This is a genomic window from Elusimicrobiota bacterium (assembly GCA_041660925.1).
GTDB lineage: Bacteria > Elusimicrobiota > Elusimicrobia > UBA1565 > UBA1565 > JBAZUV01.
In genome coordinates this window covers 1-44,677 of sequence record JBAZVI010000014.1, presented here as the reverse complement: position 1 = coordinate 44,677, position 44,677 = coordinate 1, and the positions used below count along the sequence as shown (strand labels likewise).

61 protein-coding genes are annotated in these 44,677 nt (G+C 68.6%); 5 read left to right on the top strand and 56 right to left on the bottom strand.

Translation table 11 applies throughout. The features are described from left to right. From WC969_15015 to WC969_14855, 33 genes are all read right to left on the bottom strand, one after another. The coding region (locus WC969_15015; GenBank protein ID MFA6031165.1) for a phage protease at positions 1 to 1,076 on the bottom strand (1,076 nt) is incomplete at its 3' end. Between the two features lie 33 nt (positions 1,077 to 1,109). Then, positions 1,110 to 2,801, bottom strand: a complete 1,692-nt coding sequence (locus WC969_15010; protein ID MFA6031164.1) for a phage minor head protein — start codon at positions 2,799 to 2,801, stop codon at positions 1,110 to 1,112. A gap of 1 nt (position 2,802) precedes the next feature. Continuing rightward, on the bottom strand, positions 2,803 to 4,539 hold the full coding sequence (locus WC969_15005) for a DUF935 family protein (protein MFA6031163.1): 1,737 nt from the start codon (positions 4,537 to 4,539) through the stop codon (positions 2,803 to 2,805). Continuing rightward, positions 4,539 to 5,921: a hypothetical protein gene (locus WC969_15000; GenBank protein ID MFA6031162.1), complete on the bottom strand. Its 1,383-nt coding sequence runs from the start codon at positions 5,919 to 5,921 to the stop codon at positions 4,539 to 4,541. The genes WC969_15005 and WC969_15000 overlap by 1 nt, the downstream gene beginning before the upstream one ends. Further along, complete coding sequence (locus WC969_14995) at positions 5,918 to 6,250, bottom strand: hypothetical protein (protein ID MFA6031161.1); 333 nt, start codon at positions 6,248 to 6,250, stop codon at positions 5,918 to 5,920. Before WC969_14995 ends, WC969_15000 begins: the two co-directional genes overlap by 4 nt. Before the next feature lie 74 nt (positions 6,251 to 6,324). Continuing rightward, positions 6,325 to 6,567: a hypothetical protein gene (locus WC969_14990; GenBank protein ID MFA6031160.1), complete on the bottom strand. Its 243-nt coding sequence runs from the start codon at positions 6,565 to 6,567 to the stop codon at positions 6,325 to 6,327. Positions 6,568 to 6,768: 201 nt separating this feature from the next. Next, a complete protein-coding gene (locus WC969_14985; protein ID MFA6031159.1) occupies positions 6,769 to 8,013 on the bottom strand; it encodes an ATPase domain-containing protein in 1,245 nt (414 codons plus the stop codon). Next, positions 8,013 to 8,429, bottom strand: a complete 417-nt coding sequence (locus WC969_14980) for a DnaB-like helicase N-terminal domain-containing protein (GenBank protein ID MFA6031158.1) — start codon at positions 8,427 to 8,429, stop codon at positions 8,013 to 8,015. Before WC969_14980 ends, WC969_14985 begins: the two co-directional genes overlap by 1 nt. Continuing rightward, entirely contained in the window at positions 8,426 to 10,165 is a 1,740-nt protein-coding gene (locus WC969_14975; GenBank protein ID MFA6031157.1) for a DEAD/DEAH box helicase, read from the bottom strand. Before WC969_14975 ends, WC969_14980 begins: the two co-directional genes overlap by 4 nt. Before the next feature lie 164 nt (positions 10,166 to 10,329). Next, positions 10,330 to 11,448 (bottom strand): site-specific integrase, encoded by a 1,119-nt coding sequence (locus tag WC969_14970; GenBank protein MFA6031156.1) that lies wholly within the window; start codon positions 11,446 to 11,448, stop codon positions 10,330 to 10,332. Further along, entirely contained in the window at positions 11,448 to 11,744 is a 297-nt protein-coding gene (locus WC969_14965; protein ID MFA6031155.1) for a helix-turn-helix domain-containing protein, read from the bottom strand. Before WC969_14965 ends, WC969_14970 begins: the two co-directional genes overlap by 1 nt. After that, complete coding sequence (locus WC969_14960) at positions 11,741 to 11,992, bottom strand: hypothetical protein (GenBank protein ID MFA6031154.1); 252 nt, start codon at positions 11,990 to 11,992, stop codon at positions 11,741 to 11,743. Before WC969_14960 ends, WC969_14965 begins: the two co-directional genes overlap by 4 nt. Next, positions 11,989 to 12,279 carry a hypothetical protein gene (locus tag WC969_14955; GenBank protein ID MFA6031153.1) on the bottom strand — a complete coding sequence of 97 codons (291 nt, stop codon included), beginning with the start codon at positions 12,277 to 12,279 and terminating at the stop codon, positions 11,989 to 11,991. The genes WC969_14960 and WC969_14955 overlap by 4 nt, the downstream gene beginning before the upstream one ends. Beyond that, complete coding sequence (locus tag WC969_14950) at positions 12,270 to 12,503, bottom strand: hypothetical protein (protein MFA6031152.1); 234 nt, start codon at positions 12,501 to 12,503, stop codon at positions 12,270 to 12,272. Before WC969_14950 ends, WC969_14955 begins: the two co-directional genes overlap by 10 nt. Then, positions 12,500 to 12,736, bottom strand: coding sequence for a hypothetical protein (locus WC969_14945; protein MFA6031151.1), 237 nt, complete (start codon positions 12,734 to 12,736; stop codon positions 12,500 to 12,502). Before WC969_14945 ends, WC969_14950 begins: the two co-directional genes overlap by 4 nt. Continuing rightward, complete coding sequence (locus tag WC969_14940; protein MFA6031150.1) at positions 12,733 to 13,089, bottom strand: hypothetical protein; 357 nt, start codon at positions 13,087 to 13,089, stop codon at positions 12,733 to 12,735. The genes WC969_14945 and WC969_14940 overlap by 4 nt, the downstream gene beginning before the upstream one ends. Positions 13,090 to 13,208: 119 nt before the next feature. Then, positions 13,209 to 13,784: a putative metallopeptidase gene (locus WC969_14935; GenBank protein MFA6031149.1), complete on the bottom strand. Its 576-nt coding sequence runs from the start codon at positions 13,782 to 13,784 to the stop codon at positions 13,209 to 13,211. Positions 13,785 to 13,802: 18 nt separating this feature from the next. Continuing rightward, entirely contained in the window at positions 13,803 to 14,039 is a 237-nt protein-coding gene (locus WC969_14930; GenBank protein ID MFA6031148.1) for a hypothetical protein, read from the bottom strand. Next, complete coding sequence (locus WC969_14925; GenBank protein ID MFA6031147.1) at positions 14,039 to 14,656, bottom strand: J domain-containing protein; 618 nt, start codon at positions 14,654 to 14,656, stop codon at positions 14,039 to 14,041. The genes WC969_14930 and WC969_14925 overlap by 1 nt, the downstream gene beginning before the upstream one ends. Continuing rightward, entirely contained in the window at positions 14,656 to 16,101 is a 1,446-nt protein-coding gene (locus tag WC969_14920) for an AAA family ATPase (GenBank protein ID MFA6031146.1), read from the bottom strand. The genes WC969_14925 and WC969_14920 overlap by 1 nt, the downstream gene beginning before the upstream one ends. Before the next feature lie 4 nt (positions 16,102 to 16,105). Then, complete coding sequence (locus tag WC969_14915; GenBank protein MFA6031145.1) at positions 16,106 to 17,029, bottom strand: hypothetical protein; 924 nt, start codon at positions 17,027 to 17,029, stop codon at positions 16,106 to 16,108. An 11-nt stretch (positions 17,030 to 17,040) separates the two neighbouring features. Then, on the bottom strand, positions 17,041 to 18,006 hold the full coding sequence (locus WC969_14910; GenBank protein MFA6031144.1) for a PD-(D/E)XK nuclease family protein: 966 nt from the start codon (positions 18,004 to 18,006) through the stop codon (positions 17,041 to 17,043). 8 nt (positions 18,007 to 18,014) lie between these two features. Beyond that, positions 18,015 to 18,485, bottom strand: a complete 471-nt coding sequence (locus WC969_14905; protein ID MFA6031143.1) for a hypothetical protein — start codon at positions 18,483 to 18,485, stop codon at positions 18,015 to 18,017. Then, on the bottom strand, positions 18,482 to 18,706 hold the full coding sequence (locus tag WC969_14900; protein ID MFA6031142.1) for a hypothetical protein: 225 nt from the start codon (positions 18,704 to 18,706) through the stop codon (positions 18,482 to 18,484). Before WC969_14900 ends, WC969_14905 begins: the two co-directional genes overlap by 4 nt. Next, the gene (locus WC969_14895; protein ID MFA6031141.1) at positions 18,703 to 18,900 is read right to left on the bottom strand and encodes a hypothetical protein; all 198 of its coding nucleotides are present in this window, start codon (positions 18,898 to 18,900) and stop codon (positions 18,703 to 18,705) included. Before WC969_14895 ends, WC969_14900 begins: the two co-directional genes overlap by 4 nt. A 2-nt stretch (positions 18,901 to 18,902) precedes the next feature. Then, positions 18,903 to 19,208: a hypothetical protein gene (locus WC969_14890; protein ID MFA6031140.1), complete on the bottom strand. Its 306-nt coding sequence runs from the start codon at positions 19,206 to 19,208 to the stop codon at positions 18,903 to 18,905. After that, positions 19,205 to 19,411: a hypothetical protein gene (locus tag WC969_14885; GenBank protein MFA6031139.1), complete on the bottom strand. Its 207-nt coding sequence runs from the start codon at positions 19,409 to 19,411 to the stop codon at positions 19,205 to 19,207. Before WC969_14885 ends, WC969_14890 begins: the two co-directional genes overlap by 4 nt. Beyond that, complete coding sequence (locus tag WC969_14880; protein ID MFA6031138.1) at positions 19,408 to 19,572, bottom strand: hypothetical protein; 165 nt, start codon at positions 19,570 to 19,572, stop codon at positions 19,408 to 19,410. Before WC969_14880 ends, WC969_14885 begins: the two co-directional genes overlap by 4 nt. Next, on the bottom strand, positions 19,569 to 20,138 hold the full coding sequence (locus WC969_14875) for a hypothetical protein (protein ID MFA6031137.1): 570 nt from the start codon (positions 20,136 to 20,138) through the stop codon (positions 19,569 to 19,571). The genes WC969_14880 and WC969_14875 overlap by 4 nt, the downstream gene beginning before the upstream one ends. Before the next feature lie 4 nt (positions 20,139 to 20,142). After that, positions 20,143 to 20,688 carry an HNH endonuclease signature motif containing protein gene (locus WC969_14870; GenBank protein MFA6031136.1) on the bottom strand — a complete coding sequence of 182 codons (546 nt, stop codon included), beginning with the start codon at positions 20,686 to 20,688 and terminating at the stop codon, positions 20,143 to 20,145. 405 nt (positions 20,689 to 21,093) lie between these two features. Next, positions 21,094 to 21,318 (bottom strand): hypothetical protein, encoded by a 225-nt coding sequence (locus tag WC969_14865; protein MFA6031135.1) that lies wholly within the window; start codon positions 21,316 to 21,318, stop codon positions 21,094 to 21,096. A gap of 3 nt (positions 21,319 to 21,321) precedes the next feature. Then, positions 21,322 to 21,720, bottom strand: coding sequence for a hypothetical protein (locus WC969_14860; protein ID MFA6031134.1), 399 nt, complete (start codon positions 21,718 to 21,720; stop codon positions 21,322 to 21,324). Between the two features lie 2 nt (positions 21,721 to 21,722). Continuing rightward, complete coding sequence (locus WC969_14855) at positions 21,723 to 21,962, bottom strand: helix-turn-helix transcriptional regulator (protein ID MFA6031133.1); 240 nt, start codon at positions 21,960 to 21,962, stop codon at positions 21,723 to 21,725. An 83-nt stretch (positions 21,963 to 22,045) separates the two neighbouring features. Between WC969_14855 and WC969_14850 the strand changes: the two genes are divergently transcribed. The 5 genes from WC969_14850 to WC969_14830 all read left to right on the top strand — a co-directional run bounded on the left by WC969_14850 (position 22,046) and on the right by WC969_14830 (position 24,819). Next, positions 22,046 to 22,783: a S24 family peptidase gene (locus WC969_14850; GenBank protein ID MFA6031132.1), complete on the top strand. Its 738-nt coding sequence runs from the start codon at positions 22,046 to 22,048 to the stop codon at positions 22,781 to 22,783. A gap of 38 nt (positions 22,784 to 22,821) precedes the next feature. Continuing rightward, positions 22,822 to 23,682 carry a hypothetical protein gene (locus WC969_14845; GenBank protein ID MFA6031131.1) on the top strand — a complete coding sequence of 287 codons (861 nt, stop codon included), beginning with the start codon at positions 22,822 to 22,824 and terminating at the stop codon, positions 23,680 to 23,682. A 51-nt stretch (positions 23,683 to 23,733) separates the two neighbouring features. Continuing rightward, the gene (locus tag WC969_14840) at positions 23,734 to 23,940 is read left to right on the top strand and encodes a type II toxin-antitoxin system HicB family antitoxin (protein MFA6031130.1); all 207 of its coding nucleotides are present in this window, start codon (positions 23,734 to 23,736) and stop codon (positions 23,938 to 23,940) included. A gap of 68 nt (positions 23,941 to 24,008) precedes the next feature. Further along, positions 24,009 to 24,203, top strand: coding sequence for a type II toxin-antitoxin system HicA family toxin (locus tag WC969_14835; protein ID MFA6031129.1), 195 nt, complete (start codon positions 24,009 to 24,011; stop codon positions 24,201 to 24,203). 229 nt (positions 24,204 to 24,432) lie between these two features. Further along, positions 24,433 to 24,819: a hypothetical protein gene (locus WC969_14830; GenBank protein ID MFA6031128.1), complete on the top strand. Its 387-nt coding sequence runs from the start codon at positions 24,433 to 24,435 to the stop codon at positions 24,817 to 24,819. A 3-nt stretch (positions 24,820 to 24,822) separates the two neighbouring features. Here WC969_14830 and WC969_14825 read toward each other — a convergent pair whose 3' ends face one another. From WC969_14825 to WC969_14715, 23 genes are all read right to left on the bottom strand, one after another. Then, positions 24,823 to 26,298 carry a hypothetical protein gene (locus WC969_14825; protein ID MFA6031127.1) on the bottom strand — a complete coding sequence of 492 codons (1,476 nt, stop codon included), beginning with the start codon at positions 26,296 to 26,298 and terminating at the stop codon, positions 24,823 to 24,825. A gap of 7 nt (positions 26,299 to 26,305) precedes the next feature. Further along, positions 26,306 to 28,930: a phage tail protein gene (locus WC969_14820; GenBank protein MFA6031126.1), complete on the bottom strand. Its 2,625-nt coding sequence runs from the start codon at positions 28,928 to 28,930 to the stop codon at positions 26,306 to 26,308. 164 nt (positions 28,931 to 29,094) lie between these two features. After that, the gene (locus WC969_14815) at positions 29,095 to 29,694 is read right to left on the bottom strand and encodes a DUF2460 domain-containing protein (GenBank protein ID MFA6031125.1); all 600 of its coding nucleotides are present in this window, start codon (positions 29,692 to 29,694) and stop codon (positions 29,095 to 29,097) included. Next, the gene (locus tag WC969_14810; GenBank protein ID MFA6031124.1) at positions 29,695 to 30,285 is read right to left on the bottom strand and encodes a hypothetical protein; all 591 of its coding nucleotides are present in this window, start codon (positions 30,283 to 30,285) and stop codon (positions 29,695 to 29,697) included. Between the two features lie 92 nt (positions 30,286 to 30,377). Then, a complete protein-coding gene (locus WC969_14805) occupies positions 30,378 to 34,802 on the bottom strand; it encodes a hypothetical protein (GenBank protein MFA6031123.1) in 4,425 nt (1,474 codons plus the stop codon). Further along, positions 34,802 to 35,041, bottom strand: a complete 240-nt coding sequence (locus WC969_14800) for a DUF1799 domain-containing protein (protein MFA6031122.1) — start codon at positions 35,039 to 35,041, stop codon at positions 34,802 to 34,804. Before WC969_14800 ends, WC969_14805 begins: the two co-directional genes overlap by 1 nt. Before the next feature lie 146 nt (positions 35,042 to 35,187). Then, on the bottom strand, positions 35,188 to 35,550 hold the full coding sequence (locus tag WC969_14795) for a hypothetical protein (GenBank protein ID MFA6031121.1): 363 nt from the start codon (positions 35,548 to 35,550) through the stop codon (positions 35,188 to 35,190). Between the two features lie 15 nt (positions 35,551 to 35,565). Next, the gene (locus tag WC969_14790) at positions 35,566 to 36,534 is read right to left on the bottom strand and encodes a phage tail tube protein (GenBank protein MFA6031120.1); all 969 of its coding nucleotides are present in this window, start codon (positions 36,532 to 36,534) and stop codon (positions 35,566 to 35,568) included. Between the two features lie 20 nt (positions 36,535 to 36,554). Further along, positions 36,555 to 37,004 carry a hypothetical protein gene (locus WC969_14785; GenBank protein MFA6031119.1) on the bottom strand — a complete coding sequence of 150 codons (450 nt, stop codon included), beginning with the start codon at positions 37,002 to 37,004 and terminating at the stop codon, positions 36,555 to 36,557. Further along, on the bottom strand, positions 37,001 to 37,744 hold the full coding sequence (locus WC969_14780) for a hypothetical protein (GenBank protein ID MFA6031118.1): 744 nt from the start codon (positions 37,742 to 37,744) through the stop codon (positions 37,001 to 37,003). The genes WC969_14785 and WC969_14780 overlap by 4 nt, the downstream gene beginning before the upstream one ends. Next, entirely contained in the window at positions 37,741 to 38,388 is a 648-nt protein-coding gene (locus tag WC969_14775) for a phage protein Gp36 family protein (protein MFA6031117.1), read from the bottom strand. The genes WC969_14780 and WC969_14775 overlap by 4 nt, the downstream gene beginning before the upstream one ends. After that, positions 38,388 to 38,870 (bottom strand): M15 family metallopeptidase, encoded by a 483-nt coding sequence (locus WC969_14770; GenBank protein MFA6031116.1) that lies wholly within the window; start codon positions 38,868 to 38,870, stop codon positions 38,388 to 38,390. The genes WC969_14775 and WC969_14770 overlap by 1 nt, the downstream gene beginning before the upstream one ends. Next, positions 38,867 to 39,484, bottom strand: coding sequence for a hypothetical protein (locus WC969_14765; protein ID MFA6031115.1), 618 nt, complete (start codon positions 39,482 to 39,484; stop codon positions 38,867 to 38,869). Before WC969_14765 ends, WC969_14770 begins: the two co-directional genes overlap by 4 nt. Further along, complete coding sequence (locus tag WC969_14760; GenBank protein MFA6031114.1) at positions 39,481 to 39,789, bottom strand: hypothetical protein; 309 nt, start codon at positions 39,787 to 39,789, stop codon at positions 39,481 to 39,483. Before WC969_14760 ends, WC969_14765 begins: the two co-directional genes overlap by 4 nt. 14 nt (positions 39,790 to 39,803) lie before the next feature. Further along, positions 39,804 to 40,151, bottom strand: coding sequence for a hypothetical protein (locus tag WC969_14755; protein MFA6031113.1), 348 nt, complete (start codon positions 40,149 to 40,151; stop codon positions 39,804 to 39,806). Further along, positions 40,148 to 40,426 (bottom strand): DUF6527 family protein, encoded by a 279-nt coding sequence (locus WC969_14750; protein MFA6031112.1) that lies wholly within the window; start codon positions 40,424 to 40,426, stop codon positions 40,148 to 40,150. Before WC969_14750 ends, WC969_14755 begins: the two co-directional genes overlap by 4 nt. Beyond that, positions 40,426 to 40,977 (bottom strand): hypothetical protein, encoded by a 552-nt coding sequence (locus tag WC969_14745; protein ID MFA6031111.1) that lies wholly within the window; start codon positions 40,975 to 40,977, stop codon positions 40,426 to 40,428. The genes WC969_14750 and WC969_14745 overlap by 1 nt, the downstream gene beginning before the upstream one ends. Positions 40,978 to 41,330: 353 nt before the next feature. Beyond that, the gene (locus WC969_14740; GenBank protein ID MFA6031110.1) at positions 41,331 to 41,828 is read right to left on the bottom strand and encodes a hypothetical protein; all 498 of its coding nucleotides are present in this window, start codon (positions 41,826 to 41,828) and stop codon (positions 41,331 to 41,333) included. 22 nt (positions 41,829 to 41,850) lie between these two features. Next, positions 41,851 to 42,486 (bottom strand): hypothetical protein, encoded by a 636-nt coding sequence (locus WC969_14735; GenBank protein MFA6031109.1) that lies wholly within the window; start codon positions 42,484 to 42,486, stop codon positions 41,851 to 41,853. Next, on the bottom strand, positions 42,483 to 42,686 hold the full coding sequence (locus WC969_14730; protein ID MFA6031108.1) for a hypothetical protein: 204 nt from the start codon (positions 42,684 to 42,686) through the stop codon (positions 42,483 to 42,485). The genes WC969_14735 and WC969_14730 overlap by 4 nt, the downstream gene beginning before the upstream one ends. Positions 42,687 to 42,690: 4 nt before the next feature. Beyond that, the gene (locus WC969_14725) at positions 42,691 to 43,674 is read right to left on the bottom strand and encodes a hypothetical protein (GenBank protein ID MFA6031107.1); all 984 of its coding nucleotides are present in this window, start codon (positions 43,672 to 43,674) and stop codon (positions 42,691 to 42,693) included. Positions 43,675 to 43,687: 13 nt separating this feature from the next. Next, positions 43,688 to 44,476 (bottom strand): hypothetical protein, encoded by a 789-nt coding sequence (locus WC969_14720; protein ID MFA6031106.1) that lies wholly within the window; start codon positions 44,474 to 44,476, stop codon positions 43,688 to 43,690. Position 44,477: 1 nt separating this feature from the next. Continuing rightward, positions 44,478 to 44,677, bottom strand: a 200-nt coding sequence (locus WC969_14715) for a hypothetical protein (protein ID MFA6031105.1), incomplete at its 5' end; no start/stop codon positions are given.

Genomic DNA, 44,677 nt, shown 5'->3' with positions numbered 1-44,677 from the left:
GCCTTCTGGTACTCCCGCGCCTTGCGGTCGAGGTCGGTCGAGGACTCGGGGCCATCGGGGTCGACGCCCGGCTCGGTGCGACCAGCCTTGAACCAGGCCTTGACGGCGGCGACGACGGGGAGCCCAGGGAGGACCAGCTTCTCGAAGGAGTCGGGGGCCGCGGCCGCCATCTCCTGGACCTGGGCCTTGTTGTCCTCGTTGACCTTGCCCTCGTCGTCGGCGCGCTTGACGAGGTCGGCGACGCGGGTCTCGCGGGCCTTCTTCGCGTGCTCGACGGCCATCTCGGTCCGAACCTCGGCCTTCATGGCCTCGCGCTCGGCGACCACCTCGGCCTTGACGATGGCCTTCACGTCCGAAGCGGCCGCGGTGAGCTTTTCCTTCACCGTGTCGCGCTCCTGGATGACCTTCATGACGGCGGAATCGACGTCCTCTTGACTCGCACCGTCAGCGAGCCCGAGGGCCTTCATGGTCAGCGGGAGCTTCATAGGCTCCTCCTTTCGGCTCGCCTCTGCGGGCGAGGGTTGATGCGGGGATGCACTCGCCGCGACGGCGAGCTTCTTCATGGCGGGGTTGTTGACGAGGCCGCCGCCGCAGAGGTGGAACGGCCGGTGGAGGACGCGCCCATTCACGAGCACCCTGTTCCCCTGCTCGTCCTGGACCTCGACGGCGTGGTACTCAGGAGAGAAGTACTTCCACTCGGGGGGCTTCTGCCGGATGGCCGACTTCGCGTTGTCGTTCCAGCGGACCGCGGCGTGTACGCCACCGTCCGGGCCGACCTCGAAACGGACGACGTCGCCGGCGCGAGGCCCCGAGTGATCGTGTCCGTAGTTGATCCAGATCTCCTCGCCCTGCGCAATCTCGGCGTTCCCATCGTCGACCATCCGGCGGACGTTCTCGGGCGTGACCTCGAACTGTCGCCAGTCCTCGTCATCCATCTCCGGCCGCCCGAGGGGGAACCATGGGAACCGGGCGAGGCCGTCGGAGGATTCGGCGAGGTGGATTGCCGCGTCGAGGCGTTGAGCGGCTCCCGTCATCCAGTTCGTGGGGGACGGGACGGGCGGGGTGGCGGCCTTCACGCCGCCAGAGTCAAGGGAGGGGGAGGGGGCGCGCTAGATGGTCTGCGGCGCCGGCGCCGCAGAGTTGGGGTGGGTTACGGGGGTCTCCCGCGCGAGCGTGGCGTCACGCAGGGTTCGCGACATCGACGACAGGACGCGGTCCACGTCCCAGCCTCCTGGGGGGCGTCCGATCGTGCCGCCGTCCGCCGTCGGGAGGAACGGGACCTGTGCTCCGGGGGTGATGTTGAACCCGGCATCTTCAATCTCGGCGAGGGTCAGCTCTTGCGCTTGGCATCGGCAGTTGCTAATGGCGATGCTACCCGCTACCATCCACCCATGAGCCGTCTCAAAGTCAAAGACGTCCCCGTTGAAGGAGCCGTATCGAACCGACGTAAGCGTGTCTTCCGCGAGTGCCCCTCTGCCCGCAGGATGGTCTCCGGGCTTCCCGCCATCGCCGCTCGATACCAGGCCGGCGAGTCGATGAAGAAGCTCGCAGACGAATCCGGGTGCGCGCGAGACACCCTCGCTCGCCAGTTCCGCGAGCTGGGCGTGCCTCTTCGTGGCCGGAGCGATGCGGAGCGGGTCAAGTGGGCCAAGCTGAAGACCGACCCCGCCGCCGTCGAGCGCCAGTGCTCCAAGGCGTGGGCTGCCGTACGCGGCGCCGAGCGCCCACTCGACGTGCTCATCCGCACGGCGAAGACTCGCTACGAGCGAATGATCTACGTGAACAAGGGCGAGACGGAGGTAGCGGACGAGTTCCGCCGTCGCGGCTTTCGCGTGGAGCAGCAGCTCCCCGTGCTCTCGTTCAACCTCGACGTGGCGCTCCTCGACTCGCGGATCACCGTAGAGGTCCTTGGTTCGTCCGTCAGCCATCCGCTCGCGGGACGCCTCCGGAAGCGCGCCGAAAAGCTCGCCCGCGAAGGCTGGGCGACCGTGTACGTTGAGACGTGGCGCCGCGAGCCGGGTCTCACGAGGGCCAAGGATGCCGCGAACCACTTCGTCAGTCCGAAGCGGGTCAAGCCCGCCTTCTGCCCCGCCGACGTGGCTGAGTACGTCGTCGCCTTCGCGAAGGAGCTTCGCCGCGACCCATCCGCGCGGGGTCAGTACAGGGTGGTCGATGGTCAGGGTCAGCCGGTTTCCAGCCCGAGTCTGAATCCGCACGACGTCACCCGAGTAGCGGTAGCTGAACCCGCGGCGGATTGACCCGAGAATCGGCGTCTCAGCCGGGAAGCAGTTGTGCCCGAGCGGCGGAAGGAACGAGCGGGCCGCCGCGTCGTCCTTCCGGAACACCTTCCCGTGAAGCGCGGCGTGCGTCGGCCGAGTCCGGTCGTCGAGCGTCGCGTAGTAGCGCCAGAACGGGGCGATTTGCTGCCACTCCGGAGCCCACTCCGCCGAATAGCGCCCCCCGGCGAAGCTCGCCTGGGTGGCGTTCCGCATCACGAGCTCGGCGTAGGCCGGATCCCAGCGGTCGCCACCCGGACCCCGTCCGTGGTAGATCCGGACGCCAGCCCCGAAGCCGTCGAGGATCTTCTGCGCCTCGTTCTGCGTCCAGTCGGAGTAGGTCGAGCCGGCCGCCTGCGCTTTCGTGATGGATGCCTGTATCCGCTCGAGGAACTTCGTCTCCCAGATCCCGGCGAGCCCCCAGCCCCTCGAGTAGGCGTCCTCTCCGAAGGCCTGCAGCTGGGCCGGTGTCAGCGTCAGCCGCTTCTCCCAGACCTTCAGGACGCGCCGGAGCAGCTCCTGCATGTCACGGGGCCTTCGGCGGCTCGATCCCTACCTCGTGGGCCCACCCCGTGAGGAGGGCGTGCGCGATGACGCGCGAGACGATGTCGGCGGTCTCGGCCTGCCCTTCGTTCTGCATCTGCGCTTGGATGCGGATCCGGTTGCCCAGGTGCCCGAGGTCCCCGCCGTCCCGCTTCACCTCGGCGATGAGTGCCACGTAGGGCGCGAGGAGGGCCTTGCCGGCGCTCTCCACGCCCTCGACGGCCCACGCCTCGAGCTGGGCGAGCTGGGCCGCCTCGAGGGGTGCGGCGGCGGCACGGCGGGCAGCGTGCGCCTCTGCCTTGGCCGGGTCCTCGGGATCCTCGGTCCCTGCGTCGTCCTCCGGATCCGCCCCGGGGTCGCTCCCCTTGGGCCCGGTAGGCTTGCCCCCTGGCGCTGCAGGAGGTGCGACCGAGGCCGCCGGCGGCTCGAGGCACGGCTCGCCGTCCTCGGGCTGCGGGATGCCCGTCCGGGAGTGTATGAAGGCCACGGGGATCGTCTTCACGCCCGTCTTGGCGACGGCGGTCTCCATCGCCTGGAAGAACGTCAGGAGGTCGGCGTTGCGCCGGATCTCGATCGCAGGGACCGGCGTGTGCAGCGCCGCTGCCTCGGCGCCGAACGAGGCGGCGACGAGAGGTTTCAGAACCTGACGTCGGAAGAAGTCCTCGCAGATGGTGCGGCCGTAGCCCTCGACGCGCGTCTCGACGACGTCGAGGTGGACGCCGGTGCTTGCCTTGGACCCCGCACCGACCTGGATATCGGAGGTCTGCGTCGAGCCGAGGATGACCTTGGACTCGGAGCGCTCGCAGTGCCCGACGAGGTCGCCTTGTCCCTTCCCGGCCACTTCGAAGCCCTTCAGGAACTGGAGGTCGACGTCGTCCGGGAAGGCCGCGTAGCCGAGGTTTCCCATCCCCTTCAAGGCCTCGCGCAGCTCGGCGGCCGCCTTCTTGTCGCCGCGCTTGTACTTCGCCCAGCGGAACGGGCTCGCAAAAATCTCGATGTCGCGCGCCCACCACTCGAGGCCGTTCCGTGCGGTCAGCCACGGGGCGAGGCACCGCCGGAGCAGCCCGCAGCGATCGCGCCGGGTCACGTGGGACGACACGACGAGGGTAGCGATGCGGGGGCCGAGCTCCTCGACCGGGATGAGCTCGGACGAGTCCTCGCCGGGCTGCACGAGAAGGGCGTGGCGGTCGTAGGCCCACCGGAGACGGTCGGTCGGGGCCGGGGTGAGCGACTTGAGGCCGAAGCGGCCGCCGGTCGTGCGCTTCCAGACCACCTGGCACCCGCTGGCGCCCTCGAGGAGGCCGAGGAAAGCGTGCTCGATGGCGCGGTCGATCTGGAGGTCGGGGTCCATAAGCTGGTCGCGGCAGAACGAGGTGATCTCGAGAGCACGCTTTGCCGCGAGCGTTTTCCTCCCCGACCAGGTGTTCACCGACAGCGGCCACGGCGTGAGGTCGAAGGGCGCGGCCAGAAGCATCCCCACGGCCTTCGCGATCTCGGACGACAGATGCGCGTCGGTCGCCATCTCCGCCTTCAGGTAGGAGAGCTCGCGCGTGTCGCCCGTGGACGCCGAGGAAATGTACTGGTTGATCGTGGCCTTCGTGAACACCTGGCCGAGGCCGACGGGGTCGCGGTCGAACGGGCCCAGACTGAGCCAGCCGTCAGTGGGGGCGGAGGAGGAGGCGCGCTTGGGCGCCATACCGAGGAAGTCGCGGAGGCCCATCAGAACGTTGCTCCTTGGCCGTACTCGGCCCATTCGGTGGAGGGGGGGATGTCGAGGTCGAGGCGATGGTTCTGGTCGATGTAGGCCGCCACGCCAAGGACGTAGGCGTCGCCACGGTCCGGACTCCGCTTCAGGCGCTTTTTGATCTCGTCCTTGCTCTCGAGCCTGAAACGGCCCTTCGAGTCGAACGAGTACCGGACGCTCGTGAGGTCGGCGACGAGAACCGGGTCGGGAGGGACCGACACGAGCCCGGTGCGGAGCGCATCACGAGTACCACACCAGAGCTCCGTCCGACGGTTCACGTACCGCTCTTCGTCACGCGCGTTCTCGCCGAAGTTCTCCCCTTGCACTGGGAACTCCTGCTCGGCGAGGCGATCTGTGACGCCGCCACCGACACCCGTGTCGTCGACGTGCGTCCGGCGCGCGTTTAGGTTCTTGAGCTGCCCGGCGGTCTCCATCGTGTTCTGTCCCTGCCGGAACTCGGGCAGGGCCGGGTGCCCGCCCTCGTGGATCGGTACGATCACCGTTTCGTCGGACCCGTAGCGAGCGACGTCGCAGCCGGCCGCGTCTGGACGGCCGGAGGGTTCGACCCATCGAGCAGCCGCCTCCTCGACGAGGGCCGTCGAGATGAGGACGTTCGAGCCGGCCTTAGGCCACTTCCCCAGGACGCGGAACCGGTACTCGTCCGAGTCGCGGCCGCCGTACTTCTTCAGGCGCTCCTGGACCCATTCATACGTCGCGGCGCCCGGGATGACGCTGCGGCGCTCAAGGACGTTAGGGTGGTTTTCCGACGAGATCTCGACGACGTTCCAGTCGCCCGAGTCACAGACGGTCTTGAACCTCGCGCTCGGGTCTGTCGGGTTGCCGAGCGCAAGAAACCTGTCACCTGGGCTGACGGCGATCCCCTCGGCAGCATCCCAGATGCCGGGATCGACGCCCGTAGCCTCGTCGAAGATCACCATGACGGCGGGGGCGTGAACGCCCTGAAACCTCGTCGGCTCGTCGGTCGAGAGCCCGACGGCGAACCACTCAGGCCCGAGGTCGAGCCGAGTTGAGGACAGGTTCCCCCCGAGCGAGATGCGAGCACCGCCGTGAAGGCGGTTGATCTCCCGCCAGAGAAGCATCTCCACCTGGAACCATGTCGGGGCCGTCGTGATGACCTTCGAGCCGAACCGGGTAAGGAGGAACTGGAGAGCGAGGGCCGCCGCGATGAGGGTCTTCCCAACCCCGTGCCCGGCTGGCGCCGCGGTCCTGCGATTGTCGCGGACGCTCTCGACGACGCGCGTCTGGTCGGGCGTGATCAGACCGAGCCCGAGGACCTCGCGGAAGAATAGAAACGGATCCGCGCGAAGACGGGCGACGGCAAGCTCGGCATCGCTCACCTCGATGGCCCCTTCGCCAAGGCCGCGACGAGGCCGGCGAGGGAGGAGACCTGGAGCTCTAGCGTCCCCTTTACCTTCCCCTCGGTCCTGTCGGCGATCTCGGCCGCGGCAGAAACACTCGTCGCTCCGAGCCACATCCTGGCCGCGGTGACGTACGCAATGAGCAGCGGCCGCTTCCCCCAGCCCTTGGGCTTCTTACCGCTGGCCACCTCCTCGATCTCGGAAAGCTCGAGCTTCGAGACGATCGCATAGGCCTTCGAGAGCGGAAGAAAGCCCTTCGGGAAGCCGCCCGGGTTGCCGGAAACGCCGGGAGGGAAGTCGGTCAGCATCCCTCGCCCGTTGGGACCTGGCCGCGGGGGCTTTCGCTGCTTTTGAGCGCCTTCCACGCCCCCACCCTGAGGCGTCACCGGGGCTCCGTCGAGACGGTCTGAGGCGCCGGCGCCGCAAAGTCATCGCCGAACTTCCGCTCGAGGTAAATCGTCGGGGCGTCGTCGCAGAAGACGATCTCGATCGTCCAGAGGATCTTTTCGCAGCGACGGCAAGGCCAGGACCGGTAGACGAACGTCTCGGCCGGCGTCACCTGCTCGGCCCGCTTCCCGTCCGTCAGGTCCCTTTCGCCGCAGTGGGGGCAGAGGGGCCATGCCATCAGGCGGCCATCCGAACCCCGGAGGCGACTTCTCCCACCTTCGGCCAGATCGCGTTTCCCGGAGCCTCGCTCAGAGCAAAGGTAGGAGGGAGTCCCCCATACCCCCTTACTCCGGGGTATGGGCTCCTACCTTCCAACCGTTTGCAAGGCCGGAGGACTCTCCGGGGTTCACTCCGGGGTTCTCCGGGGTTCGTTCTCACTCTACTTTTCCTCACGCTCCGCCTCCTTCTTCGCCGTCATCAAGTGCCACTCGATTCCTCCCCCGCGACCCTCGCGCTTCTCGGCGCGGATCGTCCCTGCGGCCTCCATCGCTTCCTTCGCTGCCTTGAACTCCGACCCACTTAAACAGGCCGCCGACCTGACCTCTGCCCCCGACATTGGTCCGCCCTTCCGGAGCGCCTTCGCGAGCTTCTCGACCCAGGCGCGAACCCTCTTGTCCCTAAGAATCGTCTCGTCCGCCTCAGCCGAAGCAGCGAGGGCGCCCGCGTCGAGCTCGGTGTACGTGGCCTTATCCCGGTTCAACGCCATATAGAACGGCTCGAGGCGGGCACCGCGACCGATTCGGTTCTTCGGCACTTGGACCTTCACGCGGTCGTCACCGTCGGGCGCGAGGAAGAGGAAGAGGTCGGCCATGTGCTCGAGTTGGGCCGTCTCAGCCCCACTCGAGAGCGGGTCCGCCTGGTCGTCCTCCTTCTTCGCCCGGTAGGCCCCGCGGTTGCTCTGGGAGAGCAGGAGGGCCACCGCGCCGCGACGGCGCGCCGCGGCCTTCACCATCCGGCAGACCGCGTCGACCGTGAGGCGGCGGTCGAGCTTCTTGGAGGCCGCCGCGGCGAGCCTGACGACCTGGGCGGAGTCGATGACCCAGAGCTGCGGGCGGCCGTCTGCCCGGGTCGCCATGCCGTCCAGGAAGGCCTCTAGGGAGGCGTCCTCGGCGTCCGGGTCCATGCAGTGGATCCGCCCGCGGTAGCCCTCCAGTGCGGCCGCGGCGTTCTGGATGACGGTCGGATCTGCCGACTCGAGGTACTCGCGATCGAACCCGAGGTGCTGGGCCATCCGTATGACGCCCGCCTCGAGCCCTTCGTCCGCGAGGTAGAGACCGACGGCTACCTCGGGATGCCGCTGCGCTACGCTCGCGGCGATCTGGATCGCGAGGCCAGTCTTCCCCGCGCCTGGTCGACCGACCATGACGGCGATGCGTCCCCGTGGGAGCCCGCCTTTCGTCAGATGATCGACCGTCTGGACACCCGTCGAGTAGCGCGTCGAGACGTCCTTCTGGCGCCGCAGGACGTCGGCGGGGTGCTCCCAAGTCGACCGGTCGCCCTCGCCCGTCCACCTGGAGATCTCGCCGCGGCACGCGGCCAGCTTCTCGAGCAACCCCGCCTCGCTCTGGCGAAGGGTCTTCAGGACGTCGTCATCGGGGCCAAGGAGGCGTAAGCCGTCCGTCATCACGCCACCCACATGGCGTTCCTGCGAAGGGCGGCTGCGCCCGCGACGATTCGAGCGTAGGCCCGGATCGACCCATCGTCGGCCGCCCCGACCGTCGCCGGGCCAAGGAGGTCGGAGATGGCCTTCCACCACGGGACGGCGGTCCCGCCGGGCAGCCACGGATGCATGACCAGCTTCTTCTCGAGCTCGTCGACGACGGTGATCACGTCGATCGTGGTTCCGACGAAGGCGAGCTTCCGCATCGTGGTCAGGACTGCCGCCCTCGCCGGCGTTGCGAAGTCGTCCGCACGAAGCCGCTCGCAGGCCTTCAGGCCCTCGGCGCCGACCAGGAGGAGCACCCCAAGAAGGGCACACTCCGCCCGGTCGGACGTCTGGGGGTCGCCGGGCGCCTGGCTCCAGTCGTACGCGATGCTCATCGGCCTGCCCCCCCCGCGGCCCCACGCCGCGCGAACACCTTGTCGAGCAGGATCCCGGCCTCGCCCTTCGTTAGGGGCTCGCGGAACGGGACCCGGAACTTCTTCAGGAGGGCGACCTGTTTCTCCGAGGCCGGATCCCTCCTCCACCGGGCCTTAGGGTCCGTGAACGCGCGCGGGGTCTCGGACGTCAGCCGGAGATCGACGAAGCGGACCGCCTCAGCCAGGGTCGAGAAGTCGGAAGTGACATCGAGCGTCTCAGGCCGGACGAGCTCGCCGGGCACGTGGGCCGGCCGCCGCCGAATGACCAGGTGAGCGTGCCCGAGCATGTCGGTCGTGACCCACGCGCGGAGCTCGCCGACCCGGAGGCAGATCGCCCCCTCGCCGACGGAGACCCAGGAGAGGGCGGAGAGGCCGGCAACCTCGGGGGCGGTCTTCGGCTGCCAGAAGAGGGAGATCTTCCGGTACTCGTTCGCGATCGTCTCGAGGTCGGCCAGCGTCTTCGCCTTCGAGAGCTCTTCGAAGGGAAGCCCCTCCTGGACGAGCTCCTTCACCCTGGCACGGGCCTTCGTCGCGGACTTGCCGGCGAGATCGAGTCCGGTCGGCAGCCCGAAGAGCGCGGCCGCGTTCGCGAGGGTGTGCTTCGAGGAGACGTCCACCAGGTCGATCACGAGGAGGTCGACCTTCCTGGCGAAGAGGCGAGTGCCCCTCCCAATCATTTGAGTATACAAAACGCGGCTTTTGGTCGGTCGCGCGAGAATTACCGCAGAAACAGAGGGCTCATCGTATCCCTCTGTTGCAATCCCCACATTGACAAATACACGCGGGCCGGGTTCTCGCATCCACGCGAAGGCCGCGGCGCGCTCGTCGTCCGGCGTCGTCCCGTCGACGTGCCGGGCATCGACCCCGGCCGCGAGGAAGGCCTCGGTCAGGTCCTTCGAGTGCTGCACATCGGCCGCGAAGACGATCCCCTTCCTGTCCGCCGCGTGGTCGAGGTACGCCTTCACGATCCGGCCGTTGCGGTCCGACGTGTTCACCGCCTCGGCCAGCTCGCCGACCCTGAAGTCCTCGCGGGTCGCCGTGACGCCGTCGAGGTTCACTCCGGTCGCCACGGCCAGAGCCCGGATGTCAACCAGGTAGCCGCGGTTGATCGCGTCGGGCAGCTCGAGGGAATAGACGACCTTCTCGTACACCTTCGAGAGGTCGGCTCCGTCCGCGCGGAAGGGTGTCGCCGTTACCCCGAGGAGGAGCGGGCCACCGAGCTTCCCCGCGCCGAAGTGCTCGATGACGGACTGGTAGGACTGGGCGCTGGAATGGTGCGCCTCGTCGATCACGACGGCGTCGAACAGGCCCGACGGGTACCGCGTGAGACGTCGGCTTCCCGCCCGCCCGATCGTCGCCACGGAGGCGCAGACGGCGTAGCCGGTGCCGGCGAAGAGCGCCCCGTCGAAGGCAGAGAGGGTGCCGACGTCGGCCCACCGGTCCGCCTGGTCCACCTGGACCGTCAGACCGGGGTTCCAGTGGCGCAGCTTGTCGGCGGCCTGGTCGAGCAGCTCCTCGCGGTGCGCGACGACGAGGAGACGCCGGAGGCCGATGGAAGGGAGGTTCGAGAAGACGCAGGTCTTGCCCGTCCCCGTCGGCAGGGAAACGAGCTGCCGGCGGCAGCCCGCGGCGAGGGCCTTCTCGACGGCCCCGAGAGCGCCCTCGCGGCCCTGGTAGTCGCGGAGGGTGAGGGTCACGCGCCGGCCGCTGTCCGCCTTTTTGTCCGTGTTGGGGTGCGAAACGGGCGCCTCACCCGTCCCTGCGATACCCTCTAAGTCACTGTGTTCACGTGGTCGACCATCGCACCCGGGGACATCAATGGCGGAAGCGTGTGGGAGTCGAAGGAACCCTCCGTCGGCTTTCAACGCGCCTTCTCCTGCGAGTCGTCCGTGTTCTGTCCGTCTTCGGGGTAGCCGGAGACCATCCGGAGCGCGTCCGCGATGTCAGCTGAGGTCACGATCGAGTAGCGGTCGAACGTCGACCGGGTCCGGTGCCCAGAGATCGACATGATCGTCCGCTCGGGAACGCCGGCATCCCGCAGGACCCGGATCGCCGAGCGCCGCAGGTCGTAGATCAGGAGCGAGGCCGGGAGCTTCGCCGCCTCCAGTGCCCTCGACCATTCGCCGTACCAGCCCTTGGAGACGCCGCCGTTACTGCGCGTCGCGGCCTTCCCGGCGTTGTGGAAGATGAACGGGCAGCCGAACGCCTTGCGGGCCTTGCGGCGGGCCAGGACGGCCTTGACGGTCCCGACGACGGGGAGGACTCGGGAGTGCCCGATCTTCGCCCCCGACGCCTCCAGGCGCACGACGCCGGCCTTCTGATCCCACGAGGTCCAGCGCAGGGACCCGATCTCGGCCGGACGCATCGCCGTCGCACCGAAGAACTCGAGGAAGTCGCGCAGGTCGGGGTCGACGACGGCCGCGAACAGCCGAGCCATCTCGTCCCGCGTCAGGAACCCGGTGCGGACGTTCTCCTGGCGGGCAGGAAGCGACCTGACGGCCGGCGTCCAGGCGATCCATCCGTCTGCGTGAGCCTGCCGGACGGATGCGCGCAGGAGCTCGAGCTCGCGGTTGATCGTCGCCACGGCAGCCTTCGCGCGCTTCCGGGCGGCGACGTACCTCGAGACGGTCTCCGTCGTTATCGTCGTGATCCGCTCATGGCCGATCTCCAGAATCAGCACCTTCGCGTGGCTCTGAAGAGGACGAATCGAGCGCAGGCCCCGGGACTCGGCCCCGACGAGGTACGCCTCGACGATCCTCTTCACGGTCATGCGCGATGCATCGGGGCCGGTGTAGGGACGGAAACCCTCCCGGTGCGCCAGGACCTCGCGGACGCGCTTGGCGAGGGTGCGCCGGGCCTCCTGCTCGGTCTTTCCCCCCGCCTCGCGCACCTCGCGGATCCGGCCGCGCACCGGGGCGTAGTAGGCAATCCACCAACGCGAGCCGCGCTTGAAGACACGCCCGTCGCCGTAGGGAGTCATCAGCTTGCCCTCCGGAGATACTTACGGAGACCGGCCCGTGAGAAGCGCAGGCGCCGGCCCTCGCGAACGGTGAACGGGTAGCGGTCGGCCTCGCGGTAGAGGGTCGCCGCTGAAATGCCCAGGAGGGGCGCCGCCTCCAGGGCGTTGATCAGGCCATCGTCCTCCTCGGGCTGCGCGAACAGAGCGCGGGCCATCGCCTCGAGGCGGGCGCAGTCGCCGACGATCTCGAGGAGCCGCGAGCGCGGCGCCTCGCGAATCGACTCTTCGAGCGAGCGGATGGCATCTTCGGTGGTCATGGAGCCTCCGTGTGCGCCGGGCACCAGTCGGTCCCGGGGCGGACGCGGTTCGTGTGAGCGACGCAGAGCCCGGCATCGCAGGTGCCACCGCCGGGCTTCGGGTGGTCGCAAAGAAGGGCCGCCTCGGTCCGGCGGCCGTCCTTCAGGCAGACGACGCAGAAGCGACGAGGCGCCGGCTTCCCACGACCGCGCGAGCAGACGATGGCGCGGACCTCGCCGTCGGCCGAAGTGAAGACGCGGCAGGTCACGGTTGCGCGTCCTCGATGTTCAAGTCGAAGAGGTGAAACACCAGACCGAGCGATTCGAGCTGGAAGGTGCCAACGAAGACGGACCCGGCGATCCCGCCAACCGGGTGGCCCGTGCCGGCGCACCTGAAGACACGCCGCGCTCTCGGTAGGGCGGGGTCCACGAAGGCCCACATGAAGGGCTCGCCTCTCTGCGCCGCGACCGAGAGCACCTTGGCTCCGCGCGGCATCTCCACGACGAACCTGTCCTCGATCTTGACGGGGAACTTCCAGATAGTCGTCACGGCCATCGTCCTCCGGTCACGCTCCGGAGTACGGCGTCCCGCTGCTCCTGCGTCAGTGCTGCATGCGCGCGGCGGGTCTCCTCGCGCTCGCACTCAGCGTGGACCAGCTCCGTCTCGGACCTGACCTCGCCGGGCCAGTAGACGCCGCCGCCCGTCCACAGAGCCATCTTGTCGGCGCCGGGCTCGCCGCAGAGACCACAGATGTCGGGGTTGAGCTCGGGGTCGCTCACCTCTTCCTCCGGTGCTCAGCCGCGTTCGGACACGTCGCAAAGTGGCAGGTGAAGCCGGACTCCGACGAGCCCTCGGCCCGCACGATCTTTGCGGCGAGCGGCGGGTGCGTCGTGTCGTCGAGTGCCCACTCACCGGCCGGCGTCGGCTTCGCATCGAACGGGCACTTCTTCCCGCTCGCCGTCTCGGCCCAGAGAATCGGTGCACCGCAGGACCGGCAGGCGGAGAGCTTCATGCCGCCGACCTCGCCGCGTACTGCTCGGCCGCCGTGACCGCGATCCAGCGGGCGTCGGCCTCGTCGGCGCCCTTCTTCACGGTCAACGAGAGGTCCCATCGTGCGTTCGCCGCGTCGACCATTTCGGGCTTGCCGGAGTTGCCCTTCCCCGTGGCCGTGCGCTTCACGTGCGCCCAGGGGATTGCGTAGTACGGGATGCCTGCCTCCTGGCAGATCCGCATCAGGTGTGCGGTGATCCCTCCGTAGACATGGGCCGCCGCCGTCCCCGCGTGCATCTGCACCTCCTCGAAGGCCACGAGCTGCACCCCCCGGAGCGCCTCGCGGAAGAAGCGCTCGAAGTGGACGTAGCGCATCCCGCCGCCCTCGAATCGCCGAGTGCTCAGGTCCCACGTCCCGGCGTGGACGACATCGCCGCCGTCCCAGATGGCGAACCCGCACGACGTGCCAGGGTCGATCGCGAGGATGCGCACGGTCAGCTCGCTACCGCCCGGAGCTCGGTCTTCGTCACGTCGCCCTTCTTTGCCTCCTCGAAGAGCGAGAAGTTCGGGTCCTTCGTCGTCGCCTCCTTCACGAAGGACATGATGTCGGCCTTGTAGCAGCCGTGGTTCCGGATGACCTCGTTGAACTCCTCGACGTCGTGCTTCCGGAGGCGCCACTTCCGCTCGCCGTGCCCGTCGTAGGCGAGCTCGCCGTTCGAGTCGAGCGCCTGGTCGAGGTGGCAGAGCTCGTGGTGGACGAGCGCAAGCCGCTGCTCGTCTTTCAACCTCCGCCAGAAGTCCTGGTTGAGGAGAACGATCGCGTCGAGCGAGTGAAGCTGGCGCTCGAGCTCCGAGCACTTCTTCATCCGCCCGAGGGTCACGACGCCGTCCTTGTCGGGCTTCTTTCCGACCAACCAGGCGGCCCCGATCCGGGCCGGGGAGAGGTCCTTCTTCCAACGCTTCAGCACCTCGGCGATGAACTTGAAGACGCTCTTCCCCTCGACGGTCTCCTTCGAGATCAGGTCGTAGGTCTTCTTCGGCTCGGACTTCATGCGGCGGCCTCTGGCCATGGCTTCTACTTCTCGGGCTCAGCGCCCGACGGGTGGGGTTGTGGTGTGGACGGTCGACGTGGTCTGCGCGAGGGGCGTGCTCCCCTTCTCGATGCACCACGGGCACAGGTGCCGGAGCGGGTTCTTCCCGGTCCGCCAGCCGCCCTCGGCGGCCCGCAGCTCGGCCTCGACAGGCATGAGCGAGCCGGCCGTCTCGACGCCGCAGGTGTCGCAGCGGATCAGGTAGAGCTTCGCGGGGACGGCGCGGAGGGACATCAGGCCTGCCCCCCCATCTCTGCGCGCGCCGCAGCGATAGCGCCGTTCAGTTCAGACATCCGCTCGTGTGAACCGCCTCGGTCGGGGTGGGCCTCGCGGGCAAGCTCGCGATACCGCAGCTCGACGGCGGCAAGCGTCGCCGCGCAGCCCTCGAAGCCGTTGAACCCGAGAGCAAGACGCCACGGTCGCGGTGCGACGACCGCCGCCGGCAGGGCGGCGAAGCCTCGGAAGGCGGCCTCGAGCATGTCGCCGCTCCCCCAACGCTCGATTCCGCGGAGGGCCCCGATGGTCTTCCCGAACGCGTAGAGGTTGTCGTGCGTCCGGTTCCACCGATCGCACGCCATGACGACCTTCTTGCCCTTCAGGTCGAAGTAGACGGCGACGCCCGGGTCCGTGACCGAGACGTTCGCGCGAGGGAGCCCGTCGTTTCGAAGCGGGACGTTCGTCGAGATGATCAGGTTCCTGCCGTTGAGCCGCCGGACCTCCTCCCGGAGGAAGTTGAGCGCCGCGCCGAATCCGGTCTCGAACCTCGAGCGCTGCATCCGGTAGCTCGGCGTCCTCGGCCGGCCCTCGGGCCAGTAGAGCGGGAAGGCCTCGACGGTAGTCGTGTTTGCCATCAGGCTGCGACCCCCTCTTCCGCCGCCGGCAGCGTCCGGACGGCCAGCTCCCCCGACCCGACCCGGCCGACGACGAACTGGAGGCCGGCGCTCGCCGCGGCCGCCTCGAAGGTCCGGTACGTCTCCTCGTCGAACCGCTCGAGGCCGTCGGCCACGATCAGCCCGACCTTCCCCGCGCGGAGCTTCGCCACCTGGAAAGCGACCTCGATCTGCCGGGCGGAGTTGATCCGCTCGAACGGCAGGCCGTCGACGAAGACGCCGCCCTCGCGGATCTCGAGGCCCTTGATCGGCAGCTTCTCGAGGAGCGAGCCCTTGAGGGCGTCGATCCGCTCGAGGGCCTCCGTCAGGCTCTTCGCGTCGGTCTCCGCCTTCTCGGCGTCTCGCTCGGCCGCGGCGAGGATCTCCCGCGTCTTCTCGGCGCGGGCGTGCTCCTTCGCGCGCTCCTCTGCGCGAGCGATCTCCTCGCTGAGGGCCTTCGCCGGCACGCCAAAGGCGGACTCGGCCGCATCGAACGCGACGAGCCTGCCCGCTGCGATCCTGTGGCACGCCGCCTTCTCCTCCTCGGCCCGTGCGTCCGCCTCCTCCCGCGCGCGCTCCTTCACCCGCTCGAGGGCCGAGTCGCGCTCGCGCTCGATCGTCCGGATGCGCTCGGCGGCGTCCGCTCGGATGGCGTCGAGCTCGGCCTGGGCGTTCGCCTTGATTGCTTCGACGGCGTCGGTCTTCGTCCTTGAGGCCGCCTTCTCGCACCGCGCCGCCTCGCCGTCGGCGGCGAATACCGCTTCGGCGCGGTTCTTATGGAGTTCCGCACGCTTTGCCCGAAGCTCGCCGAGGTCGTCGGCCGCGTTCGTCTCAGGCGGCAGCGTCTCCCGGAGCTGGGTCGCCATCGCCTTCTTGTCCCGGGCCGTCCGGTTCTGGCCCGTCCGTTCGTCGAAGAGCGCCTTTCTGACGGCCTCGAGGCGGTCGAGGCCCGATGCCCCGGCCGGCAGCTTCCCCACCGCCACGGGCCGCCCGGCGGCCTCGCGGATGGCCGTCTCGGGCACGTCGAGCGCCATGACGTCGGCGAGGTACTCGGCCCGCTTCTGGGCCGGGCAGTTGATCAGGGCCATCGGGTCGACGCCGAGCGAGTCGACGAGCGAATCGACGAGGGCCTGGCCCTTCGAGACACGGCCGGCCCCCGGGAGGGAGACCTTCAGCGGCGAGGCGTCCTTGCCGATCGTCTTCATGATCTCGGTCCCGTCCTCGAGGACGAGGCGGACCGATCCCTTTTCGGCGCCGGCGCGGAGGAGGGAGCCGTCGTGTCCGCCCCTGACGGCTGACCGAACGGCTTCGAGGGTGGACGTCTTGCCGGTCCCGTTCGCGCCGGAGATCACCGTGACGATGCCGGGCCGGAACTCGAGGTGCTCGATCCCGAGGACGTTGTCGATGGTGACGAGGGAGACCTTCATCGCTTCACCTCAACCCCAGATCGCCCGTCGTGTCTTCGGCGGGCGGCATTTCGGTTTCGTCGTCGTCCTCCCCCGGTTCGCGCTCTCGCTCGGGGACTTCCTCCGCGTCGATAACGGGGGCCTCGGCCGGCGCACTGGATGCCTGCGGCGCATCCGGGGCGGCGGCGAGCGCGGGGAGCGCCGGCTGCTCATCCTCGGGCTCGACGAGGGCGCGGATCCGCGCCTCGGTCAGCACGCCGCGGAACTTCTTCCCGGCCTGGATGTAGCCGGCGAGGAGGTCGAGGTTCTCCTGGCTCAGGTTCGGGATCAGCGAGACGACCGGGAAGACGGTCGGCTCGCCGGGCTTGTTGGACTTCACCTTCTCGATCCCGAGGTCGAAGGGGATGTTCTGTACGGTCCCTGCCATCTCCAGGACCTGGTCGAACGTGTCCCGGATCGCCGGGATGGAGCTCTTCGCGCCCAGCGTCCTGAACTGCCAGAGGCCGAAGACGGAGGGGATCTTCGGGAGGATGAAGGAGAGCGTCAGGGAGGCCTTCGGCTTCCCGTAGCGCTTCTCGACCTCCTCGAGCGAGGTCTGCCCGAAGACGTACTCCTTCTTGTTCGTCGACCAGCACCGCCACGTCTCACCGTCACCCTCGGCCAGGAGGCGGCCCTTGTCGTCTCGGACCTCGTAGCGCTCCGAGCAGACGTCCTCGACGCGGTTCGAGAAGAAGACGATCTGGATCCGGTTCGGCTTCGGGCCGTAGACCTGGTGGAAGACCTCGGCGTACTTCCCGGCGGCGCGGAACCAGTCGATCGAGGTGGGGAACTCCTTCCCTGTCTTCTGGCTGATTGCTTTCAGGCCGATCTTGATTCGCCCGAGAAGCGGGAGCTTGACGCCCGTGCCGATCTCGGGCTCCAGGCGCTTCACGATTCGTCCGACTGCCACGGTGTCCTCCTTCAGGCGGCCCGGCGCATCTCGTGCACCTGGGCGAGGTGGAGCTCGAGCGGCTTGGCTTCCCAGCAGGAGGCCGGATCCTGGTCGAGAGAGACCGTGCCGCCGATGGAGATGCGCGTCCGGGTCTTGTCGGCCTCGCGCGCGCGGAACTGCTCGAGCAGGTTCGGGAAGATGTTCGCGAGGGGGGCGTCCGTGACGTCGCTGAACCGGTAGAGGCCCTTGCTCTTCTCGTTCCAGTCCTTCGCTCCGTAGAGGCAGACGCGCGTTACGGGCGACTCGGGGAACTCCTCGTTCCAGAGCGCGGCGTAGGCGTGGCACTGGATCTCGCTCTCCTCGTAGAACGACGTCCGGTTCGACTTCCAGTCGACGTAACAGAGCTCGCGGGTGTAGGTCTTCTTCTTCCCGGGGCCGTTCCCCTGCTCCACGTCGAGCCAGGCGAAGAGGTCGCCGCAGCCCGCGTAGCCCATCGCGTCCGACGCGAGCGGGACCTCGATCCCGACGACTTTCGCGTTCTTCTCGCGGAGGAATGAGGCGAAGCCGACGAGGTCCTCGGCGAGGTCGCGGGCCCAACCGCCGGTGTCGCAGGGCAGGTGCCGCTCCTCGGCGTAGGACGCGACGACGCCCGGGAGCGCGTCGAGGTCGATCTGGCGGGCGATGACGAGCCGCTCGAAGAGCCGGTGCATCAGCGTGCCGTAGGCGGCCCGCTCGTCGCGGCGCCGCTCGGCGGCAGCCATCCCGAGCTCGGCGTACCAGGTCAAGAGGAAGTAGGGCATCGGCGTCGTCCGACGGATGACCGTCGTCACGCTCGGGTAGAGATTGGCGACTGCCTCACCGTCCGCGCCGGTGCCGAGGGTGTAGTAGTAGCGGAGGCCGGCCTCGTCGTAGCGGTAGAGGCGGCGAGGGGCCTCGCGGATGGCGTCGGCGTCGAAGAAGGACGCGGCGACCTCGCGGTCGATCGTCTCGGGCATGGGAACTCCTAAGCGGCGCGGGGGCCGCGATCGTTCGGGGTCTTGAACTTGACGACGGCGCCCCACGGAGCGCGCAACTCGTCGGGGAGCGGACCGCCGGGTGAGCCGTCGAGGAGGGAGGACTCGGAGGGGGGCTTCGCGCCGGGGAAGAGCGAATTCGTCAGGTCCTGGCCGGGTGTCGGGGTCCAAAGGAGACCGCCCGGCTCGTATTGCCGCGCAGCCTCCTCGGCCCGCGCCCGGTACGCTCGGCGGTCGTCCTCCCAGCGGAGCAGCGCATTGCGGCCTGTGCGCCAGTCGAGGTAGGCGCGGCGCCAGCAGTAGGTTGCGAAGAAGATCACGACAGCGACCGCGAGGAGGACCTGCACCCAGCCGTTACGGGCGATCTCGCGGAGGCCGGCACGGGTCTCTTCCGTGCCCGCGAGGTAGACGATGCCGAGCTCGACAGAGAAGAGGACGGCGAAAAAGACGACGCGACTCACGAGCGGATCCTCCGAAGCGCCAGGCCGACGAGGAGGACGGCGAAGAGGAGTCCGCCCCACTCGGTCAGCGTCGGGATGGAGCTCTGGGCGGGGCCGGACGGCGACGCGCAGACCACCTCCCACTGCGAGGTATTCGGGATCGGCAGAAGGCAGCACCCCTCGACAGGGACGCCGACCTCGCAGGGGGGGATGGCGGGCGCACGGGTGGCGGCGGGGTTCATGACTTCTCTCCTTCGGCGAGAAGACGCGCGAGGCGCTCCCGCGAGCACTCCGAGAGGAGGACCGCGATTGCGTGCGCGTATTCCGGGCGCTTGCACGTCGCCCAGGGGTCGCCCTGCACCGGCACGACCTCGAAGCCGCGGCGAGCCGGGAGGGCGCGGAAGGTGGGGGCGTGGAGTTCAGGGAGGGTGCTCATGCCTATCCCTCGGCCTTCGCGATGGCCGCGAGGATTGCGTTCGGGTCGCCCCCGCGGATCTGTTTCCCGAATCCGCCGCAGAAATAGCAGGCGTCGCCGGGCGAGCGGGGATCGTCCTCGCCGGTCCCGTCGCAGGCCTCGCACTCGACGATCTCGAAGTCCCGCAGCGCCGAGAGGAGGTCTTCGGATGCGATGAGACGGTCCGCGTCGGCCTTGTCGTGGACGATCCCTACCCGGCGGCCGACGCCGTCGATGTCGCGGACGAGCTCCCAGCGGTCGCCGAAGCGACAGGCACGAAGAGCGCTCACGACGCGACCTCGAACCCGCCCGGCACGGCGATGAACTTCCGCAGGATCTCCCCGCGCCCGTCCTCGCCGCGCCGTACCGTCAGCTCCGATGCGGCGAAGGCGTGCCCGTGCTTGCAGCAGCCGCACGGTTCGGGGTTGACGATGCCACCCTCGGTCTCCGCGTTGACCACGCGGAGGCGCGGGGCTACTCTGTTCGTGTTCACCGTTGGTCTCCCTTTCCGGCCCCCGTTACAGCGGGGGCCCTCGTGTCTTTCGGCGGACGCTCCACGTGGTAGCGCTTGATCAGCCGGCGCGCTCGGCGAGAGAGCGCCGCAGCGGCGATGGCGAGCTTCTGGAGCTCGATGAGAACGACTTCCTCGCTCATCGCCCGACTCCCGCCAGCCGCCCGAAGAGCGCCAGCGTCGCCGTATCCCTCGGCTCATCCGCCGCGGCGACACCGAGCCCGAGCGCGGCCAGCAGCACGTCGATCCGGGTCCGTGTCTCCGTGAGCGCTGCGGCCACCTGAGAGGCTTCGGCGGGGGTCACGACCCCGTCGGCCAGCCCCTCACCGAGACGCTCCTGAACGGCCGCCACGGCCGCGAGTAGCGATCCGTTGACGGCGAGCAGCCCCGAGGCGTCGCGCGTCTCGTCGGGCCGCGGTATCGCGGCCAGCCCAATCAACCTGAGGAGGTCGTCGGCAAGGTCACGCCGGAACTCGAGACGGATTTCGCGGAGCCCCTCAACGGCCAGGACGAGCGGCGGGCGGACGTGGCGGCACTGGAAGGCGTCGTCCATCGTCGACTTCGGGATGCCGGTCCGTGTCTGGATGTCCTCGCGACAGCCCGTCGGCAGTGCCTTGACGAGCCGCCGGAACCACGCGTCGACATGCTCCGACTCGGCGGCGAACTCTCGGAGTGACGCCGTCGCGGCGCCGGGGCATCTTGCCGTCATATGGCTAGACCGCTTCCCTCGTCCCGCTCCCCGCCATCCTCTTGCGCTCTAGCCTCTCCTTCCGGCAGGCACGGCACACTCGGTCCTTGCCATTTGGCGACACGTTCGCTCCGGTCATCGGATGCCCCTTCCGACAGAAATCGTGCGGCTTGCAAACGTTGTTGAAGGGGAGGCCTCGTACGAGGTTCTCCTTGAACGTCACCGCCTCGAGATGAGCGGGATTGACGCACCTGCGGTTCCGGCAGGTGTGGTCTGGTTCCAAGCCGCGCGGAAGCCTTCCTTTGTAGATCTCGTAGGAGATGCGATGGGCAGGATATCCACGCTTGCCAACCTTGAATTGGCCGTATCCAGAGGTGATCGTGCCCTTCCAGTTCCAGCACCTGTCGTCGCCGTCCATCTCGAAGGAGCCGAGGAACCGGAGCTCCCACTTGTGGAACGTCTCGAACGGAATTGGCCTGGGGTTCGCCCGCGAGTACCGTTCCTTCGGTTCGTCGAGCTCCGAAGGAACGCGCTCAAGCACAGAAGCGGCCTCCACTACGGCGTCGTTCATGCGGCCACCGTCTCGCCCGGGGACAAGCGCCCCGGCCCCTCACACGAGCCGGGGCGCATCCCCAGGGATACACAGTGCTGGGCCGGGGTTACGGCCCCCTCCGCTATCGCTACTTCACAGGGCACCTCCGTTCTGGTGGGTGATGTGGTGGCTCGTGGTCTGGACTCGGGCCTCGTCCCGAGAGTGAAACGGATCTCGGCATGCGCGAAATACGGATCGGCGGCGGGGCGCTCGATCCTCGCGATGACCTCGATGCCCGGGAACTGCCGGACCCTGTCCCGCAGCCAGAGCACCCAGGACTCCCGCCGGGGTTTCATGATCCCCGCGGTGAACGTCCCGTCGCGGTGCGCGGTGACGGCGATCCCCTCGGCCTGGAGTCGCGCGCGGATGGTGGCGGCGTCCACGTCAGGCCACCCGCTTCCGGAGGTTGGACCGCGCCCTGGCGAGCCTCATCGCGGCGTTGTAGTGCCGGTTCGCGACCTCTCCGAGCCGGTCCTGCTCGGCCCTCAGCCGCTTGATCTCCTCGTCGATCTCCTCGGTACGCGCCTGCGCGTCGTAGCGGGCGGAGTCGTGACGGTCGAGCGCGACGCCCAGCGAGTAGTCATCCCAGCGGCCGGCGATAGTGCTCATGGCTCAGGCCGCCCCGCCCCGGGTCGTCCGCTGGCGGCGGAGCCACTCCTCGCGGTGCTCCGCATGGCGACGGCGGTTCTCCTGGCGCGCGGCCTCGACGAGGGGGTTCATTGCCTCGAGGGCCACCGATGCGCTGCCCGCCCGCATGTAGGCGGCGGCCACGTCGTCAGACGTCGGGCCGTGGGTCGCCTTGGCCGCGGCCTCGAGCTGGGCCGCGTAGCGGTAGAGGGCGCCCTGGGCCTCGAGGGCGACCGAGAGCGGGAGGGTAACGGTCGGCGCCTCGGGCACGGGCGGTGTGCTGAAGACGCGCGGGGCGGGAGGCGGCACGGGGGCGAGGCTCGCGTCGAGGGCGTCGAGCTGGGCAGCGAGGGAGGAGCGGAGGGCCGGCGAGAGGGCGGACACGGTCAGGCCGCCTTGGAGCTGCCGACGAGATCGTTCAGGGTGAGGCCACGGCGTCGGCCGGTGCGCTCGCGGAGAACGCGGAGAATTGACTCGACTTCGGGAAGGCTAAGGTCCCGCTTCGTCTCACCGTTCAAGAGACGAGAGACAGCGCTCTCCGAAAGACCGGTCGCCACGGCGATGTCCTTCTGGAGGAGCCCGTTGTCCCTTGCCAGCGTCAGGATCTTTTCGGTGGTTGCGCCCATGCAAGAAAGATAGGCCGGTTGTAGCGCTAATGCAAGAACTATTTTGCAAGGACGCAAGAATCCGGGGATACCCTTCTCGTGCAATGGCTTCCGCCCGGAGCTGGTCCGAGATCGCTGCCCTCCTGCAACCGCTCGCGAAGGCCGAACGGGGGAGTCAGAAGCGGGCTTCTCTTCGCACAGGGGCGGACGAATACGAGATCAGCCGTTTCCTCTCGGGCAAGGCGATCCCGGACCCGGTGATCGGAGCGCAGCTCGTCCAGATGTTCGGGCTTGATTTCGGTGAAGTCTCGGGGCTTGGACCTCTCGGCTCGGTTCAGCCGGTCGTGGCCCACACCCCCGAAGGCGGCGGCCGGGAGCTCCACGGAATCGGCGCTCCTCTCGTCGCTGAGGACGTGGCGGCCGGCGAGGGTTCTCTCCCGTCAGTTCCCGACGAGAAGGTGTACTTCTTCCACGAATCGTTCCTGCGGCGCGTGGGGGGCGCGGGGAGCCCGAAGGACCGATGGGCCTGCGTCCGCCTCGGCTCCGACCGCGTCGCGTCGTCCATGAGCCCCACGATCCCGCCAAAGGCCGTTCTCCTCGTCGACCGTCGCGCGGACCGACTTCACCCCCGAGACCGGACCATCTGGCTCGTGGACGATCCCGAGGACGGACTCTGTGTGAAGCGGGTCACCCTGCGGCACGGCATCCTGATCCTCGAGAGCGACAACCCGGAGGCGCGCTTCGCGCCGCGGCACGTTCTTCTCGCTGACCGGCCAGTGCAGAACGTCGTCAAGGCGAAGGTGGTGTGGTGGGGCGTCGAGGCGGCGCACCACGGAGGATAGTGGGAGACGGCGGCCGGTGCGGCCATCGGAGGAAGTCCATGAAGAAGCTCGTCGTGGTCGTGGCAGCGGCCCTCGCCTTCGCTTGCGGCGGCCAGCCGAAGGCCACAGAACCGACCCCCGACCAGCTCGTCGAGCAGGCCATGGGGGCGCCGAACGCGCGCATCCTCGAAGGCGTCCTCGCCAAGATCCCGCCCGAGACGCCGGGTCGCGATAAGGCATACGCGCGAATCAAGGAGCTGAGGGCCACGGAGGAGGCGGCCGCGAAGGCTGCTGCCGAGGCCGAAGCCGCCGCTCTTCCCGGGAAACTCGCCGTGGGGCGGGTAAGGGCCGCTGAGCATCTGGATCGCACGTTCGATGCTTCGCTTCTGAAGAACCTGGCCATCCGATTTCGGGCTCGTGGACCAGGCTGCGACGTGCTCCACGTCGAGAGCGATGTGTCCAACCTCTACCCCGAGATGATGGACGCGCTTGGGAACGGAACAGTCCTCTACGGCAAGGTCCTCCCTGGCGGCGTGGACCGGTTCGCCGCGGACAAGGGGTTCCGTGTTGTCCTCTACACGAATCGCTTCAACTCCGTGTGGCGCACCACCGATGAGAAGGAGGCGACGCCGAAAGCACTCAGGAAGCTGCAGGTCTGCGATGAGGCGAGCGCCGCGAGGGTGACGACCACCCTCTCCCCCGCCGCGCGCCCAACGCCCACCCGGGTTCCGTTCCGGAACCTCTCCTGGGCAACCGCTACGCCGGGGACCGACATCTTCAACTCCTCGTACCGACTCGAGGCGACCATCGTCTCGGCCGACAAGGCGGCAGGGACGATCGTCGTGAAGTACGTGCGGACCGGCGAAGTGGAACCGAAGCTGCTGGCGCACGTCGCTTCGTCCTGGTACGTCAGGAAGTGACCCCCGCCCCCGCCCCCGCGCCTCAGAAGCCCCCGGAGTAGACTTGCCGCGATGGTGCTCCCCGTCCTCCTCAGCCCCGGCGAAGACGGCTACGTGGTGGCTTCCTGCCCCGCGCTGCCCGGTTGTCTTTCCCAGGGCCGCACGAAGGAGGAGGCCCTCGCCAACATCCGGGAGGCCATCGCTCTCTACCTCGAGGTGGATCCGGACTCCGCTCCGGCCTCCTCTGACGGCTGGGAGCTTCAGACCATCTCGGTCTGATGGCCCGGCTTCCGGTCGTCTCTGGAGCCGAATGTGTCGCTGCGCTCCGCAGGATCGGCTACGAGGTGATGAGGACGAAAGGAAGCCACGCCTTCATGGCCTGCGTCTGGCGCGGGAGCCATCCCCGCCTGACGGGCGTCGGCCGCTCGCCCGTCGTCGTCCCGCTGCACGACGAGCTGGACCGTGGGACGCTGCGGTCGATCATCCGGATCCTGGATCTCACCGTCGACGAGTTCCTCGAGATCCTGCGAGGAGACTTCTGAGCCCGCCCCTCCCGTGTGACCGGGACCGGCCTACGGTGAACGAAACGCCCACTCCCGTGAACGGCGGAGCCTCCCCGGTGAACACGGAGGGCGGGTTTCCGCCTTCCCCGGCTGCTCTATTACCGGCCGCTCTATTACCAGCCGAGGAAGCCGGACCTGTCGCCTTACCGCCATGCGTGCATTTCCTGTTTCGGGACCTGGGATGAGGTGCAAGGAGTAGCCTTCCCCCGTGCCCACCGGCCTCCCGCCCTCCCCCTACGACCTCCACAACCGCCTCCAGCGGGCCGAGGCCGGGCTCCGGGCGACAGAGAAGGCCCTCGCCGCGCTCTTCAAGCGCCTCAACGTCAACCGCCCCCGTGACCCCGAGCTCGACGCCGTCCTCGAGGCCCTGGCGGCGATCCTCCACGGCCTCGAGCACGCGCGGGGGGACCGGTCGGGCGAGCTTGAACCTGTGCCCGTCCCCTACACGATGGGCCTCAGCGTCGTCGAAGAGCGCCCCGAGAATGACCCGTTCGGGGAGCCGACGGCGGTCCGGGTCTACACGCGCGACGCGGGCGAGAAGAAGAAGCGGCTCAGCGCCATTCTCCGGAAGCCAACAGGAATGCCAGACGCCTGACGATTACTCGGCCTGCCACGTGAACTGAGAGATCTCGACCAGGCCACCGACGCTCGGGGAGGTTGCGAGCCCCTCCACGATGACGCCGATGCTCGTGGGCTGGACCGTCGTGCAGGCGGTCAAGAGCGTTGCGCAGACCGTCAGCTGGTTACCCGTTGCGCGCGGGGTGAGGTTCCAGTCCTTCCCGTTCGGCGATGCCGCCCACGTCGTTGCGTAATTCGCCCCCTCGGCCCTTGACGTGGCCTGTATGTAGGCGGGCCAGCCGAGTACCGGGAAGTTCTGTGCCTGGTCCTCGTTCACGTTCGTCCACGCGGCCGCCGTCGTCCGCCGCCACGAATCGAACAGGAACGCCTGCGTCGCCGACACAGCCGTGCTGGAGAAGTGCCCGGTCGCCACTGCGTCGCTCGCCACCGTCCCGATGGAATTCCACGCGGCCCACCCGAAATAGTAAGCCCCGCCGGTGGTGGCCCCGGGGAACCCCCGCTCAAACCGATCGACCCGCCAGCGTGCGCGCCACGTAGGGCTACCGGCGCCGAACACGTAGCCTGCCCGTGCTCCGCTGGTGCCCGTCGTCGGGGTCACGAGGTTGTTGTGGTAGCACAGGATGGACGTGCCCGTGGAGCCGCACCCGCCCCGCGTCCGGTCGTTCGTATAGCCGGTCCAGCCCGTCGGGAGCGCGGAGGAGAAGTCCTTGTCCGGCGCCGTCGTAGTGGCGAAACTCCCGTCCGCCACCGTTACGTTGTAGGTGCCGGTGGTCACGTCGTCGATGGCGGCGATCCAGAACAGGGGCGTCGTCGTGCCGACCTTGGAACAGTAGACCTCTTTCCCAACCCAGCCCGTTCCGCTCGCGGTGAACGTGAGGGCGAGCGTCTGCTGTCCGGCGGAAGCGGTCAGCGTGCTGGTCGCCGTGCCCGGAAGGGTTCTCCCGCCGATGGAGTTGTACGCCACCACTGCGCAGACGTGCGTCCCGACCGTCACCGCTCCCCCGGCGGTGACCGAGCCGGAAGCAGCGGGAGCGGCGCCGATGGGCGAGTTGGGGTAGCCCGCGATGTCGGTGCTGTGGTTCGCCGTGACGGGCCGGTTACTGGCGTCGAGGTAATACCACTGCGTCAGCGTGGCGTCGTAGATGACTGCGCGCCGCAGGCTGGATGCCCAGACGATCATCCCGTCGGTCGGGCTCGCCGGAAGCGACGTGAGGTCAGCCTGCGTGATGGCCGCGCCGGTCGGACTGATCTCCCAGGCCGTGCCGTTGTAGCTCTTGAGGACCGCCGGGGTCACCGACGTGTCGAGCCACGGCTGCCCCGTGACCGGAGAGGCGGGGGCCGTCGTCCCACGATACACGCCGATGGCGAGGGCGTTCGCGGTGTCGGCGACGAGGCCCGCGTTCGCCTTTTTCTTGATCTGGCTGGCGCCGACGGACTGGCCGAGCGCGGCAGGGGCGAAGAGGAGGGCGAGGACGAGGGCGACGAGCTTCTTCATGGTTTCCTCAGTAGAGGTAGGAGATCCAGACATCGTCATCGGCCGCGAGGCCCGTGACAAACGACAGGGTCGTGCTGCTTACGATGCTCCACGCGGTCGGCTTCTGGATGACAGCGACCGCCACGAGCAGGACGCTGTACGGAGCGTGCGTGAGGGTGAAGTCGGTTTGCCCGGCCGTCGCCACGAAGCCCTCGCCGAAGGGCGTGAGGCCTGTTGGCGCTGTCGTCCAGTAGCCGACCTGCACCTCGACACCGGCGTCGAGCCCGGTGCCGAACGTGATCGTGGCAGTCACGAGGGTCCAGTCGGCCGCCCGCGCGGTGACGCCGTCCCGCGTGACGTAGACGACGCCGCTGGCGAGCGGGGCGGACGCCAGGACAAAAGCGGTCTGAGACGCGGTGGCGACGAAGGAGTCCGTCGCGAGGACCGGGGACGCGCCGCCGCCGCCCGACGGGGGCGTGACGGTGACGACCCCTGCTCCGTCGTCGGCCACGGTCGTTCCGGCCGCGAACTTGATCGTGACCACGTTGGCGACAGACGGCGCCCCGTCCGCTTCCTCTACCGTGAGCGCACCTCCGCCGAGGAGGGAGGTGCCGCTGTAGAGGAGGTCCGTGCCTGTGTCTACGAGCTTGGAGTCGACCAGTCGCCCGTCGCCGGTCGCGTTGACCTTGGGGATCGTGTTCACCGTCAGGTCGCCGACGTGGTAGACGGGCTCGTTGAGGTTCGAGGAGCTGGAAGAGTAGGCGACCGCCGCCTGGTCGAAGGTGGACGCGGCGCCGAGGAGGCCCGCGAGGCTCTCCAGCCGGATCATGAGCCTCATGGCGTGCCAACCGCCAATGATCGCGCCCCCATCGAAGAAGTCTCCCGACGTCGTGTTGTCGAAAGCCGCGATGAGCGACTCGATGACGGCCCACGCCCTGTCCGCATTGGCCTGCGCCTCGTTCCCTCCGACCGGGAGGAGGAACTCGTTGCGCACCATCTCCTCCGAATCCCACGTGAGGGTCGTGGGGTCGCCGGTCGGTGTAATGGAGACCGTCAGACCGCAGCCCGACCCGGGAGCGGCTACCTCAACCGTCGCGAAGGTGGTTTGAGGCCAATAGCCAGAACCCACCGAGAGGACGGTCACCGTCAGGATCGCGCCGGTTGCGCTCACTGTGGCGACCTTCGCGGTCGCGCTCGTGCCCTCACCGTGGATCTCGACGATGTCGTCGACTCCGTAGTTCACGCCGCCTGCACTAACGCTGACGTAGGCAATCGTGCCCGGCGTGTTCTGCCCCAGGATGGCGCAGCGGAGCCGGACCTGTTTCGACCACGTGAAGGTAGGGAAGTCGTAGATGACGCCGGGCCGCCAGAGCGTGTGTGTGGTGCTCCCTTCGACCGTAACGTCCACCCTGGGCTGGTAGGTCGCGTTCGCCAGGGCCGGCGGCGTGTCGAAGAAGCCGCCCCCCGGCAGCGCCCCGCTATCCGACGCGTCCGGAGTCCACGTCGTCGCGTCGTAACGCCGTGCCGTGATCCGAACTCGGTCCGCGTCGTAGCTCGTGCGCGTCACGATGTGCTCGACGGCCGAGAGCCCGAGGGACGAGAGCGTGACCGGGACGCGCGATCCCTCAACGAGGTCGAGCCGCTCGGTTGTCAGCTCGCACTCGAACTCCTGCTCCGACCAGACCTCGTGCGCGATGCGCCAGAGGGCGCGCTGCGCCATAGCTTCGGACTGGAATCCGTGGAGCTTGTAGACCTGCCCGTCCCGGATCGCCGCGCCCGCGTCGACTTCTGGGTGCCGGACCTCCACCGTCCGGATGGCCCAGCTCGAGGCTGGGTCGATCCACTCGGCGCGGAAGCGGTTCGGGCGATCGGCGAGCCCCGCCCCCGAGCCGTAGGACCAGCGGGGCACGGACCCCTTCACGATGTGGTCGTCCGTGATCGCCGCGGCCACTGCTGTGGTCGGCGCCGAATAGTCGAGGCGGTAGAGCCCACCCTCCTCGCGCCAGCGGAGCCCGACGTGCAGCTCGATCGTCTTCAGCCACTGGTCGGCAGTTTCCGCCGCCTGGAGGTAGAGATTCAGCTCGTACCGTTTCGCTCCGTCGACCAGCTCGTCGAAGTGGTTCGCGGCCGCGGTGACGCTCGTCCAGTCGACGAGCGAGGGCGGCACCTTCGGCCAGTCGCAGCCGAACTGAGGGAAGACGCGGAGGTCGAGGTAGGCGAGCGCCGGGTTTGTGGTGTAGGCGCACTTCGCTGCATCAGGATAGGAGCCGGCTCCCCACGCCCCGAGCCGCGGGTCATAGGGTGTCCGCCCTCGTGCGATGCACCGCGGGTACCACGGTTTAGTGGCCTTCGTGACGATGCTGGCCATGGCCAGGCCGATGCTCCATGAGGGCGTCCCGGCCGTCGGCGAGAGGCTCCCGAGCGTCGTTACGATGCTCTGGAAGTCCGACGTCGTCGCCCCGTACCAGCTCTCTATCGCGTCGATCGGCCCCTCGGAGATGACGGCGTCGTAACTGCCGCGCGTGACACCGGCCGACGTGAGGGCCTTGGCTTTCGCCAGGTCCGGCGAGATCAGACACCGCCCGTAGAGGATGGGGATGCGGTGACCAGCCCCAACGAGGGTATCTGCATGCAGCCCGGCACCGCTCTGCACTGTGCGGTCACCGCCCGGTGTCGTCGGGCTCGGTCCGCCCGGGAGGGGCGGAGGGGTCCAGCCCGGATAGTGGCGCGGTTCGACGGGGAGCTCGGGCTCACCGCCGACGGTCGGGACGACACGGCCCGGGCGGATCGTGTCTCCGAAGTGGGTCCGGCGATCCGTCATTCCTCGTCCACTTCGATGAGCCGCAGCGCGAACGCATAGAGCCCGTTGTCGTCCGCCTCGAGCTCGAGGAGGTCACTCTCGAAGCGGCAGGCCCATGCCCGCTGCCCGACGAAGGCGCAGGTGATCGTCTTCCCCGCCGCCGGAGGCCCTGTGAACGTGACCTTTGCCCGCCCGTTCGCACCGTCGCTCGTCACCGTGAACCCCGTCGACTGGAGGACGCCGTCGAGGTAGATCGAGATGCTCGTCGCCGCCGCGGCACAGGGGAGATTCCAGACCGTCCGTGTTCCGTCCGTCGTTCCCTTCGGCACGTAGACCCGCGTGTGGACGAAGGCGGCATCGAAGTCGAACGCGACGAAGGCGAGGCCGGCACCGAAGGTTTGCCGGTGGAAGTCCGCGATTCCCTCCGCGATCGTCTTCGCGTCCTCGCGCCGGCCCCACCGCGCGACGAGGGTCTCCTGCGCCGTCGCCCACTGGATCCGGCGCTTCTCGTTTCGGCCCGACTCGGTAGCCGTGACGACCGTCGAGAACCCGATGCCACGGACCGCCCCGACCTGAGGGCCGTTGGGCGAGTTGAAGGGGAACGTCAAGAGTGCCACTTAGACAGCCCTCCTGCGAAGCGTTAAGGTCTTCTCGATAAGATTCGCGCCTTGCCACCATCGCCAGGTGATCGACACCTCCTCGCCCGGGAGCTCACGGCAGCCGCCGAAGCGGGCCTGGTTCGCGAAGACGCCGCAGGCCGTCCATGTCCTCGCGCAGCCGGCCGCGGCCGCTGCGGCGCCGCACTGCGGGCCTCCAGCGACCCGGTACGTGCAGAGGGCGCCCCCGTACTCACGGAAGGGCAGGCGCCCGAGCGTCCCGTCGGAGAGCGGTGCGAGCGTTAGGCGGGCCTCTTGCGTCGTCACCTCGGCCGACTCGAGGAGGAACGTCGCGACGGTTCGCACGGCCGCGGGCGTCGCGGAAACCGGCGGAACGGCGAACCAGGCCTCGTAGAGCACGACCTCGGGGTGCCTCTCGTCCTCAGCGAGTGCCGCGAGCAGCGTCGGCCAGTAGTCGTCCCCAGCCCCGATCGAGAGGCCGCCGGACGACGAGGCGACGTCGGAGGAGTCCGCCGAGACTCCATCGACCTTGAGCGGGGCCGGCGCGAAGGTGTCCCCGCCGTAGACGATCGGCTGGACGTGGTCCGTCAACCGCTGGATCACAGGGAAGCGGATCTCGACGAGCCAGCATGTTGCCGTGACTCGGTCCGTCCGGTGGGCCTCGACGTAGGCGTCGAGCGGCATCAGGCCACCCTCGGCGTCAGCGCCTTGGAGTAGCGCCGCAGGAGAGGGACAACCTCTCGTGCGGAGACCCTGTATTGCGGCGCCGCCTGAACGGCCTTCGCGGCCGGAGCCGGAGCGCCACCGCCCCCGGCGTTCGCCAGGCGGTCGAGGTTTGCGACGGCCCGATCGACGGCGCCCGAGAAGACGTCCAGCCGGGCCGAGGCCCGGTCCGTCGATGCCGTGAGGCCGACCTCTGGCGCTGTGAGGGCCGTGGCGGCATCCCCCGTCGCCCCGGTGAAGATGCCGGCCGCCCCCTCCATGGCCTCCCTGAGGGGCGCCAGGGCGTCGAGAGCCTCCGTCCCGAGCCTCTCGATCTGCTCCCGGACGATCCGGTCGAGCTCGCCGAGGGTGAACGAGAGCTGCCCGATGACGGTCGCGGCGTCCGTGACGTTCGTCGAGATCATCCCGACCGAGCCGCTCATCGTCTTCCGGAGCTCTTCCGCGTACGCCTCAGCCTGCGACCGGAGGAGGTCCAGGGAGTCCTGTGCGAGCCCGCGGGCACGTTCGAGCTGCTCCTGCGCCCAGGCGATCGCCTCCTGCCGCTTCGCGTCGTCCTGCCCGAAGGTGCCGACGTAGCGGCTCGTGAGGCTCTGGATCTCCGAGGCGATGGCCTGAATCTCGGAGGGCGCTGTCGCGATCTTGAGCTGCTCCTGGAGGTCGTGGATCCGCTGAGTGATCGCCGACGCCTGGCCCTTGGGGTCCAGCTCTCCGACTCCCAGCTCCCAGATCTGAGAGTCGAACGACTTATTGATCGAGGCCGAGACGGAAGCGATCTCAGCGAAGAGGCTCCGCAGCTTCCCGGCCATCTCCTCGGCGGAGCCCGCCGTGGACTCCATGGCCGCGATCTGCTCGAGACCGGTGAGGTGGGCCGCCGCGCCGACCTTCTGCTGGATGTCGACGAGGTCCTGGCCCATGGCCGCGATGGGGTTCGTCTTCTCGAGCTGGTCGAAGGCGACGTCCTTCCCGATGTCCCAGAGGCTCCCGGTCAGCGTCGTGATCCGCTCGATGAGGGCCTTCCCGCGGGTGACCCGCTCGGCCATGACGTTGAACATCCGCTCGATCGCCGCGGCTGCTTCGTTCGCCACCTTCTCGATCTCGCCGGGCGTCTTCCCCTGGAGGAGCTTTCCCCAGACCCCCGTGACGTTGCTCCAGTCAGCCGCGGTGCCCTCGGCCTCGGAGCGCGGGTTGAGGAAGTCGCGCATCTTCCCGCGCATGCCCTGGAGGCCGGCGGAGAGCTGGTCGGCGAGCGTCTTGAGCTTCGCCATGTAGTCGAGGACCGAGTCCCAGAGGGACGACGAGAAGCCCTCGGCTTCCTTCATCTTCTCGAGCTGCGTGTCGCCGGAGTAGGTGTCGATGACGTCGAAGAGGTCGGCGATGTCCTGCGCGGTCGAGGCGATCCCGGCGGCCGGCGAGGTGCCAGCCTGCTTGTCGAAGCCAGCCCACACCTCCGAGACGGTCTGGCCCATCGCCGTCCCGAGGCGCTGGAACTCGACGAGGACGCCGACGAGGCCCTCGATGTAGGCGAGGAGCTTCTCTGGGTCCTCCGTGCTGATCTTCGCGGCCAGCTCGCCGATGCGCTCGGCTGTGACGCCGAGGTCGCGGAGCATCGTCGGGATCGGGGCGTCGGGATCGAAGAGGTTCCGCGTGACGTCCATCTGTGGAGCGGACCAATTGATCCCGGGGATACCGCCCGCGGCATCGCGGTTGAAGGCCGGCAGGTAGCCGGTCTGACCGAAGGCTGCCGAGAGGGAGAGCCGCGGGAGGAGCTTCTGCAGGAAGATCTCCGTGTCCTTCTGAATGTCGGCTTCGGAGCCCGCGGCAATGTCGACGGTCGCGCCCGAGAGCGCGTCGCGGAGGGTCTTCTGGTAGTCGGCGAAAAGCTCGGCCGCCTTGTCTTTTGCCCCAACCCGGAACATGTCGAAGAGCCGGGTTGCCTGCGACTCGAAGACGTCGCGCATGTCCTGCCCGAGCTGCGATGGCGCGGCAGCTCCACTGGTCGTCACGAAGTGGCCACCCTCGGGGTCCTTCTTGTCGAAAACCCACTTCTGGGTTGCCGCGGCGAGGGCGCCATCGAACGCAGCCCGGACGTGCTTCTCGGTGCTGGACGAGGCGAGCGCCCCGATGAGCAGGCCGATGACGCTGCCAATGAGCGATCCGATCAGCGTTCCAAGCCCCGGGACGATCGAGCCAACGATCCCGCCGATCATGCCGCCGATCGAGCCGCCCACCTGGTTGTACTTGCCGCTTCCGAACTGCCCGACGATGGAGCCAACGCCCAGGCCGATCCCGGCCCCCGCAGCGGCCCCCTTCCAACCGCCCGTGCCCCCGCCAGACGGGCCGAGGGCTCCCCAACCACCCTCGAAAAGACCGCCGCCAGAAGTAGTCCCGACTCCGGTGATGCTCGTCGCCTTACCATCGGGGCCGTAGCTGACCGAGTTGAATGCCTTGCCCGTGTAGGCGGCCCCCTCCATCTCGATCTGCGTCTTAATCCACCTCTGGAGCATGTCCGAGAGGTAGCGCGAGAAGGTCTGGAGGACCGAGTCCCAGAGGTTCTTGAAGACGTCCTTCAGGTTGTCGAGCTTGCCCGAGAGGACGCTGTAGAAGGAGTCGTCGAAGGCACGCGCCATGGACTGCCAGACGCCCTGGACGGCAGAGGCGGCGGACTCGGCGGCTTCCGGAATCGCGTCGAACGCGGCGCGGAACCCCGCAGCGATGCCAATGCTGACGTTTTCCCTGGACAGCTTCGCCTCGAAGATACCGATGAAGTCCTCGACGGCGGCCTCGCCGTTGAAGATCGCCGCGGTGATCTTCTCGCCCTTCGCCTTGGCGATCGCCTCGAGCATCGCGAGGCCCTTCTCGAAGGGGACCTTCGCCAGGAACATGAGCTGCCCGAGCTGGCCTACGAGGTCGCGGTATTCGGCCTCGATCTTCGCGACAGCTTCGCCGGGGACGTCGCCGGTGAAGGAGGCAAAGCCGCCCGTGAACTTCTCGAGGGCCGCGGAGGCCTTCGCGCTCTCGGCGGCCCAGACCTGGCCGAAGTGGTAGGCGGCAGCCGCGGAGTCGTCGCCCGTCTTCTTCGCCTGCGAGCCCAGCCCGTCGAGCTTCGCCGTGGCCTTCTCGGTCTCCTTCCCGTAGTCCTCCATCATCTTCCGGGCGTGAGCGAAGGCGCCATCCCCAAAGTTGGCGTCGGCTCTCTTCTCGAAGCGCGCGAACCGCTCGTCGACGGTCGTCATGCTAACGACGAGGTCGTCCATTCCCATCGACCAGCCCTTGAAAAACTTGCCGACGACCGGGGCGTCCGCGAGCTTCATCAGAAGCTCCGAGAAGAGTGCGGCGATACCGAAGATGACCGTCTTCCAGATGCCCCAGATGGTGTCTACCGGAGATGTGAGGTACTGAGTGACGGACTTCATTCCAGCTCCGACGCTCTCGACGAAGCCGACGATGAAGACCGAGAGGCCGAAGAAGACGTCGCGCCATGTCAGGCCGGCGGCGGAGACCGACGCCGTCGCTGTGCCAAGGACGTCCGAAATGGTCTCCTTCACGACCGCGAAGGACTCGCGCACCGTGTCGCCCAGATCCTTGAACATCCCGGCGTTCTCTCCGACGCCCGAGGAGACCTCGGCGATGAGCCCGGAAAGGTCCTTGAAAAGCCCCGCCGTGGCCTCGCCCATCGTCTGGTCGACGATGTCTCCGAGGTTCGAGAGGCGGACCGTGAGGGTCCCGGTCTGGAGTGCCGCGACAGAGGCGGCCGGGGCCAGGCGGTCCTTGAAGAGCTTCGCGACCGCTTCGGCGTCTCCGGCAACGGCGGCGAGGTCCTTCTTCGTGATCCCAAGGACCTGGTTCAGGCGGTTGTCCGGCCCCATGTCGCCGGCGAAGAGCCCGCGAAGCTCCTGAGCGGCCTGGGCGGTCGGGATGCCGAGGGCGGCCATGGCCTGCGTCGCCATGACCGTGATTTCTCGGAGGTCGTCCAGGTCCTCGATCCCTGCCTTCGTCGCCGGGCCGATCGAGCTCTGGAAGGCCTGGACGAGGTCCGTGTAAGAGGCCGCCGTCCCGAGCGCGTCCTTCTTCAGCTTCTCCTGGATGACGGAGGCCTCCGAGAAGGCGGCGTTCATCGCCTTCTGGCCGGTGACGACCTTCCCGCCCGAGTCAACGTACTGCCTCGCCATGAGGAGGACCCCTGCGATGCCGCCCTTCGAGTCCTCCATCGTCTTGTTGAACTCGATGCCCTGCTTGATCAGGGCGCCGAGTCCCGCCGCCCCAGCCGTCAGCCCCGCCATCGCCATGAACTGCCCGATGAGCGACCGCACGGCCCCCGACACGCCGTTGACGACAGAGGAGGCCTTGTCGTGCGCCAGGAGGGTCAGCTCGACGGTGTTGGCCACTATCCCCCCGCCTCAGCCGGCTTCCAGGCCTCGAGCTGTTCCGCCTCGAGGACTCTGAGGTACAACAGAATCTCGGCGTCGACCTCGATCTTCAGGATCCTGCCGGCGAGGTCGACGATGCCCGGGTAGTCCAGGCCGATCGGGCTCATCCCCACTCGCCACTGCGAGAAGAACGTGTCGAAGACCCGTAGCGCGATCAGAGCCGAGGGATTCGTGAGGGCCGCGGCAGCCTTCGCCATCGCGGCTTCCCGCTGGCACTCGTCGGTGCGAGAACGAGAACAGATGCCGGCCTTCCCGCCCGGCATCTGCTTCCCGATCGCTCGGCATTCGACGCACGTGTCTCCCTTCTTCCCGCGCAGCGCGCGCCTGGCCTGCGCGAAGGCGGTCAGTTTCCCGAGGTCACCTCGAGCTCGTCCTTCTCCGTCTCGTCGAGCGCCTTCGCGATCTTCGCGACCGCGCCCACGAGCTTCTCGTGCTCCCGCAGGCGGAGGAACTTCCGGGCCGCCTCCGGGGACTTGCCGAGGAGAGGCCGCGTGCCGTCGGCCATCGTGAGCGACTCGATGATGAGCCGGGCGCACTCGGCGCCGAACTCGGCGAGGTCCTCGAAGTCCATCTCCCCGGGGATGAACTTCCGGCTGTGCTCCTTCCGAAGGTTCTTCGAGGCTCGCTCGAGAATGTCCTTCCCGAGCGGAGCGATCTCGACGGTGCAGAAGGGCTGACCGTTGACGTTGAAGGTGGTCGTGGCCATGGGATTCCTTTCAGCTCAGACGTACTCGGTGTCGGGGTCGACGCCGAGCTCGGTGGCGAACGTAACGGAGGTGCTGACGGCCGTGTCCTCGAAGCCCTGGAAGTTGACCGGGACCTCGACCAGGCCGTCCTCCACGGCGGGGCCGGTCTTCTCCATGAGCACGTGGTACTTGACCGTCCAGCTGCGGCCAGCGGCTACCAGCCATTTGAACTCGATGTCCGTCGGGGCCCCGCCGGTGACGAGCGTGAGCACCGCGACAGACTCGAGGGCGAGCTGGAGGCTCCCCGTGAGCCCGTGCGTCTTCGGGACGAGAGAGCCGCGGCCGAGGAGGCCGGCCCGGAAGTCGTCCTGGAGGTTCGCGGCGCCCTGGAGCTGGCCGCCCTTGATGTATCCGACCGTGCTCCCGCCGAGCTTCACGAAGCCCGAGATCAGGTGCATCTGGTCGACCGGGTCATCGATCGTCCAGTCGTCGGGCGTCGCGTCGTACGCGACGTCGCCGAAGACCACGTTCTTGGCCATCGCGTCGAGCGAGAGCTGGAGCGGCCCCTCGAAGGAAATCGGGATCGTCCAGCCGTTGATTCGGACGCCGGAGGCGACGCCGTACTTGAGCGTTCCGCCGATGTCGAAGCTCCCCTCGACGATCGCCGACAGCGGCATCGTGGTGCCGAGCTTCGACGTGCCGGTGAACGGGTCGACGGTGCCCGTCTTCACGAGCGTGCCCGTGACGAGCTTCTGGATGAACGGCAGGACCTGGACGTTCGGGATGAGGGTGATCGGCCCCTGCGACTTCGGCTGGGCCAGGAACGGCTTCGCGGGGTTGAAGCTGGCGCGGAGCGAGGGGTTCGCGATGAGCGCCTGCGTCGGCAGGATCCCGCACTTCACGACGGAAATCTTCCTGCCCTTCGGGACCGCCTTCGCGACCCCCCAGGACTGCTCGAAGTCGACCACTACGACGCTGTTGTTTCCGATGGCGGGATCAGACATGACGTGCTCCTTTCACTGAGCTATTCGTTCCCGAAGTAGGCGAAAGTCTCGAACCGTGCGACCAAGATCACCGCGCTCTGGCGCGGGTGACGCACGGTCGCGAAGTCGATGAAAACGAACGGAAAGTGGAAGGGGTTCTGGCGGAAGTCGAGGACCTTGTTGATCAGCCCGAGCACCTTCCGGACCTCGGCACGGCCGGCGACCGTGCCCTCTCCCTCGGCGGCGGCAGCCACGGAGATCTCGTAGCCGACCTTCCCCTTGAACCTCTTCCGGGTGATACCGAGGTTCTCCGCGCGCGACATGTCGACGTCCGCGATGCCGACGGCCGGGAGCTGGCCTTCGAGGTCGTTCGCGAGGAAGTCCTCGCCCCCGACAGAGGGGAGGATCCGCCCCACGCCGAGCGACTCGGGTGTACCGAGGGCCGTCAGGATGTCGGCGTTGAGGGCGTCGAGGACCTCGTCGTCTCTCACGCGAGCTGCCCTCCCCGGGCGCCCTTGTCGGGGTTGCCGCCGGTGGCCGACGCCCCGACGCCCTTGCCGGTGATGAGGAAGCGCCCGGCGATGTCGAGGAGGTCAGGCATCCATTCCGAGCGCCAGTGGCCGAAGTGGTAGCCCTTCTGTCGCACCTGCCGGACGGCCGCCGCGATGCGCTCGACCCCGAGCGTCCGCGCCTGGTACCGGGCCGTCCTCGTGCGGAGGTTCGAGGCAGTCCGGATCCGGCTCTTCCTGTAGATCCCAGGGCCCTCCGGCCCGTGGAAGAGGAAGAACGAACCCGGGTAGCGGGCGGCGATCGCGGAGCGGCCGTGGGGCCACCCGCGGGCCTCGGTCATCCGGAGAGGCGGCGACTGCGGGATCAGGAGGAACCTCCCCCTCGGGCGAATCGTGCCGCCCTTGTCGAGCTGCCGGGCGTAGCGGACGGCCGTGAAAACGTGAACGTCGTTCTGCGTCGCCCTCCAGGCCCAGGAGTTGACGAGGCGCCCCGTGTCGACCAGGGGCTGTCCGCCGCTGCGCCAGGCGCGGTAGTAGGGCGACGGCTTGGCCCAGCCGGGCCGGTTCTCACGGATCGTCGCCGGCATGTGCCGAAGGGCCACCCGCTGGCCGATGGCCGCCAGGAGCCGACCGCGCCCGGGCGGGCCGGTCCGCTGGACGATGCCCCGCAGCGTCTCCGTGACCTGCTTGTCCCCTGCGACGCGGCCCATGAGCTGGATCACAGTGAGGTCCCCTCGTCGGGGTCGGAGAAGACCTGGGCGAAGGAGCCGTAGACGAACTCGCCCGCGGAGCCGTCGAGAGTCGTCTCGGGCGTCCCCTGGGAGATCGGGATCTTCCCCTCGGCGACGAGCTCGAGCCACCGCACGGCGGCCTTCCACTCCATCTCGATGGGGTCGACCACATCGAGGTTCCGGCGGCCCCTGAGGCGCACCTTGACGAAGATGATGGCCTTGTCGTCCAGGCTCGCGAGGAGGGCTGTGTCGGTCACGGGGAGGATCGCGTAGAGGTACCCCTCCATGAAGCCGGAGACGCTGACGATGGCAGCGTCGAGCACGTCGGCGTTGATCGCCGAGGCGTCGGCCGACACGGAAACAACCTGCCCAGCGGTCGGGGCCGTGGCGAAAACGATGCGGTCGCGTGAATCCGTCCCCGTGCCCCTCGAGAGCGTCGGGATGGACGCGGTGAGAAGCGTGCCGTCGACGTAGACCTTGAACGTCGTCACCTCGAGGAAGGGCGTCGTGAAAGTCGTCGTGGTGCCGTCGCCGGTGCCGACCACCCACCGCCTCGAGGGGTCGGTGGAGAGCTTCGCCTGGCTGTCCTGCGAGATCGCGGCGAGGAGCCTGGCCCGTGTCGTGTAGAGAGCCATCAGGCGGCCCTCTTCGGCGGCAACGGACCGCGATACTCGATATGGGGGCTGTCGCCCCAGTCTCGCCCCGCCCGCAGCCCGAGCGAGCGCGCGACCGTGGCGAGGCGCTCCCAGCACGGATGCTTCGCAGGCGGGATGAATAGGTGCCCTGCCGGGTCGAGCGGATAGAGATCGACGGCGAGCCCGCTCTGGTGCCGCGAGCGCCGCGTCTTCCCGCGTTCCTTGACGACGGGGTGATCCCTCGGCCAGACGCCGGGAGCTCCGTCCTTCTGCGTGATCTTCGGCCCCGGCCGGGTGCGCCCGCTCGCATAGAGCCACGCCTGCCGGGCTTCCGTGCGGAGGGTCTCGTCCGGGGTGTACGGCACGCCAGCGGCGCTAAGCGTTGCGAGGAGGTGGAAGACCACGTCACGCATGGCCGGATGGAGGCTCTCAAGGCTGCGGTCCTTCGGGGGCTCGGGCACGGCGGGGAGGGAGGTACTCACTGGCGCCCCCGCAGCGGCCGCCCGTCGTAGTCCACCGCGTCCGTCGAGCGCCTCGGGTGAGGGCTCAGTGCCGGGTCGCGCTTCTGGAGGAGCGTGCTGATCGCGTCCTCGTTACGATGGATCACGTTGTACTCCGTCCGCAGCTCGGCGAGGGTCGTGCCCATCTCTCGAATCTCTTTCAGCATCGGGTCGTATACCGCGTGGATCGCCGCAGAGTGCGCAAAAGGGTATTCATCGTGTCGCTCCTGCGCCTCCGTGAGCCCACGGACTGCTGCCCCGACGGACTCAACCGCCCTGCCGATCACGGCGAACTGCTTCTCTTGGGTCGCGCGATCCGCCGCTATGGCGGCTGCCGACGCAGCATCGGCCAGTACGGCGTGCGCGTGGTCCCGGTTGAGGATGAAGGCCAGAACGCCCCCCGATACCACGAGGACCGAGAGGAGCACCCCTCCCAACGTCACGTAGACGAAGACCTTCACCTGATCGAACGTGACGGGCGCGGGTGCGGGTACGGGTACGTTGGAGATGACGACCTGCGCAGCGGCAACGAACCACGGCACAGCCAGGAACACGGCCAGGACCACCGGGGCCCGGCGACGCATCGCGAGAATCACTGCTTCGGTGCTCCGGGCGTGACGTTGTTTCGGTTCATCGCCCCGAGCGGCGCGATGACGTCGGCCTGCATCCAGTCCTTCACGACGAGGCCGGCGATAAGGAGCGAGGAGATCGCGAGCGCCTTCCACTCCCACGTGTTGCTCGACAGGCACTGCCCGAGCCAGCCGATGTCGAGCGTCAGCCACGAGCCCACATACGCCTTGAATTTCTGCGACCGGTACCACTGCACCGGCGGGGCCGAGGCCGGGGCTGCGTCCGTCGTGACGGTGACCGTGGTGGTGGTGGCGGGAGGCTGCGCGCTCACGGCATCGGCCTCCGTCAGGTCTGAGGGTCCAGCACCGCGGCCCTCGCCTCCGCGATGCGCGTCGGGGTCCAGTCCTCGATCTCGGGGGCGGCGAGGATCGCCTGCTCTGCACGATCGAGGCCCATGCCGAGGACCGTTGCCGCAACCGGAATCAGCGGGCCGGTGAAGATCCCAGCGAACTTCCCGGCGGCGAGCAGGCCGCGAACGACCGAGATCACCGTGAGCCAGACGTGCCGGTTGGCCGACGGCTCCTCGGTCGGGATCTCGCCCTGCGCGACGACGAGGAAGGCCTGCGGGTTCGCCGCCTTCAGGGCTGTGACGTCGGCTTCGTCGAGGCGGGAGGGAATGACGAGGGCGTTCATCGGCTACCTCCTTCGGGATCAAATCCGTCCCACGTCGGCAGCGGAACCGTCTTCCCGGCCAGTGCGTGGGTGCAGTCGGGCAGGAACTCGATCTGCCCGTCCTTCACGAACGAGTGACAACGGCTCGTCTCGGTCCGCACGAGGATTGAGGGCGAGAACGTCGGTCGGGCCATGTCGCCGTTGAAAGTCCACCCGCCGTCCGGCCCGTGCGCGCACTCGCAGCCGGGGCAGTGGAACAGATGATTCCCTCCTGAGTCATGGATGACGTCCGTCACTAAACGCCTCCCGCCTTCTTCAACGCCGCCGGGGTTCGCCCCTGCGCGGCCGTCCCGAAGAAGACGCCGATGGCGTCGGCATAGTCCTGAGAGACGAGCTTCAGCTCGACGGCCACGGTGAGCAGGCCCGGGAGCGCGTCCCGCAGCTTCGAGACGACGGCGACCATGCCCCCGCCCTCGGTCCCGGACTTCCACGCGGAGAGCCCGTCCCATCCCGAGCGGAGACCCGCTGCGCTGGCGAGCAGCTTCGACCGGCGGGCCGCGTGGACGTCGGCCGGTTCCTGCCCGGCCTTCGCGTCGTGTGCCGTCACGGCCCCGTTGTGGACGTCCTGGACGACCTTCAGGGCGTCGCCGACGAGGTCCTGCGCGTAGACCGTCGATGCCGCCACGGTGGCGCCGGACTCCGTCTGGACGTAGCCCGAAGGGCACGCCGCCAGCGCGACGACGCAAAGGACGGCGAGCAGGGCGCGGGAGTGAAGCGCGCCCCGCCCGCCAATGGGAGAGGCCCGGCGGTGTGTCGGCCGCCGAGAGGAGAGAACGATCGGGCTCATTTGGTCCTCACAATCTGGCCGGTGATCTCGCCCGACGCCAGCCGGACGAGGACCGTGAACGGAGTCCCGTCCGCGTAGACGAGCGGCTGGCCGATCGCTGGCCGCGTCACGGGGGCGGACGGGATGAAGACGTACGTTTGCGGGCACGCCCCCGGCGTCGGGGTAGCCCCAGCGGTGCCAGTCGGGGACGGGCGAGGCGTACCAGTAGGGGACGGCGTCGGGGTCACTGCGGGCGGCCGAGGGGTCGCCGTGGGCCGTGGCGTGGCCGTGCGGGCCGGTGGCCTCGTCGGGACGGGCGTCCAGCCCACCACCCCGAGAGCCCCCGCCAGCACGACCACGCTCGGCCATCGCATCTACCCGCCGCTGACCACGCCCGCGACGTGGAACTCCTGGTCGAGCCAGTTCTGGATGCCGCTCGCCTTCTTCGCGAGCTGGCGCCGCTTCTCGATGTTGTGCGACTCCGTGAAGGGGACCTCGTCCACGCTCTGGATCAGCGAGGTCAGGAGGCCGAAGTACGCGAGGTCTTCGTTGAGGGCCACGTAAGGGGCGATGTCCGCCCACTTCTGGCCCTTGAGCTTCTCGATGACCTCCCAGATCCGGTTCTCCTCCTCGTCGCCCCGGGTCCTGTTGCCCTGGTAGTCGATGCAGGAGAGGGCGCGCTGCGTCGCCTCGACCACGTCGGCGGAGGTCATCCGTCTGCCCTCGCCGTGCCGCGGCGTGCCGGGCGCGGGCCGCACCCAGATGCTCGGCTCCGCCGGAAGCGGGGCCGGGGCCGGGGAGACGACGCTCGCGAGCGAGGTCTTGATCTCGCTCAGGCTTGCGAGGACGGTGATTTCAAATTCGGTGCTCATTCGGTTCCTCCTGCGGTTGCGATCAATGGCTCTTCCACCCGCCGGTCACCTGCGACCCGACGGCGTTCTCGGTTGCCTGGATGTACGGCCCGTCCCACAGCTTGCTCAGGCCGATCAGCCCCACGTACCAATTGACCGTTTCGAAACAGACGAGCCGCTCCGTGCGCGTCGGATCGTCCGCCGCGATCTGCGGCCCGTCGTCGGCCGAGACCCCCTGAGCGCACATCCACCGCGGCGTCCCGTCCGGGTAGCGATACCAGCCGTAATGAGGCCGATCGTAAAAGCGGATCGCCGGGAGGTAGCCCAGGAGCCGCAGCGCCTCGGCCTGCCCGAGCGGGCTCACGAGGACTCCATGCTCGACGTCCCAGCGGAGCGCTCGATCGGTCCACATCCGGATCTCGGCGACGCGCGCCACGCTGGGGACGTAGGAGACGGGCGCGATGCCGTGGCATTCGACGCTCCCCGGCATGACCGGGTGGCCGCCAATGACCGGGGCCGCCTGCCCGACCGTGACCGGCATCGCCGTGACGACCGACGGCGCCGGTGCCTGCGCGACAACGGACGGCGCGCCCCCCGGCATCCACGGCCGGCTCGGCCGCCCGCCCGCCGTGCACCCGGCGAGGAGGAGGGCGAGCGCGGCCAGCGTGCGGTTCTTCACGACCGTTTCTCCTTCCGTTCGCCCTTGTGTGGGGCGGCGACTAGCGCCGGCAGAGGCGTCTCCTCGAGGACGTGCGCGAGGCCTCGAGCGATCCAGTCGGCGGCTTCTTCGGGAGTGGCATCCCCCGGAACGGTGAGGACCGTCCCGGGGGTCTGCGTCCTCGGCTCGAAGCCGATCCGTTCGTCGATCTCGACCCGCACGGGCCTAGACCCCGGTGATGGCGAAACAGAGCTCGGCGTTGAAGACCTCGGGCGCGCTGCGCCTGACGTTGCCGTGGACGATGTGGACGCCGTTCTCCTGGTAGTTCGGGTCGAGGTACTCGTTCGCGGCGAAGGCGGTGCCCGCCCGCTGGTTCTCGAACTGGCCGACGAAAGCCGGCGTGTCGCCGCCCCAGCTGCCACCGTCGAGCGTCGGCGAGTAGCCGACATGGACGGTGTTCGCCAGAGTGTCGCGGTCCCAGACGAACGAGGGAGTGAGCACCCCGGTGGCCGTCGCGTCGCTCCGGACGGTGCCGATGAGCACCTTGAGCCCGAGGAACGACGTCGGGAGCCCGCCCGCCATGATGCCGCGCATCATCTCGAGGTGGACCCCCTGCGGGTTCTTCACGAGCTCGTCCGACGCGAGCCAGCCCGGGAGCTTCTTTCGGGGGATGCGGATGTAGTTGGGCTCGAGGCCGGAGCGCTCGGCGATCACCGTCTGAGCGTTTAGGACGTCGGGCACGCTCGTGGAGGTGGACCCAGCCCACGCGCCGGTGGCGGCCGTCTTGTTGGCCGCGGCGAAGGTGGCCGGCTTGAAGAGCTCCGCGACGGCGAGCTCCTGGCCGAACATCAGAACGTTCGCGATCTGGCGCGCGGCGTCGACCCTCGGCCCGGCCGAGGAGACCGCCTCGGCGACGTCTTCCTCGGTGTACTCCACCCGGACGGCGTCTTCGCTGACGATCGAGATCAGCCATTCCATGACCGGCCGCTCGAGCAGGTTCGCCCGCGCGCCGGGAGCCCGAAGAGTCGCGATGAAGTTCGACAGGAGCTTCTTGGTGTCCTTCTTGCCCCAGCGGATGTAGTCCCTGCCGACAGGCTTGACGCTGCTCAGGAAGCGCGCGAGCCAGCCGCCGAGGTTGGAGTTCTCGACGACGACGTTGGTGAGGAGGGGATCGGGGTTGAGCTGGCGCTGGTTCGGTCCGAATGCCATGTTCGTGTCCTCGTTAGCTCGTCGGCGCGGTGAGCGTGCGGACGAGGACCGACACGCGGACCTTGCCCGTGGTGTTCTGGGTGCCGCCAGAGGTCGTGATCGTCACGGTGTTCGCCGCGACGTTGAACGTGCCGATCAGGGCGCCGGCGCCGACGGCGGTCGCGTTCAGCGTCAGGGCGGTTCCGGTGGCGACGAGGCCGTCGAGGTCCCCGGCCGACGCGCCGACGATGAACGCCGTCGCGTTGTTGATGGCCTCGGTGACGCGGATGACCGCGCCGAGAATCAGGGAGTTGGCGGGGAGCAGGTTGGCGATCGAGAGCGTCGTCGCGCCGCCGGTCGCGAGGGTGATCTCCTCGGAGATCCACTGCTCGGTCACCGCCTCGCCGTTGGCGGCTGCGAGGACGGACGGGTAGATCCCGCCGACCGTCGCCTGGGTGACGACCGAGAGCAGCTCGCCGTCGCTGGCGGCGTCCCAGGCCGTGCCGACGATCTCATCGCCAGCGCCGGCCGCGGCGACCTTGCCCGCTGCGGCGTTCGTCAGCTTGGCGCCCTTGGAGATCGCACCGGAGCCCAGGAGGATGACGGTGCCGGCGCCGATGAGGACCGCGCTGACCGACATGCCGGCCTTCTCGGCGGTGATCGGCAGGAAGAACGGGCCGACGCTGCTGGCGTCTGCCTGGACGAGCAGGCCGGCCGAGTCCCGCACGTAGAGGGTGTGCGCGACGATGTCGACGGTCCCGACCTTGAACGAGTAGAGGAGGTCGTTGGAAAACTTCGTGACGAGCTTGACGGACTGTGCCATGTCAGGCACTCCTCTTCTGGCTCACGGCCACGGCAGCCTGCGAGTAGGAGACGGGCGTGCCGGCGGCCATCTGGGCCTTCTGGTACTCCCGCGCCTTGCGGTCGAGGTCGGTCGAGGACTCGGGGCCATCGGGGTCGACGCCCGGCTCGGTGCGACCAGCCTTGAACCAGGCCTTGACGGCGGCGACGACGGGGAGCCCAG

What these genes read in the sequence shown, in the direction of transcription:
- WC969_14875 (MFA6031137.1), bottom strand. Translation starts at nt 20,138, where the DNA reads ATGACGGCAAGATGCCCCGGCGCCGCGACGGCGTCACTCCGAGAGTTC.
- WC969_14985 (MFA6031159.1), bottom strand. Translation starts at nt 8,013, where the DNA reads ATGACGGACGGCTTACGCCTCCTTGGCCCCGATGACGACGTCCTGAAG.
- WC969_14845 (MFA6031131.1), top strand. Translation starts at nt 22,822, where the DNA reads ATGAAGAAGCTCGTCGTGGTCGTGGCAGCGGCCCTCGCCTTCGCTTGC.
- WC969_14925 (MFA6031147.1), bottom strand. Translation starts at nt 14,656, where the DNA reads ATGGCAAACACGACTACCGTCGAGGCCTTCCCGCTCTACTGGCCCGAG.
- WC969_14725 (MFA6031107.1), bottom strand. Translation starts at nt 43,674, where the DNA reads ATGGCATTCGGACCGAACCAGCGCCAGCTCAACCCCGATCCCCTCCTC.
- WC969_14850 (MFA6031132.1), top strand. Translation starts at nt 22,046, where the DNA reads ATGGCTTCCGCCCGGAGCTGGTCCGAGATCGCTGCCCTCCTGCAACCG.
- WC969_14825 (MFA6031127.1), bottom strand. Translation starts at nt 26,298, where the DNA reads ATGAAGAAGCTCGTCGCCCTCGTCCTCGCCCTCCTCTTCGCCCCTGCC.
- WC969_14930 (MFA6031148.1), bottom strand. Translation starts at nt 14,039, where the DNA reads ATGTCCCTCCGCGCCGTCCCCGCGAAGCTCTACCTGATCCGCTGCGAC.
- WC969_14880 (MFA6031138.1), bottom strand. Translation starts at nt 19,572, where the DNA reads ATGAGCGAGGAAGTCGTTCTCATCGAGCTCCAGAAGCTCGCCATCGCC.
- WC969_14940 (MFA6031150.1), bottom strand. Translation starts at nt 13,089, where the DNA reads ATGCGCTACGTCCACTTCGAGCGCTTCTTCCGCGAGGCGCTCCGGGGG.
- WC969_14745 (MFA6031111.1), bottom strand. Translation starts at nt 40,977, where the DNA reads ATGAGCCCGATCGTTCTCTCCTCTCGGCGGCCGACACACCGCCGGGCC.
- WC969_14775 (MFA6031117.1), bottom strand. Translation starts at nt 38,388, where the DNA reads ATGGCTCTCTACACGACACGGGCCAGGCTCCTCGCCGCGATCTCGCAG.
- WC969_14970 (MFA6031156.1), bottom strand. Translation starts at nt 11,448, where the DNA reads ATGACTCCCTACGGCGACGGGCGTGTCTTCAAGCGCGGCTCGCGTTGG.
- WC969_14795 (MFA6031121.1), bottom strand. Translation starts at nt 35,550, where the DNA reads ATGGCCACGACCACCTTCAACGTCAACGGTCAGCCCTTCTGCACCGTC.
- WC969_14995 (MFA6031161.1), bottom strand. Translation starts at nt 6,250, where the DNA reads ATGCTGACCGACTTCCCTCCCGGCGTTTCCGGCAACCCGGGCGGCTTC.
- WC969_14945 (MFA6031151.1), bottom strand. Translation starts at nt 12,736, where the DNA reads ATGAAGCTCTCCGCCTGCCGGTCCTGCGGTGCACCGATTCTCTGGGCC.
- WC969_14840 (MFA6031130.1), top strand. Translation starts at nt 23,734, where the DNA reads ATGGTGCTCCCCGTCCTCCTCAGCCCCGGCGAAGACGGCTACGTGGTG.
- WC969_14800 (MFA6031122.1), bottom strand. Translation starts at nt 35,041, where the DNA reads ATGGCGAAGGCTGCCGCGGCCCTCACGAATCCCTCGGCTCTGATCGCG.
- WC969_14920 (MFA6031146.1), bottom strand. Translation starts at nt 16,101, where the DNA reads ATGAAGGTCTCCCTCGTCACCATCGACAACGTCCTCGGGATCGAGCAC.
- WC969_14790 (MFA6031120.1), bottom strand. Translation starts at nt 36,534, where the DNA reads ATGTCTGATCCCGCCATCGGAAACAACAGCGTCGTAGTGGTCGACTTC.
- WC969_15010 (MFA6031164.1), bottom strand. Translation starts at nt 2,801, where the DNA reads ATGCAGGAGCTGCTCCGGCGCGTCCTGAAGGTCTGGGAGAAGCGGCTG.
- WC969_14720 (MFA6031106.1), bottom strand. Translation starts at nt 44,476, where the DNA reads ATGGCACAGTCCGTCAAGCTCGTCACGAAGTTTTCCAACGACCTCCTC.
- WC969_14865 (MFA6031135.1), bottom strand. Translation starts at nt 21,318, where the DNA reads ATGAGCACTATCGCCGGCCGCTGGGATGACTACTCGCTGGGCGTCGCG.
- WC969_14855 (MFA6031133.1), bottom strand. Translation starts at nt 21,962, where the DNA reads ATGGGCGCAACCACCGAAAAGATCCTGACGCTGGCAAGGGACAACGGG.
- WC969_14900 (MFA6031142.1), bottom strand. Translation starts at nt 18,706, where the DNA reads ATGAACCCCGCCGCCACCCGTGCGCCCGCCATCCCCCCCTGCGAGGTC.
- WC969_14980 (MFA6031158.1), bottom strand. Translation starts at nt 8,429, where the DNA reads ATGAGCATCGCGTACGACTGGAGCCAGGCGCCCGGCGACCCCCAGACG.
- WC969_14965 (MFA6031155.1), bottom strand. Translation starts at nt 11,744, where the DNA reads ATGACCACCGAAGATGCCATCCGCTCGCTCGAAGAGTCGATTCGCGAG.
- WC969_15005 (MFA6031163.1), bottom strand. Translation starts at nt 4,539, where the DNA reads ATGGGCCTCCGCGACTTCCTCGGTATGGCGCCCAAGCGCGCCTCCTCC.
- WC969_14955 (MFA6031153.1), bottom strand. Translation starts at nt 12,279, where the DNA reads ATGGCCGTGACGACTATCTGGAAGTTCCCCGTCAAGATCGAGGACAGG.
- WC969_14755 (MFA6031113.1), bottom strand. Translation starts at nt 40,151, where the DNA reads ATGAACGCCCTCGTCATTCCCTCCCGCCTCGACGAAGCCGACGTCACA.
- WC969_14990 (MFA6031160.1), bottom strand. Translation starts at nt 6,567, where the DNA reads ATGGCATGGCCCCTCTGCCCCCACTGCGGCGAAAGGGACCTGACGGAC.
- WC969_14870 (MFA6031136.1), bottom strand. Translation starts at nt 20,688, where the DNA reads ATGAACGACGCCGTAGTGGAGGCCGCTTCTGTGCTTGAGCGCGTTCCT.
- WC969_14895 (MFA6031141.1), bottom strand. Translation starts at nt 18,900, where the DNA reads ATGAGCACCCTCCCTGAACTCCACGCCCCCACCTTCCGCGCCCTCCCG.
- WC969_14740 (MFA6031110.1), bottom strand. Translation starts at nt 41,828, where the DNA reads ATGAGCACCGAATTTGAAATCACCGTCCTCGCAAGCCTGAGCGAGATC.
- WC969_14835 (MFA6031129.1), top strand. Translation starts at nt 24,009, where the DNA reads ATGAGGACGAAAGGAAGCCACGCCTTCATGGCCTGCGTCTGGCGCGGG.
- WC969_14935 (MFA6031149.1), bottom strand. Translation starts at nt 13,784, where the DNA reads ATGGCCAGAGGCCGCCGCATGAAGTCCGAGCCGAAGAAGACCTACGAC.
- WC969_14910 (MFA6031144.1), bottom strand. Translation starts at nt 18,006, where the DNA reads ATGCCCGAGACGATCGACCGCGAGGTCGCCGCGTCCTTCTTCGACGCC.